The sequence below is a fragment of the Chitinophaga sp. S165 genome, assembly GCF_003182155.1.
Lineage (GTDB): Bacteria > Bacteroidota > Bacteroidia > Chitinophagales > Chitinophagaceae > Chitinophaga.
On the sequence record NZ_QGTG01000001.1, the window covers coordinates 882,090 to 939,760 of the forward strand.

Here is a 57,671-nt window from a genome sequence, read left to right on the forward strand (position 1 = left end):
CAGTTAAGTCTTCCATCAAACTTGATGATCGGTTGGAACGACTACGATTAAGAACACATGCTAACCATGCGAGTGATTTCCAGGATCTCGTTATTCGTAATGGCAATGCTATAACCCATAAAAAGCCATTTCAAAAAGACTTAAAAAAAGAACAGGAACCAAAATTCAAGTTCAAAAATACAGCGGCATTTTTTAAAGAAAAACTCGTAGAGATCGGGAAAGAGCAAGCCGGGGCTTTTATGAACTACTTGTTTAATAATGTTAAAATAATCAGGATTGATTGTAATACCGTAGGCTTTGCTATTAAGCTCTTCCAAGTGCTGAATGACAGGGGACTGGATTTGTCTAACTCCGATCTTATAAAGAGTCTGCTTATTGGCAAAATTCAACAAATGTATGGCGAAGATGGAGAATTACGCAAACACTACGAAGATCAGTTTATGGCCGACTGGAAACGGTGTGAGGACATCGCTACAGACACCAATGAGACAATGAACGACTTGTTTGTGATGTATGAATATTATAAACTAGGAAAAAATCCTGAAAAATCATTGTATGATGAGCTGAAGCAAGTCTTCAGCAAAGAAGATCCAAATGCAGTCATTAGTGAGTTCAAAAACTTCATTTCTCACTACAAATCGGGCATTTATGATAGTACTGATACTATCATTTACAGTCTCTATTATATCAGATGGAGTGTTTATTGGCGTACATTACTGACCACTGCACAGCACGTAAATTATGCAAATACTGAAAAGTTTGTCAGACTCTTACGCAGATATTACTATCTGGCATGGATCGCAGGTTATACCCTTTCAAAAGTCAAGCAAACTTCATTCAATCTTATCGGATATCTGAAAGAAAAGAGGGACATATCATTCATAGAAAATGAAATCAACAAACAACTGACCGAGGAATTAATTAATAGGGCGGTAGATGCATTGGACAGTGATATTTACTTCGAGCCATGGTGTAAGCCGCTCCTTTTCATGATCGAATATGAATTGCAGGATAATCCTCCGTATTTCGAAATGGGAGATCGCTCCATACAAACGGAACATATTCTCCCACAGTCTTTTGATAGTATAGCTGAGTGGGCGCATGCGAAAGGCATTCCATATCTGGACGAATGGATACACTCCGGTGCAAATCTTACATTATTAAGCGGAGCCAAAAATATTGCAGCAAGAAATTATGCATTCCCGGAAAAAATAAAATCTTATGACGGCACAGGTTTAGAAAATCCGAAAGACGGTAAGATCACATCATTCCAACAAACACAACTTATTGTAAATAACTACAATTCAGGGAAATATAATAAGGAGTGGAGTGTAGACGCGTTGAACGGAAGATGGACATGGTTTTGTACCCGGGTAGAAAAACTTCTTGACCTTGATCTTACAAATATTAAAAATAAACGGATACCTGATGCTGCAGAACATCATCAACTTTTAGTCGCTGATAAGGAATAGGCTTGAGGTTCTAAAACATTATTTATTCCGCTGCTTTTATCAATAGCACCGCGGGCACGGGTCTTTGTCCTTTTTTATCAGAAGGAAGAATTGTTGCCTGGTTCCCGGCAACAAGGGAGCTTGAACCACCTCCATCAAGATTCAGCGCTTCTACACAACCCAGTGACCGTAGAATACGGGCTAATTGAATCAGGGTAGCACCTTCAGCCACTCCGGGATGACGTCCCTCCACTGCCAGGATGATCACGTTATTATCTGCCGTGTAACCTATTGCAGTACGGGGATGCATATCCATTTCGTGCCAGGCGAAACGGTTTTCCTGCACACTGCTGATGTAAGGTAGCAATACAGGACCACCGCCTGCTGCTTCGACGGCTGTCCACCGTTTACCATTTTTCCTGGACGGCCTGGTCCATATCCCGTTTTGCGGCGCATTAGGTGCATCATACGCATATGCTTCTTTGTTCTTACCCGCAGGATAGATCCACGCAATATCCGGCTTACCACCGGGAAGGATACCGAATACACCCTGGGTAGGGTAAATAATCTGCGGATGACCGTCAAATGTTTTAATTGTATCTGTCAGTTGATTATCGGCCATAGTCTTCCCCTTACTAACTACCATGTTCAGCGAGCTGTTGTCTGCGAAAGAAAAGAAAGTGGTGTTCACTATTGCATACACTTTACCGCTCTCCATACTTACATATTCATCGGGAGTGTATCGTTTTCCGTTACCGGTGCGTGTCTCAAAGGTAAGCGACGGATCTGACGCCGGCGCCTTAAGATAAAATGCCCGGAAAGGCCGACCATCCAGGCTGTCTGTTGTTTCATATACCCTGATTGCCGCCGGTAAACTATCATTATGTTTGGCGGAAGGTTGCCAATGCAATTGAGCCTGGCAAATGGATGAAATGCCTGTGAAGATGCAAAATATAGCAATCCCTTTTTTGCTAAATGTACTCATGGTCCTATTGTAATTTTATATTTTTTTTACAGCTTGTTCTGATAAATCGGATAACCTTTTCGGGCCTGTTACGCATCCCTGTTTTTGAATTAATGTATCAACTTCAATTATGGGAAAGGTTATAACGTAACAAAGATTAACAATCAAAAGAGATTTTGATGTTAAAAAATTATTACTGCTGTATATGGAACCGGCTACGCACTTTCAATGCGCGGCAAGCATGTAACTTTGAATCATACTACAATTGACGTCAATTCTTGCAGTTAACCTAAAAAATAAGATCAATGACTTTAGAATTAATTTCAGCGTTAGCTACAACTCCCATTGTAGCCAACGAAACAGTACACGTATTAGGCTACTATACTATCGGAGACGGAGGTGGCGGTGATTTTTACTGGGATGCCAATTCCGTTGAAGAGGAAGATCTGGGAACAATCTTTATATCAGGTAACGTGGCAACAGGAAGATGGAAACGATTATATAACAGCCCTCTGAGTGCATTATGGTTTGGTGCCAAAGGTGACGGTACAACAAATGATACGTCAAAGCTGCAGAAAGCAATAAAAACAGCAGAAGACAGGATCCTGGACGGCGAGGGTAGAACCTACCTGGTAGCATCACCACTTTCTGTGCAAAGCAACACCACCGTAAGAAACTTTCGATTTCAACATGCGGGATCAAGCATAGATTTTACTTCCGTCTTAACAGTGGATGGAATGGCAACTGAAAAACAAAATATCCTGTTTGAAAATATCTATATAAACGGTAACCGGGACAACCATATGAATATTGATAGTGCGGCCGAAGACGGCGGCCGGCACGGGATTAGATGCCTGGGAAGCTGTAAGCATCTTACATTCAGAAACGTTGAAGTTGAATATTGTGCAGCCGATGGTCTTGAGTTTTTCTCAAACCAACAGGTTGACCCGGGCACCGAAACGTATCTGTTTGAGTACATTAAAATTGAGGATTCCCGATTCAGCTGGAACAGAAGGCATGGCATTAGCGGCGACTGTATGAAAGGCGTAGAGCTGAAGAACGTAGAACTTTCCTTCAACGGCCTGGACACGCCTGCTGCTGGCGCTCAACCAGCCAATCATGGGTCCAAAGGAGACAGAGCAACAGACGGTAAGCTATATGGCAATGGCGTTGACTGGGAAGGCTATTCCAATGGAACGAACATCACCGACCTGTTAATGGATAATGTCAGGGCTTTTAAGAATGCGCTTTGTGGCATTCAGTTCTGGGACAAATCAAAAACCGCTGCTAATGAAACGAACTGGAGAACATGGGAAAGAATACGCATTGTAAATTCCTATAGCGACTATGGCCAGTTCAGCACTCCTTCATTTGGCACAGGCACCTTATACAAATCTGCCATCCGCCTCATAGGCGCGCAGTTATATGGCACTTTCCGCGATATTGTTATTGAGAATAACTTCCTGGAGGGCAATATCCTCCTGCAGTCCTGCGACAAAGTAAGTTTCAATAATAACAACGTAAATTTCATTTACCCCGTTGGAAAAGACGAACGGCCTAACCAGCTACTGTATTGCAGAGATGTTTTTATCAGAGACTTACATTACAGTTCCGACGTGGAGCCTATGCTATTCTATGCAAATAATAGTACCGGAATAGTATATGAGAACTCCAAAAACAACATTGAATGGGCTGGAAGATATCTGGACGTCATACCTTCCTTTGTACAGGACCTCAGGGTACACAGAATAGGTAACACCCTTAAATTCTATATGAAATTAGGTAACGCAGCTGTTGCTTCCGGTGATACCATACTGAAGTTTAAATGGTGGTCAAAAAACAACCAGCCATTCAAAGTAATCAACTTTTACCGGGTAGACTCCTTTGCGCAAGCGTTTAATGCAGTCCTGAAAGGAAGTGAAAGCGGAGATGCTTTAACAGCACTAGCTGCTTATAATTTCGTGGGTAATGCTGTCTTCTGTGAATTCGAAACAGCAGTATTTGCAGATGTTTTTTAATTATCGCCTAATCAGACCATAGAAAAAGCCCGCCAGATTCGACAATGGCGGGCTTTTTGGCAACAAGACCAGCATGTTCCCGGTAGCATAAATTATATTAGTCATCAATAAGAATTTAGGTTAATTATGTAGGATTAGTTCCAGCTCCCATATTAACTACTTCTTTTATTATTTGGTTCCTACGGTTCACCAGCGTGCCATTAACTTCAACGGTTTTTATATCCAGGTCCCATATCCAATCATTCAGTATGTCATTTACCCTGTATCTAAGTTTAGGTAGATCTGACTTCTGGCAGGATATCAAATCCGGATCTTCTATTGGAACGAACACAAGGAGATCTATTCCAGCAATAATTGTTTGAGCGGTTTCAAATAATGGCTTAATATTCCTGGCTTCATCAATAGCATGGATATATGCTAAAATATCAATTGGAGATCTATCAAATATGATATTGTCTCCAGGTCTTGAGATCTGCTCTAACGAGCATTCAAATTGTTTTATAAAATCATCGACATCGGGTATTTCTGAAAATATATATCCTGATTCTTCAAGTGCGTAATACGGCTCTATGTTAAGGGTGTACCCAGGAAGATATTCCAGTAGCTCTTCTGCCAATGTAGTTTTGCCAACCTTGTGAGCGCCTATCACAGCTATCTTCATGTCTATTGATTTTCGATTTAAGATAATCCTAATAATCTTTATTTATTCATAAAAATAATTACTGCTGGCATATCTTTGGTCATACTATTGCCGATAGAAGCAAGCTATATCCATTTACAGCGTCTCCTCAGATAATGAATTTTCGACCCTCTTTGACGTCAAAATCAATATCTATAAGGGATATTCGCTCCAGGGTAGCAGTACCAATTCAATCAGACAGCCTATTTTCACGAAGACTTTGTAATTTGTGGCCTATGATCCGGCTATATGAAAACTTCAACCAGGACAGGGCAAAGGTAGAGCTGTTATATGCTGATGCCGTAATGAACATGGCTTTCTGCCAGTACCGCCGCTCTTCCGAGGATGCGTTCTTTATGCCTTACGCTGCACTTACTTATGTACGCGAAGGCCGGAAAGTGGTTTTCCTGAACGGTGAAAGATATGATATGAAAGCTGGTGATGCGCTTTTCGTTCCGAAAAATTCCATTTTATATTCTGATATCCTCGTGAAGCGGGACCCTTTCGTAAGCCTGAACCTGGTGCTTGGTGACGCGGATACCCTGCTCAGTCCCATGGCCTGCCACATTGCAGACCGTATGCAGCTGCAATATTACGCCAGCGCTCACAACATGAGTCTGAGTACTTTTAAACGATGGTTCAAAAAGAACGTAGGCTGTAGTCCTGGTCAATGGATGATCGAAAAACGTTTACAACAAGCAAAATACCTTCTACAACACAAGCGTTTATCCGTGAAGGAGGCTTGCTATAGCAGCGGGTTTGAAGATGTATCTTACTTTATCCGCAGATACAAACAGGCCTTCGGCGTTACACCAGGTCAAGTAGAAATTTGACCTTTTTGTCCTATCCTCTCACATTCCTATACTGTACTTTTATCAAAAAAAATATGATCTCACGCGAACAAGCCCTGCAATTTGCGGACGAATGGGTAGCCGCATGGAACACCCACAACCTTGATGCGGTACTCGAACATTATACGGAGGATTTTGAAATGAGCAGTCCCTTTATACTACAAATGGGCATCAGCCCGGATGGCCGTTTGAAAGGAAAGGAAAACGTACGGAATTATTGGGAAAAGGCCCTGACGAAATATCCTGATCTTCATTTCGAGCTGCATGAAGTTTTATCATGCATGAATACTGTGATCATTTATTACACGAGTGTTAATGGAAAGAAAGCAGCGGAATTTTTTACTTTCGGTGAGGATGGAAAGGTATTGCTGGCGATGGGGCATTACAATTAGAAGGATTGTAATAAGTTGCAGTAAACGATATCCTGAAAAATATTACCGAAGAAAAAATCCCTTTAAACCGGTATCGGACGTAAGGCACTCGTTTGTATATAAAATATTATATATTTGTCTCTCCTTTGAGTAAGGGTCTGTAATTATTTGTCCCAATAAATTGACTTTCAACCTTATGCTGCACTTTAGCCATAATGCCTTCTATTTAGGTGCATTGATCTTCTTAGCTATTTCGCTTAGCAACTTTATTTATGTATGGCTTTGTAAAATTTGGAAGGTTAAGATCACCGAGTTTTCAATTTTCTTAAATCCTGGTTTTTCCATACTTAAAAGGAACATTAATAGTACAATATATCAATTAGGCTGGTTGCCAATAGGGGCTTATATCAAACCATTGGGAATGCTAAAGGAAGATTTGGGAAGTATTGCTATAGAAGAATTACCATTTTCTTTTCTGAATAAGTCCAGAACAAAGCAATTGTTCCTTGGCCTTATACCATCCGTGGTTTGGTTATTGGCCTTACTATTAAGTTTGTGTACCCTGAAAGGACCTGGGAATATTCTTCAGGCTACAGCTGAAATGCTTAGTTACATTTTGGTCGCCATTAAAACAATGTTTGGTTTAAGTGCAGCCAATGAACTCGTGATGAGGACAACCAATATGCTGATCGATAAGAATATTATATCATTCGCCTTAACATTACTGATTTCAATCTTTCTTGTTCTTACTTCGCTGTCAAAAATCATGAGTATATATTCCCGGGACGAAAAAAATATCAATTGGCTGATAAAGCTGCCGGGTTTTATAGTAATCATTCTCGGTGTGTATTTGACCTTTTGGAAAATTCCTAGTTTTGTTTTTTCTTTTTTTTCGTTTAACCAAAATGTGAGCTACATCCTTAGTTTTATTTTAGGGCTATATCTTATAGGCTCATTAGCTTTTATACTTACAATAATATTGGTAAAACTGAAAAACTAGTAAGGTGGCCAGTGTACCGATCGACATTAAACGAAGCCTTATCAACGCCAATTAACAGTTCACCTCACAAAGCTTATTTATTACCGTGAGTTTTGAGATGATTAACGAATATAGTCCAATAACAAAAAGGCAGGACCTACTCTAAGAGCGGGTCTTGCCTTTTTTGTTCCCAGAACAGGAATCGGCCCTGCACTTTTAAAATCCCTACCACGCCGTCTCATCCGCTCCAACATCCACCCTGCCATTCTGTTTCCTCGCCTGTTTATCAATGTCCAATTCCCCTGATGCCGGCACAAACCCCGGATTCCCCGCATTAATACAAGCCGACCCACTGGCCAAATGCAAATTCAACGCCGCAGCGGTATTATTCACAAAAGACGGATTACCATAAGTCCCATGCGCATCCAATCCGGTACCTGTCTGAAACGCGGCCAGCGTAGTATAAAACCCGTCGGTCCCCCAGTCAAATGTAGCCGCACTTCCTGAACTTGTATAATACCGGTCATAATCCATTGCAAGATTCGTAGTCGTATAACCTAATAGTTTAATGATGACGATATCGTTGGCGGATTGAATGATGTTATTGGAGAACGTCACATGATCGGTATTCTGCAGACCGATCTCACCTCCCCATCCGCCATTGGTGAAGTTCTTAAAGAGGGTATTATTGCTGATAGTAGAATAAGCCACTTTGCTACCGGAAGCATTAGCGCCGATGGACAGCCCCGCCTCTTTATTGTTATAAATAACGTTACTACGCACGTTGATCCCTTCGGCGGTGCTGTTAGCCATTTCTGAACCCAGGGAGATGCCTACGCCGTTGCTGAAGGAGTAGTTACCTTCGATATTGATCCATCGGCCGCCGTCTACATATATGCCGCCACTTACAGCAGCAGGCGATATACAATTATACACTACGTTACCTTTGACATTTCCGTTCCTTACGAAGTTCACGCTATCCGGAGCGCCGGTCCAGGCGTAATGGCCGTTCATATCTATTCCGATATTCCTGTTATGGTGTACAATGTTATTCTCTATCAGGAAGTTATCTACATTCCCTGCGAGGGTCATGGCTTCGCTATAACCGGGGTTGCAGGCATATACCTGGTTGCTGCCAAAGTATATCTCGGTATAGGCAGCGGGCGTTGAACCAACTAATATCAGCGGATTAGCATTGTTCCCGCTGGTGGGCATGGCTGTAGAATCTGCGGTCCAGCCAATGTTGTAGATCCGGCAGGAGGTTATGTGGACGTCCGTACCCGTGCCATGAATATGGATACCGAAAGCGCCGGGCCGGATGTTATTGGCGATGCGGATATTGTTGATCCTGATATGGCTTTTGTTAAGCACCAGGATCATTTCATCCTGTGTGTTGTTGGTAGCACCAACGCCATCGAGAATAACAGTACCCCCGGAATAATTGGTAAGTGTGATAGGCTCGGCAGCAGAGGCACCGGAATGTTGCCAGATCAGCCGTTCTTTGTAGGTACCACCTGCCACATAGATCGTGGCGCCAGCCCCTTCAGTGGTTTTGTCTAACGCGGCCTGAATGGTTTTAAGAGGTGCGGCGGCCGACGTACCGGTGTTGGCATTATTACCGGAAGTGCCGTTCACATAGTAATTAATGATAGCCAGGGTTTTATGAACATCTTTGTCGATGAGTTCATTGTCCTTTTTATTACAGGACATCAGGGTTGCAATGACCAGGCATGCAATGGCATTCTTCATAGTGGTTTGTTTTAAGGGTTATGTCAATTAAAGGGTTACACCATCATCTTAAAGACGTAACTCTGGAAACGAAGGACCGCCCTCGCGAGATAAATAGCTGAAAAATAAATAGATAATAAAAAAACGCTATCTACATCAAATTAATTTACAGATGAATTAGGAAGATTCGATAAAAATGGCATAGTTTTGTCTACTAGTACTGTATAAATTGAACAAACCAAAAAATCAGGCCATGAAACAGTTATTTTTGAGCTTAGCAACAATCGTCACGCTATTCGCCTGTAATAACAAACCATCTCAGGAAGAGGCTATTGAGGCTGCCAAACAGGAAGCTGTAGACTCTGTTAACGCTGTAAACGAAGTTAAACAGCGCACCATCGATTCCATGAAGACAGTTAAGAATATTCGTGAGAATAGCAAACCAGCAACCGTAAATCACAGCAACGGTAACAACGACAACAGCGCACCTGCTGCTGAAGCTCCTGCTACCGCTACTACTACGGAAAAGAAGAAAGGCTGGAGCCACACCGCTAAAGGCGCCGTTGTAGGTGCTGGTACCGGTGCAGTTACAGGTGCGATCATCAACAAGAACGACCGTGTGAAAGGTGCAGTTATCGGTACCGTAGTTGGTGCTGGTGCAGGTGCTGGTATCGGTGCGATCGTTGATCATCAGAAAAAGAAAAAAGAAGCCGCTAAGCAACAGTAATCGCTTATCGACATAACTTATACACCAGTCCCGGACATGTAATATGTCCGGGATTTTTCTATTTAATAGCTGGTCCGAACACAGAAAATGATCAGCGGTTATTAAAAACGCCTGATTATGCCTACTTTTTCGCCCTGTTACAAAACCAATGCTCGTTGTCATGCTGAAAAAGTATTTACCTTTTCTGCTATCCTTTTTTCTGTTCGTTCAGGTAAAGGGGCAGTCCTATCCTACGCCTGCTGAAGGCACCTACACCGTTGAAAATTTTACTTTTGAGAATGGAGAGAAACTCCCGCTGATGAACCTTCATTATTATACCATCGGCACGCCCCGCAAGGGATCTGACGGGAAGGTCATGAATGCTGTATTGATCATGCACGGTACGACGGCATCTGCAGCAGGATTCCTGGGTAAACAGTTTGCCGGTCAGTTATTTGGTCCCGGACAGCTACTGGATGCTACCAAATACTTCATCATACTACCCGATGCCATTGGTCATGGGAAATCGAGCCGTCCGAGCGACAGCCTCCATATGCGCTTTCCCGCATACACCTACAATGACATGGTGACTGCGGAACATCGCCTGCTTACAAAACACCTGGGTGTTGATCACCTCCGCCTCATATTAGGTACTTCAATGGGCGCCATGCATGCCTGGGTATGGGGATATGCTTATCCGAAATTCATGGACGCCTTAATGCCACTTGCCTGTCAACCCGCGCCGATTGTTGGCCGCAACAGGATGATGCGCAAAATGGCGATAGATATGATCAAAATGGACCCGGCCTGGCAGGATGGTGAATACAAGTCACAACCTGTACTCGGATTGACAGGTGCATTATCTTCTTTCTTTTTTATGAACAGCAGTCCATTGCAACTGCAATCGTCTGCCTCCACTCGTGAATCGGCCGACTCGCTTGTAGTCAGGATGAGAAGAGGCAGCCTTGCCTCCCTAGACGCAAATGATGTGATCTACGCACTGGAAGCTTCCCGTTACTACAACCCCTCTCCATTTCTGTCACAGATCAAAGTGCCGGTTTTCGCCATCAATTCTGCCGATGACGAAATTAACCCTGCGGAACTTGGTGTAATGGAAAAAGAGATCAAAAAGGTAAAGAACGGACGATATATCCTGCTGCCCATTACAGATAAAACTGTTGGTCATGGCACAAACTCCTTACCTGCCGTGTGGGGCGATTATCTGAAGGAACTACTGGAGATCTCAGAAAAACATTAAGGTCATTTTTTTCCGGCTCTGAAAACCAACAGAAATCCTCCCAGGACTAATAAAAGCAGTGAGCTGATAAATATGTCCCATCCCCATCCGGTAAGCACTACACCTGTAGCGGTACCGACGATGGCAGATCCTGCATAGTAAAACAACCAGTAAAGCGAAGTAGCCGTGCTTTTGCCTTCCCTCGCCTCCTGCGAGATGATCCTGCTGGAAAGCGTATGCGTGCCGAAAAAGCTGAACGTGAAAACTCCGAGACCGGCTACGAAAGCCACCAGTTGTGGTATCAGCATCAATAGCAATCCAACTGCTATAGCCGGGATGAAGAACCGGATCAGTTTTGCGGGAACTATTTTATCAGATAATCTCCCGGATACCATCGTGCCCAATACACCTAAGGTATACATCAGGAAGATACAGGCTATGACATAGTGTGGAAGAGAAAAAGGAGGCGCTTCCAGATGGAAGCCGGTATAATTGTAGATGCTTACGAAAGCGCCCATCAGCAGCAGCGCGGCAAAGTAAATGAGGACGATGACCGGCTGACGGAAAAAGACGCCCATCTGCTGCCACTTATAACTGATATTGACAGGATGCGGTACAAAATGTTTTGAGTCAGGTAAACGCTTCATAAAAAACAAGCCCAGTATCAGGCTGGAAACTCCTACAAATACTGCCGCCCAGCGCCAGTCCGCCCATCCGGCTATCAACATCACAATGATCCTGCCCGCCATACCGCCAATAGCATTGCCGCTCAGATATAAACTGATGGCCAGTCCTAATGCACCGGTGCTTACTTCTTCTGATAAATAAGCTAATGCGACTGCTGTAACGCCGGAAAGTATAGCCCCCCTGACAAAACTCACTGCTATTAGCAAAGGGAAATTATGAATGAAGACAGATATCAGGGTGAGTACCGCCGATGCCAGCATAGCAAAACCCATCAGCTGTTTACGCGGCAATGCATCCGCTTTCAGCGAAAATATGAATAGCCCTACCGCCATTCCCAGTGTAGACGCAGATACCGCCCAGCTGCTTGCAGCAGGTGTGATATCAAACTCCTTACACAACAGCGGTAGTACAGGCTGAAATAAATATAACTGGGCAAATACCGAAAGCCCTGAAAGGAAAATACTGTTCTTGATCCGCCGGAACCGGAGACTTCCCCGCTCCGCTCTTACAGGTGTTGCTGCTACGTTCGTCTTTTCTGCCATCTCTGTTAGGTATCCATTCTCAAGGCAAAGGTCTGTACATTGAAGGAATTTAAAAATGATATTTTACGGTTTTTTGTATATGCATCAAAGCATGAGAACAGCCTTTTGCCGTCCCCACGCTTCGCTATCCATCTATCCTGACTTAAGGTAATACCGCAAATCCGAGGTACTTTTCGGCATAATGGCTGGTAAGATTATAGATATACGAGCCATCCAGGAAAGTGATCCTATACCCTACCAGCGACCTGTCAGTGGCGCTCAAACGGATGGTATATCCGCATGATTGCAGGTACTTCGTGTCAATGGTGAAGGCAAGACCGTTGTTTCCGTTATCCGCCAGACTTACACAAGACCTTGAAGAAGGAATGATAAAGGTGCTCAGCGGAGTACCTAATGGTGTAATATGTGCCGCAGGCTGCAGACTGAAGCTCCAGTTGCTGAAGAACTGGTCTATCACTTTCAGCTGTCCACTGATAACATCTCCCTTATTATAGAATTTGCAATCGCCTCCGGCAATGATCACATCCAGCGTACTGGCAGGATCGAGTGTGGCCGATGGTGCTCCGTTAACAGTGTAACCTGTGTTGTCGAGGTATACATATGTTTCGGCGGAGTAACTGATGTTTGCAGGTGCATGCAACGGATCTTTGGTATATAATACCCTGATCTTATACAGGCCGTTCCTGTTGCCGCTATCCCAGAATGCCAGCAATGACAGTTTCTCTGCTTTCGAAGGTACCGCTGGCAGATAGGTCAGCCAGCCTCCTGTTAATGATGGGTCCTGGTCATGTAGTGTTAAGATGCTGCTTTCGATGATCTGGAACTTCTGTTTATCCATCACATCCTGCCAGGTGCCGCCACTTGTATCGAGGAACTGTACTTTATAGAAAGTTGTGCCCGATGCACCGCTGTTGGTGAACATACCACTCAGTTTGATCAGTCCTCCGAATGAATATGCTGCTCCGGGGAACACAGCGCTGCTGTACGCAAGCCCTCTCGTACTAATACCTGCCTGATCGATGTTGCTGAGCGCCACGCCATTCACGTCAAACAGGTTGATACCCAATTTGCCGCCATCCAGCGCACCTGGTCTGATCTGTACCCGTACATCTATACGGTTGCCGTAGAAGTTCAATGCATTCGGATCTGTGGTGGAAGGCAATGTCTGCCATGACATTACACCACGTATCCTTACAACGTTTGGCAACTCACAGCTTTTCAGTCGTTTGGAGAAGTCTAAGGGCAAAGCCACATTATAGAACAAGCCATCTTTAGGCATGTTGCTGATGTCATGCACAGTAACGCTGGTGGTGCCGAGGTATTCGTCGAAAGTACCGTCGTTGTTCCAGTCCGCCCAGAAGGCCACATATTCTTTTGAACCTGCGGTACAGAGGTTTCCGCTGAAACCAGTCGTTTTCTTTAGTTTGATGACTGCACCCAATGTATCCGAATTGGTGTGAAGACCTACGCAGGTAAGTTCTTCATATGTTACGTTCGCCTTATCATTACTGAATATCGGATTCGTGATCACCTTCGTAAGGTCGGCAATGTTAACACCTATTTTACTGATGATGTCAAGGTCGAACACAGGCGCTCCGCTGGCTTGTTTGGCAACCTCCGGCAACTGTGGTATCAGGCTGCTGTAGAAGGTCCGGTGATCTTCAACACCTGCCCCCTTGTACATTTTGTAGAATTGTTCTACCGGTGGCAATGGTTTATCGATAACCGGTAATTTGAATTCTTCATCTACCTGCGGAAATACATCCAGCTTTTCCTGGATGCCCAATTCTTTGATAAGGTCTCCCCAGAAGATGATCCTCTTTCTCTTCAACTGGATATCTGCATTCACAACATTACCAAAGTGAGGAATGTCGGCGGGGTTTACAGAAGGAATACTATTCCAGGATAACACGGCTCTGACGGTGGGAATGATCGCTGTATCACAATTGGTAAACCTGCGGTGCGCTTCATCATTGAGGAATATGTATACCATGTAATGAAGCGGATGTTTGGTATGCGGCACTGCATCAGGTATGTCAGATACTTTGAAGCTGGTCAGACCAGCATCCTGAAATCCTGCGCCATCGTGATAGTCGACAAAGAAGCGTACGAATTCATGAGAACCGGCACTGCATAATCCGCCGCTATAGCCGGCAGGTTGTTTGATCCGTACTACCGCTTCCAGCCGGGAAACATCGGGATTAAATCCCACACAGAGCAGCTGTTCCCAATAAGTGATACTGGCTGTTTGCTGCGGCAGGAATTTAGAGAGTAGCAAAAGTTTACGGTTTTCCAGGTAGACTTTGACCTGCTGTTCAGAAAGGTTGTCTGTTGCAATTGCTTTGTCCATTTGAATAATTTTTTGAGGTTAAAAACTAAAAAAGCAGCTCATGGCCAACGCATAATGTGCGTAGGACGGTACATGACAATGGATCGTTCCGGGTCTGTAGATCTTAAATTGTTGAGGTTATGTGTTTGTACTGTTTGCTGTTGTTTCCGGGGTCAATGTTGTGGCTATTGGGCAATGTTCTGAATACTGCTTTATCTGTAAAGTAAAGTTCAGTCAAATTAGATGTTCCGGCAAGCGTATTAATACCTGGATTCCCGGTAGAAAATACTGTTCTTCTCCCCGGCTCAGTTTTGCACTACTGCGCGAACATCAGATACTTATTTGTTCTCACCCAGGAGTTTCAGCATCCTGGCATGGGCAAGAAGCGCCCTGAAGAAAGTCGGTTTTACATTATAGGACAGGCCAAAATCTGCCGCTGTAGCTCTGACTATAGGAGCGATCTTTTTGTAATGTACATGGCAGACGCCGCTAAATAAATGATGCTCGATCTGGAAATTAAGTCCGCCAATGAACCAGGAAAGAAAACGGCTGCGTGGTGCAAAATTGGTGGTATTGGCCAGTTCATGAATAGCCCAGGAATCTTCCATATGCCTGCTACCAGCATCACCAAGCGGTAAAGAGAATGAAGATGCTTCCACGACATGAGAAGGTTGAAAAACACAGGAAAGGAAAAGTCCGGCAGCAAAATGCATCAACACAAATCCACCCAGTACCCAATACCAGGGCTGCCCGGAAAATAATATGGGAAGTACGATGATGTAACCAAAATATCCTACTTTGTAAATCGAGATCCGGAACAGCGCTTCTTTGAGAGAAACTTTTTGTTTGATCAGCAGATCATGCCGTTTGTATTTAACTACCTGCAAATAATCTTTAACGGTCATCCAGAACAGTGTCATGATAGTATAGAAAAACCAGATGTACAGATATTGATACCGGTGAAACCAATACCACTTCTGTCTCGGCGAAAAACGTAGCAGGACAATACTATCAATATCTTCATCCAGTCCCGTAATGTTCGTGTAAGTGTGATGCAATACGTTATGCTGGATCTTCCAGTTAACGGTATATCCCCCGATCACCTCCAAAATGTGACCGATAAAACCGTTCACTTTTTTGTTAGGAGAATAAGCCCCATGATTTGCATCATGCATGACAGCGGTACCTATGCCACACATTCCCCAGCTCATCATAAACCAAAGTCCCATAAATACCCAGAGATTGTTTGCACCCAGGCCTGTTACCATTAAAAGGTAAGGCACAAAGTACAGCAGCAGCATGATCACTGTTTTAGCCCACATGCCAGTGTTGGCGTAAGGAGAAATACCATTAGCAGTAAAATAAGATTTAACCCTGCCTGTCACGGTTTCCATAAAGCTATTCTCGCCACGGGGAGCAAAACGCACAATATCCAGTTTTTCCATGTAGTATGCTTAGAATGTATTTTATAAACGCTCTCTAATATTGTGCTGTTAACATATGGCCGGTTCCGGTAAATCGGGCAAAAGATCAGATGCAATCCGGAAAGATGACCGCTATAGCATTCAACAAGCTTGCCGATTAATTTGTTTTTATGCCCTTCACCTGAAAAATACCGAAAATCCACCGGTTTGTCTTAAATAAAAACACCCGCATAGAAATATGCCGGTGTATCGCTTATACCTACAACTCAGTTACACTGTTAGCAATAACTGTATTAATTGAATACAAAGGTAACTGACTGTAATTCAAGCCACTTTGTTCAAAGGGTCAAATTTACTTTGTTAAAAAGTTCATGCGGTAGCTTGATATTCCCACTCTAATATGCTTCAATAACCCCGGGTACATGCAAGCTGAAACAGGAGTAACTAAGTCAAAAAAGCTGGAACCAGCCGGGATTCTCCCCCCAATAGAGGTGTATATAGGACGCAATTACATTATCTTTCCGGTATACCGGGGTCAGCACTTCCTTCCCCCTGGCGTTGTAAACCTTGCCGATCCGTTCCAGGGGTTCCTGCTCCGTAAAACCAGAATAGTGAAATTCATGCCCTTTAAAGCGATTTAAGCCCATTTCTATATCACGGTAACCGAGTGACAGTCGCGCGTCCTTCATCGTCGTTTTAAGGCTTAAAAAGCCAATCATCGGGTATTCTTTACCGGTATTGTCCGCCAGGGTCTCCCCGAGGTACATCATACCCCCACATTCGGCAATGACCTTTCCCCCGTTGTTGCAGTAATCAAGGATCGATTCCCGCATGGTAAGGTTAGCTGACAATTTCTCAAGGAACAATTCAGGATACCCGCCCGGAAGATATAGCAGGTCCGTTGCCGGTAGTTTCCAGTCGTCCAGGGGACTAAAAGTAGTAACCTCCCCTAATTGCTTCAATATCTCCAGGTTCTCAGTGTAAGTAAAGTTAAACGCATCATCCATCGCTACCGCAATTTCCAAAGTACGGGCAGGTGGCAATATGGTTGGAACAGGAACAGCAGGAACGGTGTTCTGCGTGATTTCAAGCAGCTGTTCTACTGTTACTGTCTTGCTGATATGAGCGGCAGCCCTTTCTATGATAGCGTTGTAGTCGTTATCAGGAGAGATGGCCAGTCCGAGGTGACGGGATGGGATTTTAATATCATCATTCGCCGGTACATACCCCAGCGGAGTAACACCCAGATCTTCACAGGCGTCTTTCAGGAACTGGTAATGGCTTTCCGTATTCACAAAGTTGAAGATCACACCGGCTATACGTACCTGCGGATTAAAATGCATGAAGCCATAGATCAGCGGCGCTACTGAATAAGCCATCGCTTTGGCATTCACGACCAGTATCACCGGCAGGTCAAGCAACATAGCTATTTCCGCACTACTCCCCTTCATCCTGTCTGCGCCGTCGAACAGGCCCATTACACCTTCGGTGATCACTACATCCGCATCGGCGCTGTATTTTGCATACAAGGACCGCACATGATCTTCGCTCATCATGAACGTATCCAGGTTAATACTCTGGGAATGGGCTGCCAGGAAATGATGTTTAGGATCGATGTAGTCGGGGCCGCACTTGAACGGCTGTACTTTTAAGCCTCTGTTATGCAACAGTCTTAACAGACCTAATGTGATCGTCGTCTTGCCGGAATTACTGGATGGTGCTGCAATTAAAAACTGTGGCTTCATTCGGTCAAAGATAGTACATTCGCAATCTTATGCAGCAACTAAGGTCCATCATGTTTGCCGGCACTGCATCGGATGTTGGCAAAAGTTTTATCAATACAGGCTTCTGCCGCATCTTCAAACAGGATGGCTACCATCCCGCTCCTTTCAAAGCACAGAACATGTCGCTCAACAGCTATGCCACACCCGACGGCTTCGAGATAGGACGCGCCCAGGCCGTACAGGCAGAGGCATGCGGGATCCCCTGCAGTACCGATATGAACCCGGTGTTGTTGAAACCTACCAGCGATAAAGCCTCCCAGGTCGTATTACTGGGTAAACCCGTAGGCAATCAGTCGGCTTACGACTACTTCATGGGCAATAACAAACAGGAACTCTTCAAAGAAGCCAAAGCAGCGTACGATCGCCTCCATACGAAGTATAACCCCGTTGTACTGGAAGGCGCAGGCAGCATCAGTGAACTCAATCTGAAACACCGCGATATTACTAATATGCGTATGGCTTTACATGCGCAGGCCGACGTATACCTCGTGAGCGATATTGACAAGGGCGGATTATTCGCAAGTGTCTATGGCACCATAGCACTGTTACCACCGGAAGAAAAGGAACTTGTCAAAGGCATCATCATTAATAAATTCCGGGGCGACGCCCGCCTCTTCGATACTGGTAAAACCATGCTGAAAGAGCTTTGCGGCATTCCTGTTATTGGCATTATCCCTTACCGAAAAGACATTTATGTAGAAGAAGAAGATTCCGTCGGACTTGAACATAAACACAACGATTTCGCATCCGGCAAAGTGAATGTGGCCGTTGTACTGCTCAACCGCCTGTCCAACTTCACCGACTTCAACGTACTGGAACAGGATGAGCGCGTTCACCTCTTCTATAGTAATAACCCGGCTGATATTGAAAAAGCAGACATCATTATCCTGCCCGGCAGTAAGAATACGATTGCCGATCTGATCGACATCAAGAATAATGGTGTAGCAAAAGCTATTGTACTGGCACATAAGAATGGGAAAACAGTGATTGGCATCTGTGGTGGTTACCAGATGATGGGCAGCAGTATAGAAGATCCGCATCATGTAGAAGGTATGGTAGAATCGATGCCCGGACTAGGTATCCTTCCTGTCAAAACAGTGTTAACCGAAAATAAGGTAACGGAACAATGTCACTTTTACTATAAAGGCAATGCTGACCGCTGTAACGGTTATGAGATCCATATGGGTATCAGCACAGCTACCAGCGCTGAAAGTCCCCTCAACAATACAAGTAGCGGCAATCAAGAGGGATATATACTGAATGAACGTTGCTGGGGCACCTACATTCACGGTATTCTAGACAATGCTGTAGTGATAGATGATCTGCTGAAAGATCATACAACAAAGCGATCTTCCGTCCCTTTCGATTACCTGGCTTACAAGGATGCGCAGTATGACAAGCTGGCGCAACATCTGCGTGAGCATATAGACATGGATTATATTTACAGACAACTAAAGAGAGACAGATGATCACCGGCCACGGAGACGACAGATATTTGTTTAATTATAACATCGTTGCTGACTTCAGCTCTAATGTATATTACGAAGGGTTTTCTGATAAATTAAACAATCACCTTACTCATTGCCTGCATAAGATCAATAATTATCCGGAAGCCAATGCACAGCGCTTACAAGCTGCTTTAGCAGACTGGCATGGCATAAAGCCCGGACAGGTATTGGTTACAAATGGCGCAACAGAAGCCTTTTACCTGGTAGCACATGCATATCGTAGAAAATCAGCTACTATTATTATACCTGCTTTTGCTGAATATGAAGACGGCTGCCGGGCCAATGATCTGCAAATAAATCATCTGCATTGGGATGATCTTCGCCCGGATACAGTTTTTCAGACAGATCTGGTATTTTTCGGCAATCCCAATAATCCTACAGGGGCAATACTTCATCCGCAAACGATAAAAAAGCTCTTAGATCATCACCCGGCAACTATGTTCGTGATCGATGAAGCGTATGTTGATTTTACGGTGGATGTTATCTCGATGGTCCCCTCCCTGGATGAATATCCTAACCTCATCATTATTAAGTCGCTCACTAAAACATACTCCATACCCGGATTACGGCTGGGTTATATACTCAGTAATAAAGCTGTTATCAATAATATCCTTCCCTCCAAAATGCCCTGGTCAGTCAATACACTGGCTATTGAGGCAGGATTGTTCATTGCACAACACCGGGATGAAATGGTATTGCCCGTTTCGACACTGACATGGAATGCACTTGAACTGATCAGCGCTTTGAATAATATCGGTGATATCTCCATCAGGAAAACACATACTAACTTCTTTCTCTGTCAGACGCCCAAAGGTACTGCGGCGGAGTTGAAGCTGTTCCTCTTACAAACAGCCGGTTTGCTGATAAGGGATGCTTCCAACTTCAAAAGCCTCACGCCACAGCACTTCCGTATCGCGACACAGCGTAAAGAACAAAATCTATTACTCGTTAAAGCGATCAAGTCATGGATGGACAGTTTATGATGACAACCATTCCATTAATAGCAGGCTATCTACTGGATCTCTTACTTGGTGATCCAAGATGGTTACCGCATCCCATCCGTCTATTCGGAAATGTCATAGCTAAAGGTGAAACAATATTAAATAAAGGAACATTCAAACTACTGAAAGGCGCATTACTGACAATCGTTCTCTGCGCACTGATATTCAGCTTCTTCTATTTCATGCAGCACTGGCTGCTAACGTTCAATACCGTAACATACTACATCTTCACCAGCATCTTTGTCTTTTACAGTCTGGCCAATAAAAGCCTTTTACAGGAAGGTAAAGAAGTGTTTGACACATTAGCGAACCAGGGACTTGATGCAGGCCGCAAACGCCTGTCATGGATCGTAGGGCGCCAAACAAGTGCGCTTAATGAGAATCAGATCCGGACAGCGGTATTTGAGACCTTATCAGAGAATTTAAGTGATGGTGTCATCGCGCCGTTATTCTACTATGCTATCGGCGGGTTACCTGCTATGATGGTTTATAAATTGATCAATACCCTCGATTCTATGATCGGGTATAAAAGCGAGCGGTACTTCTACTTCGGAAAATTTGCAGCCAGGCTGGATGATGTGGTTAATTATATCCCCGCCAGGTTAACAGCGTTCTTAATGGTATTGGTGACTTTCAGTAAACGTGGGGCAGTATATATTCTTAAATACGGGCATCAGCATGCAAGCCCGAATTCAGGTTATCCGGAAGCAGCCTTGGCAGGTATACTACAGTGCCGCTTCGGAGGCCCGAACACTTATCATGGGCAGGTGGTGGTCAAACCGTATATAGGAGATACGCCACGGGAGATTGCGCATGATGAGTTAAAGAAAGTGAGTTATGTGAACCATACAGTGACTATAGTAGCAGTTTGCTTAATAACTTATGTCTCAAAATATTGATGGGGCCGGCTACCATATCATAATCTCATCGTTCAACAGTAGATAATACTTACCCGTATGCGTGTCTGTTAACATTTTAGTGTAACTCTCCTTTCCCGGACCATTTTGACCCGTCCTGCCGTTATATGCATCTATAGCCCGGATAGAATCATGGTCGCTTAGAAACAGCCTTCCATTTATCAAACCAAACTGTGGCATGCCCGTCACGTCAAAACTCGCAGACCAGCCATCACTCAGGCTATCTGTGCGCAAGCCATTTACAAGAACTTTACTCTTCGTTTTTTCATCAGGAAAAGCTACACCGCGGTGTACAGAAAAGACTACGATCTCACTCTTCAGATGAAAGACACTACTGATAAGATCATCAAACTTCCTGGTAGCCAATGTTGCGCCATTCTGCTTATTCAATTTTACCAACTGTCTTCCAGAATTGACAATCACGGCATCTTCCGTCATTATCATTTCAGGCACAAATAATGAAGCTCCGTCCCGGCACTCAGTTACGGCCGTCCATTTTTCGCTTCCGGAAGCATCAACAGCATATAACTTCAGACTGTCCCTTCCGGATTGCTCACGGGAAAGGACCGCCAGATTGGTATCCAGCGGATAAGAAATATTAGAGAGTTGCGGGTTTCTTGTATCCCGATGCTGATCATAAGTATGCAGTTTATCTTCCTTTATGTTCCAAAGGTAAGGTCCGTATACACTTCTTATGTAGTATAGACTGTTATTTTGCAAAACGATGTCCCCGGCCTCTACCCAGCTGCTGTGTTCAACCGTCAGGACTGTCTCCAGATCATTCCTGAAATCATAAAAGAACACTTTACTGCCATCGTATATGGAACAATAGACAAACCGGTGATCATCAAAATCGCTCAGTACTTCATAGTACCTGAGCGTTTTCAGCTCTTTCCTGGCAACAACCTGTTTGTTTGACAGATCGATCAGGTGTAATACGGAAAAGTCTTCACCCATTTTCGAAGAACACACCAGCAGTTTGCCGTCCTTCACTTTAGTATTAAGTATCTTATACCCATTACCCACCAAAACCTGCACGTTCAGAGAATCGTGCAGGTTTTGGAAGTATATCAGATCAGCTACATCTTTCTTATTTGACCGGCAAGCCACCATACATCCTGCAATAAGCAGGATACCTATCAGTCTACGGTACATTACTTCTTCTTTATATTTTCCTCATAGTATTCATTAATGCCTTCATTTGCTTCTTTTATTTGAGCCGCCTGTTCTTTGGTCATCGGATATTCCATATTGCTGTGCAAGTTATTCCATAGCATCAGCATAGGCAAATGAAATCTACCCATAGCGCCGAAATCTGTTTTGCTGTCTTCCAGATCTATGTTAAAGGTCGAGAAATTGGGGAAATAGTGTCCGGTCCCGATCCATGCCCCGAATTGCGCGCCATTACCAGTAACGCCTTCCTTCCTTGCCAGTGCATTCAGATAATCCAGAGACGATGTGCCGCTATATTTTTTATATACAGCCGGCGCAACTACAGTAACCTGTTCTTTCATAATAAAATCATAATCCCAGCAGTACCAGGCCATATAGCTATCCTTCCCTTCCATGGTGCAACTATAGAACAGATCGTGGAACTGCCCAACCGCAAATGCAGCAATACCCAGGTTCAGATCTTTCACCAGCGGGCCGAGTTCATTCCATTTTTGCGTCCACCAGCCGGATTCAAAGCCATCATTATAGGTATCCGCGAGGTCATCGACCAGGTAAGCTGCACCTTTAGCCCATCTTGATTTATATCCTTTTTCATCGAGTTTTCTTTGCACCCAGTGATAATAATCCCTTACTATCGCAAACGGATATTCATCCGGATCATCTGATCTGAACCTGTCCGTCCACTCGTTCGCCGTAATTGCCTCCATAGCCTTGCTCCATCTTCCGCTTACATCATTTTCCCGGTCGCTCGCTAACCATGCGCCGTCTGATCCATCCCATTTGTCTTCAGCCATTGCCTTATCCCCAAAACTCTGCTTGTAAGATTCATAACTGCTGAACTCTTCAAGGCCATCCAGATCAATACTGTTAACCGGTCTGTTACCCGCAAACTGATAAGGTGTATACCACGGGTAGGACTTCGTTAACGGGTCGGTACTCAGGAACCTGCCCAAACGCGGATCATAGATCCTGAATCCATAGTCCTGCTGGTTTCCGTCGCCTTTTATCTCATTGTCGTTTTCCTTACCGTTAAAGCCATATCTGTATTTGTTACTATTGCTGCCTCTTCCAGGCATCGCCATACCAAATGCATAATATTCCTGCGTGGATATCATGTCCGGCTCAAAGTAACTGATAGATGTACTGTCGGTCGATATCATCTTCTTTTTATCGGTTACTGTTGCTAACACATTCCCCAGATGATTACTTAATTCAAAGAACTTTTTACCACGGATGAAACTTCTGTTTATTCCAGTTCCCAATCCTCGCAGTACAACAGTTCCCGGCTGTACCACATTCTGGACATCCGTTTGTTCTGTACTGATACCAAGACGATTGGCACCATATAAATGAGTTTCCGTACGTGTCAGGCTGCCACCGTTCACTGCGTTGTCACCTTTGGTATACACACTCAACACCGTACCTGTTGCATCTCTTACATACCAGGTCTGCACACCATTAACAGTTTTACTCACACGGTTATCGGCAACATCATAGGTAAAACTTGTTACCGTTCCATCTGTTTTCGTGATTGACGCAATTTTCCCTGTCCTTGTCCAGGTAATATTGCTGATGCCTGCTGCCACATCCTTTATAAGACTGCCGGTACTATCATAGCTATAATTTCCTCCTTCCTGATTATCAATATCATTGTCGTAATTACCGGCACTTACCGCGTCAGCTACAAAGTCCAGGCGGTTCTTTCCCGGCACGTAAGTATAAGTCAGGTTATCCATAGCCAGCGGTTTGGCCGCAAAGCTATTATTGCCGTTACGGGTATAGTTAAGGATATTTCCATCCTCGTCGTAAGTGATATTCTCTTTAAAGTCCTGCAATGCAACAGGCGTCCAGGTATTTGTGCTTGTATTGAGGCCGCGGACGAATTGCGAACCTTTCAAACGGTTCAACACATCGTAGTTATAAAGCGCCAGCAATGGCAGATTACCGGAAGCGGTCTGCTGACTGATAGCTGATATACCTCCTGTAAATACAGGCTTAAATCCGGTACCCTCCACCGCAGCGAACGGTGTTACTGCACTATTAATCGGTTTGTACTCCCTCGCTCCATAATAATACAAGGAATACCCAACTGCATCCCTGGCTACAACACTACTGCTTATACCGTCTTTACCCATATCAGCATTTCCTGTCAGCGTAGTTCCATTTACACCTTTGATCCAGCCCTGTAGCGTATAAGCATAATCAAGCCCCTGCACCTGCTGCTGTCCCAATACTGTTCTTGCCAGCAATCCATGTCTGTAATACTGATAATACGCATCATTCTCCCAATACACACTATCACGGCTGGTTTCTACATTTATAAGCCTGTTCTCCAGATCGTATGTATAACGATGATAGAATGCATCCGCCTGCGAAGGCTGATAAGCAATCTGTTTTACATTTCCGCTGATCAGATCGTATTTATACACCACCTTCTTAAACCTGTTACCGCCATCTGCCATGCCTCCCTTCTTATAGTCCTGCAATAGGGTATCTACATTACCATGTATATCATAACTATAGAAGGTAGCAGCAGTATAACGGCCAGCTCCGAGATCAGGTGAATTGTCATAGGCAGCCCTCCATGCAACCCTGTTCCGTACGTTACGGGCCGACAACACCAGTTGTGACAATGGTGAATAAGGCACATCATAAGTGGTAGTCTTTATCTGTATACACGTTGTTCTCGCGCTCGAGTAAAAATGCTGGAGAGCTGATGGGTTACGGGTCAGATTGTCGTTCACGATAGTATTGCTGCGCAATTGACCAACTTCCGTTACTCGTCCCAATCCATCATAAAAAGTATAACTGTAGTCACGTCCTACACGCTGCGCAGCATCCTGGGATAAAACTAACCTACCCAGCCTGTCATACCAGAACCTGGTAATACCGCCGTCCGGCGTTTCCTGTTCCACTACCTGTTCCTGCGTATTATACCTATACTGTGTGATCTTCTTATGTTCAGGTACACGTCTCTGTCCTGCTATACGTGCAGCTTTAACACTGTTTGTCCAGGTGGATGACCTGTCTATTACCACACCTCCCGGAGGCACTGTTTTCACCAGGTTACCAGCCTGATCATAATAGAACAATGTATAATGATACTCACTGGTAGTATAGCTTACAGTAAATACTTCCCTGTTTGCAGCCAACAGGCCTGTATTAACATAGTCCTGTCCGAAGCTTCCCAGTAATGAATCACGGTAAGCATTATATAACTCCGTTCCTTTACTGATGGCAAAGAACGCAGTGTCAGAACAGTTGTTGATAGTGTTGACATCCGTTGACGGGAACACAGGCGTTGACTTTCCGCACAACAATGGCCCATCATATATTGGTGTAACCGGTGGTGGTGGCGAAGTAGTACAAACACCGGAAGATGCGCCGCAATTTGCCTGATAGAAACTATCTATTTGAGTCATTGTGTAGTTTGTACCCTGACCGTACGTTTCATTGAAGTAAACTACAAACTCGTCACATCTGTGCGCCCGGTAAGTCACATTCAGGAAAGGTTGCTTGGTTCCCGCCGCACTACTGTTCGACCAGAATACAAAGGCGTTATAAACCTGTACCGGCTCGGAACTTAGTCTCATGATCAATCCATAATCAACTCCACTGCGGGAAGCTGTATACATATCCCTTACCAGGTTCGTACAAACCTGATTCAGATAATTGGCACTGCTTTGCGTGGTGGTGATCGGACTTAAACTAATACTGTTTGCTGCCACTGTACCCGGTTGTCCGGCCCATGTTGTGACATTGGCGATTACAGGGCCTGTTGACCTTGCGAAAACACAGGAAATCGTTCCGGGATTAGCAGAATAATGTGATTGGCTACCTGCAACGATCTCTCCACCTGCAGATGCTGGTTTTGCATACAGGTTCATATCAGCATATGTGATGTTAGCCCCTCTTGCAACCCTGCCAAAATTAAATACAATGTTATCTCTGAAGGTAAACCATCCGCCATTCGTCCAAACCGCGGCACCCAGCGTAACGTTTGCGGGATATGCAGTGGTCCTCGTGCTTAAAAGGTGCGTTATCCTGAGTGTAGCGGCCGTTTTGCTCACAGTAACAGTATCTCCGACCGAAACCGGATACAGGTTCAGGAAGTTGTTCCTGATATTGGTGATCGTTACGCAGGTTGCTGATGGTTGAGGAGGTACAGGACAGTCAGCACGGAATTTAAGATACTCCCATGCCTGCTTGTTGATCCCCAGTTCATTATTCATATAGTTAGCGAACAGCTTATTCCGCTTTTGCTGCGTCGTATCCGCTTCTTCTATTGTTGGCGTGATACCCGGGAACTTGGTTGTAAACCTGGTATAGGCGTTATTCACCACATTGCAGGGTACACATATTTCACCGGTGTAACATTGTAATGCCGGTGGCAGACTTATGATCTTCTGGAAATAGGTACAACTGCTGGTAGTATTACATGCATTCAGCAGCTGGGTCAGATCAGCATCAGACATATTGATCTGTCTTGTACGGGCAAGATAACCCGCAAAGTTGCCATCTGTAGTTTTACCGTACAACAGGTATTCACTGCGAAGGTTATTTAACTTCCGGCATTCACAGGTATCAGGTTTGGAATAGACTGGTTTATTGCTGTATGCTATCTGTTTGTCGTAAGGCGCAGGAGCGGTGATCACATAACCATTACAATCCACGCTATTGGAAATACCCTGTTGCGCATTAAACTGTTCCAGTACCTGTTGGAAGCTTTTATAGGCATAAGTACTTGCAGGCCTTACTGAGCTTGAGCCCATAGGGTGTGCTGCATCTGAACCTTCTTTACATACTTCTACCAGTCTTGGTATCAGTATGTTCAGCATTGCCTGAGTGTATCTGCAAGGCGCGAGCTGTTGCACCCATGCTTTGGCGTATGCATTACAATTATCTTCATAATGCCGCTTCACGGCATTGTTAGCGGAATCTGACGCCGCTCCGGACTGTGATGTATTGTTCAGATAACCCAGGCCATTCTGACCCAATGCATCACTGGCATTGTTGAAGTTCAGCTGTTTACCTGCGGCAATAAGAGCTGCCGGAGTTGGATTGGTAACACCGGAAGGGCATGTTGCATTCTTTATCTTATTATCTATAATGCTCCTTTTTGCAGACAGATAAAGCCGTCTGAAGTTACGCCAGGCCATGTCCAGGTCACCTGTACATAGTACGCTTTCGTTGAAAGGCGCATTAGCTGGCGCATAGGTAGAGAAGCAGGCCGTACCACTTCCTTCGCATTTCACCGTAGCGGTAGCCGTGCTCCACATCGTTAAGATCTGGCCGCCGGAACCTCCATTATAGTTAATCAGCTTCACCTGCAGAGCATTGTACATTTCGGTGCTTTCCAGCGATAAAGGGTCTCTGTTCGCAGTCACTACCGGATAAGGGAAACTGCCTTGACCTAACGGATTCAAATAGCCTTTAGCCTTCGCTTCAGCATAAGTATCTGTCTTTTCAAATTCCCTGTCCCATACATAACTTGCCTGGTGTTTCTGGAATTCCAGCCACTTGCAATATTCAGGATGGAACTTCAGCAATGCCGGCGCCCACGATGCTTTGAACTTCGCTGCAAATTGATCTGGCCTCAAACGCTGTGGTATCACGTAAGCATTGCTCAACTCATCATATGCCAGATCTGGCCGTCCTGCTTCGTCGAAGTAGGTGACTGTATCACGCTTATATGGCGGCAGGGTATTTTCATCCGGTGAATAAAAAACAGAATAAATGTTAAGTGTATCTTCCGCGTCAGCATACTGGCCGGAAGGTGCTGATACATCCAGTAACATGGCGTTCCTGACGTCAGTAACTTCTGTCGTTTTCCCACATAACACCTCACAGGCAGCTACCGCTTCGGCATATGCAGCCAGCGCTTCCCCCCTGTAAGTGGCAGTATCGGCGATAGTAATACCACCTGCTACCATATACCTGTTACGGAAATTATCCCAGGTGCCTATACTGTCCTGACACGCAGCACAATTTGGAATACATTGCGTATTGGCCAGGAAATCACGTTGTTGCTGCACGAACTGCACTAGCGTAGTACAGAAATTCTTCTTCATGAAGACGCTATCCCGATAATAAGCCATCGCCTCTTTGCTGACAGTCAGACGTTTTGTGATCTGGTAGTTCCCTCTTGGCAGACGTTTTGTAAATGCCACCTGCAAAGGCTGCGGCGTATTACAGTCAGCCACGATCGTTCCAGTGTAGTTGCGGATGATCGTATCAAAGGGCTTTCCGCCAAGCCGAAGGTTATATGCATCGTCTGTGATCTTTATTGCAAGGTCATAAAGGGCAGTATAACAAACGGTATTGTTATTGCAATCTTTCTTCTGTAATACCGGCGGAACCAGGGAATATTTAAACTGGTAATCGCCATCCACTGCCACCAGCTGACTCTGCGTATTCTCCATCACCAGCTCTTTGATAACGTTACTGTTGGCTCTTGACAAAGTATCCGTTACAGGGAAACTGACATTGGAAGACAGATTGTCAAGACTGGCGCTATCAGGCGTACCCGCCAGCGCTGTGGCTACTGTACGGCCATACATATCCAGGTAGGTAACAGCATACTGCCCGTTGGCGTCCTGCACCATGTTCTTAAAATAATGACTCTTGTCGCCCGCCTCTGTACCAAACAATACATCAAGGTCATTATCACCGGGAGCACCATAATAATATCTCGTATCATGGTTGCTGCCTATCCTGTAAACAGGACCCAGCCCGCTCTGCTGGCTTATCCGCCCGGTATTATCCGGGGTATATACAGTTTCTGTAAAGGCAAAACCTCCGGCATCAGGTATGAACTGATTCACACCACTGTTCTTGTCGGGGTTGTTAGGGGAATAATATTGGTTTGCGCCAGTAGAAGACGACATCTGGTTAGCCCTCGTTGTAAGGTACTCTGAGGGTGCATTCAGCTTGTCATAATTTGACTTGTCGTATTCTGCTCCATTCAATGCACTATTAAAACGTGGAGCATATTTGATCACTGAGTTTATTGATGGCGCGGGCATTACCTGTATCACAGATCTTCCCTGGTGATCATAGAAGGATTCTGCGACCATGGTCTTATTCGTGGTGTTGTCCTTTGAAACCACCTGCCTGCTGCGCATGCTGCCATCATAATATTCTACCGTAGCCTTTCGCTTTCCTTCTTCGGCATAGTTTACCGTCATCTGCCAGTTCAGCTTCCGCTGATGCCCGGTAAAACTATAACGTCCCAGTCCTCCGGTATAGTCGGAGCTCCACGCGGTTTCTATCCTGCTGACATTACTCTTTTGCTGGATAGCCCTCACTCTGAAAAACAGGATCCCTCCATTATCATACAAAAGCGGGATGCGGTAGCTATTATCAACAACCGTCACGCGGGTGGCATTGTTCCTGAATAGCAATACAGGATTGACCGGATTGCCATATTTATTGCTGGTATAAGCAGAAGAGTCAACGTATGCCCACTCCAGGTCGTAAGCATCCGCTCCTGCTGTAAAAGGCCAGTTCACACTCAGTTCATCAGTAGAATCGGTATTGGGGGCACTGACAGCACTGATGCTTTTAATGGCATCATCAGTACAGGATAATTTATATACAGGGTAGACCTGCATCTCATTCTCCAGCACCATTGCGTTCAATACCCTGGCAGCAGCTGTAGTCGACACACTGATCACTTTAACAGTTACACTATGTGCATTGTTAAACACGAAACTGCTTCTATTGGTATAGCTTCCTGCAGCATCATAGTTAATGATGAAACTCTTCTCGACGGAATCCAGTGTAAAATCGGGCCGGGTATAGATCAACCGGGCATTGAGCGTCGCTGTGAATTGTGCAGGAAGATAGACCCCGCTGTATTCATTGATCTTGAATGTTATAATGTTTTTGACCAGGTAGGGCGTATCCAGCTTGCTGATGAGTGTTGGGTTCATATAGAGGCTGTCCTCCATTATTGCAACCGAGTCTTTGGCTAGCTGGCCTTTGCTGCCATCTAATACATTTTTCAATGTTCTGACACTACCGGTTTGGCCAAAACTGTTGCTTGCCGTTATTAACAGTACCAGCAGCGCCAGCCATAAAGCTCTCTTTCTTGACAAAGAATGCATAATATCTTATTTAAAAAGGGGTACCAGGAATAATTAATCTTTTAACAATCCGCTTCTTGTCTCCTTCACCGTCTTGATGCCGCTTTCCGTTTCGCGCTTCACCCTGATCAGTGTTCCGTCGTCATCATATTCAAAGAAGGTCGCATAGTTATTTTCATCCAGTTCTGCCATCAGCCGCAGATCGGCAGGATTGTACACAAAAGAGCGCATATTGGCATTATAAGGATGTATACGCAGATCGTCCACGTATACGGTTGAAGTGCCTGTCGCCTGCACTGAAACGATCAGCTCTGTAGCATCCGCAGGGATATCTACCGGCTGCTCATATCGCTGCCAGCCGTCAATGATACCGCCCTTAGGCGTTGCAATCAGTACAGTGGCAGTTGCGCCACGTCTCACCGAAATATTTAACCTGTTGCCTGTATATGTGAGACCCTTACAATCCTTCTCTTCCTTCACCCAGGCGCTGATAACGATCCTTTTATCAGGAAGTGGCGAATACACCGGAAGTATAGCTTCTTTACCTGTCCGGATACCTCCGAGCACCTGTCCTCCACTTACGCAACTATTGGCATTCTTATTAAAAGAAAGATTAAACGCATCCGTACTATTCGGTACGATGACTGCACTGATACCTGCACTTTTGCCGGCAGCTATTTTCAGACTGTATTTCCCTGTATGTTGCTGCGTTGAATCGAGATCGCCTTTATAAGAAGAGAAATCAAAGTTCCTCCCACCACTGCACGCTGTATCACAAGTGGCTCCTCCGAAATAATAATCCTCAAAGCCCTCATATGCAGCCTCACGGTAACGGCTGTTCTGCACCACCGCCGTGGTCATCGCATCATCAAATCCATATATACCTGCGTTATACCGGCCCAGGGGATCTGTATTCTCCAGTTCCAATCCGCGCCTGTTATATAAAGTTGTTGCGTTGTTCCATACCCAGCGGGCAGAATCATACTGTGGCTGCCATCCGGAAGTACTACCCTTCTTCCAGAAAGAAACGAAGTCTTTAATAGTGCCATCTGTTCTGACATTGGTGCCCTGGGCCACACTGCTTTCCGTTCTTGCCGCGTAATAGGAATAACTACGCTGAAGCTTCCAGTTACCAAGCAGGCCGTATGTGTATGGGTTCACACTCGTATCTGTCACGGCGCTGTAGCACGTCAGATTATAAGGTGTCAGTGCTACGTTTACATCTGCATGGATAGGGTTCATACAGATATCAGAATATATGATCACGTGGTAATTACCCTTGCTGTTCGGCGTAACCGGAGATAACACCGGGTTCTGTAACGTACTGCTGAATTTATCGGGCCCCGACCATGCATAGGTGATTGCTGTAGTTGGCAGGTTGATGATCTTAAACACGATCTTATCACCCACACAATACTCCAGTTTATCAGCAGTAGCCAGTTCCGCCGTTTCGAAATCGATTATTTTCAGTCGTTGTACAGCTGCCGCACCACATTCATCTTCCACGCGCACGTCGTAGTTCTGATTTTTTATCAACTCATAGGCCCCGCCGGAAGTGGCAGTGCTGAATTTACCGGTGGTATTGGACGCCCAGTATGGCCCTGTGGAGCCTTTCCCTTCAGCGGCCAGCCTGTAGGTGAATACGCCTGTAGCAGCTTTACTGCCGCCGGCAGCAACAGCCACTATGCTACCCGAATTATCGGGGGCACCGGGGCAGACCCAGCCCAGCGAGTTATTAACGTCTATGATCAAAGGTTTATACGTGAAATTGATCTCTGCGATGTTCTCACCATTCCCGCTGGTACCATAGTCGGATATAATACTCGGATACGACGACATGCCTAACCTGTACAATCCTTCCGTCGGCAATAGCAGGGAATCTCCACGTGTAACAATAGAATTGTCAAACCCGACAGAACCTTGTGGACCTCTGAGTATCCTGAAATAAACAGGCATATCGGTATTATGATACCTGCTCGTACCTGTAGGTTTGATCTTTAGTCCGGTGCAGGTCTGCTCTTCCGTATAGGTGAAGTTATACCTGTACACATCGTAATCTGTTACAGTCACCGGCAGTTCATAGGTACCACAACTATCCGTGACCCTGAAATGATAGCTGCCCGGATAAAAGTAGCGGGTAGGACCTGTCTGCGGATTGTAGGCAACCCACGTGTTACTGATGTACGAACTGTCTACCGTCGCCGTATAGGTATAATTAGAAGGACTTACAAGCGTCACGGTAGTGCCCCGCGTGAGATAACCTGTAGACTTATAGATCATAAACAAAACAGCTCCATCATTACCCTGATATCCTCCATTGTCGCTTATAACAACGGAATATGGATTTGCCACAGCCCCATTCACGATCACGTCACTATCAAATATCGTAGTACTGTCTGCAGTCACTCCTTTCAGGCGGTAACTGCCAAAAGGAATGTTCTTCATGTTCTGCGGGCCTGTACGGCTCTTTATCGTATCGTAACGATATTGATTGGTCGCATTATTTTTTAATGAAACATATACCGGATAGCAAATAGGAAATGTGGTATCTACATAATACCCTTCATCAAAATTGACATTACAGTTCAACTTGTAGAAGTTATACAGGTAGGGAGGATAGATAGTGACTGGATAAACAACCTCCTCACCACAAGGTGTTTTTATATAGTAAGTAACCGTTTTGTTATAAATATCTTTGAAAGACTGTCCGGCTGGCAGTGTGATCGTATCGGAACGTCCAAGTGTTGTATAGGGCGTTTTAGGCATGCCATTAAACGACATGGCATAGGTAAGCGGTGTATTGGGCCGGATATAGCTCGCAAACAGCGTGTTTGTATTCGCGATGGGAGATCTGACCACAAATTTATTACAGGTATTCCGTATTCCGACCACTGGCGGAGGATAAATATCGCTCGTCGTCATCAGAGGCAGCTCGTCGATCGTCAGCGTCTGAACAGATGCCGCTGCTCCACAGGCATCTGTAATAGAGACGTTATAATTCCCCGGAGGCATACTATCAATGGCAAAACTGCTGCTGGCAGTGAACGATACACGTCCGGAATAGGCCGCCGGTTTATCCGTAATAGTTACCTGATATGGCAGCCGTCCATTCGAAAACGACACAAACGCCTGTCCTGTGCTACAACCGCGTAGTGCAACACGTTGCTGACTAATGGCAGCTCTGAACGGAACATAGTTACCCGGCACAGAAACATCGACAGTAGCCGAGACCACCTCATTATTACAAATGCCTTTGGCCAAAGCCCGGTAACTACCTGCCGGAATATTTTCAAATATGTTAGAGGTATTGGGCGCCACACTGTAGCCTCCCGAAGTGAGCGGCTCCAGGCTAAACAACATATCGCTCACATTACCTGCGCCCGTACCAGTAAAAGACAATGTGATCTTCCCACTGGCAGCGCAGTTGGATGTTTCTGCCACAGCACTGATGCCCCATGAGTTGCATTGTGCAGCGGACTTCCCGGCAATCAATAACAGGAATGCCGGCAAAAAGAAAATATACTTACACCTGAATATCTTGTATCTCATTGGTATGGCGATAAAAGCGGTTAACGAACTACTGTTTCTTTTTATAGTAACAGGTACACTCCAGTACTACCGGAAGATCTCTGGCCGTGTCCATAAAAGAGGACCGGGGCAGCTCCAGTACCAGTATACCTCCAGCCTGCACCTTGTACGGATAGGGCAGATAGGGCGCCTCCGGAGGGGGCATACCCGACATCGTATTCTGTGGCATCTGCATAGCGGCCTTCTGATATAACAATACGTTCTTACCTCCAAGTTTATATTTACCGGTTTCAGTTAAACCCGTCGCATTAGTGATCATGCAGGTTTCACCCATCACCGAAATCTTTACCGGAACGAAGCCCGTTACAGTTTTAAATTCCTCCTGCTTCGTCAATGTTTTCTGTTCCAGTACCTGTTCACCCTGCTGTGGCAATAACTTTGTCTCAATCTTCACCAGCTCCCATGTGCCTGTCACCACCGGCGTAGCCTCCTGCGCATGTGCACCGGCATAACCTATAGCAAGCATCAGCAGGATCAATAATCTCTTTATAAACATATCATATGATTTTACTTAGTCCGTTAATTGGCGCAAACCGCCTTCTGTTTCTTTTTATCCGCAACCTTCCAGTCCTGTTTATATTCCAGTGCATTCGCCTTGATAACCCTGGAATTGGCATCTATTACCAGCTGGTATTTATCTCCCTGTTTTACCAGCGGATTATTAAGCATAGTTGCTTCTCCAACGGCTACACTCATATTCTTCCTGCCTGAATGCACAACCTTCATCGTCACGTCATTTCCTGAGAATGGTACCCCGTTAGCATCTACGAAATAGATATCAGGTGTGCCGCCGGTAACAGCATTGGCGTCTATTGCATATAGCATACTGCTGGCTGGGAAAGTTGCGATCTCCGGTGTACAGTCTACCCCGCCTGTTTTCACTTTTGAGCCTACCAGGATGGCATCACCGCTACTGAAATACGTAGCTTCCGTACCGGCTGTAATCCCCTTCGTGATCTTTCCACCGGTGATAAAGATGTTGTTAAGTAAAACGTCCACATTCTTGTAAGCACCACTCATTCCATCATATGTCCATCCTGAAGACCAGGTGAAATGATAGACCGGATCACCAAACAAGTTCTGGGCACTTGTCAGCACCACACTACCAGTCTCATTGTCGTATGCCACGTTGCGTGTCACTACCCTGCTGCCTTTGTCTATCACAACTACGCTATCCAGCAAACCATGCCGGTTGATCACCTTAGTGGCAGCCACAGATTTGAACAATACCTCTTCTCTTTGTGCGAGGTTCCACAAGGTCGGGATGAGGAATACAGGTGGGAAACCAAACGTGAAGAAGTCTCCGTTCACGTTAAAATTGTTCGCGTTGGTAACGCTCTTCTGGTGACGCATATCCAGCATCAGTTCTACATCCTCTCCCACGGTGGCTGCTGTATCTACTACGCCATCCGGATCGATCGTAGTGGCTATGCTGCTCAAGTGTTTGAATTCAGCGGAAGGGACCTCTGTCCTGTAAAAATTCTCAGTATAGGAAATAGGATTTTCTGCGTCTGTTTCTGCATACGATGCCTGAGAGCGTAACTTGCCATTCATATCGTTCAGCTCTACTTTAAAGCCCTGGCTCACTGCTACAAAATGTTTTGCATTGATGCGAAGGAAGTTGCCCAGCGCGGGTTTAAATCTCTTCTTTCCATCTGCTACCAGCGTCATGTCCGTGATCACCGGAAAGTCATAAGTTGTATAGAAACGACTTTCTTCATAACCACTGGCAGAGCGTACATTCTTTGAGTTAATAGAACGGACCCTAACCTTCCTGTATCCTACAGATGGCGATGGGAAGAACGACTCGCACAAGGGTTCCTCTGTATACCCCATATTCACAGGCGCCAGTGCGGCCACCTGTTGTTTATATTCCAATGGTTGACGCCATGGATTCTCCTCTCCTCCGATCATCGGTTCATAACTGGCCACACCACTGCTGATCTCGACGGGTGTCCTGTTTACTTCGATCTTCGTTGTGTACTGGTATTCATTCCCATATACAGACTCCTGCTGTTTGGTCATGGCATTCCAGTTATCATATATTTTGATCCGCTTTACACGGAGACCACCACCATATTTCTTATAGAATGGGTTATCCAACCTGACCAGTGTACGTGAGGTGTCGATCTCCCGCATCCAGGTTTTAACCCTGGCAGTCACATTATAACTCAGGAAAGTATTATTAATATTATCGGCCTGTGAAAGCAGGATCTTTATCGCATCGGAAAATTCAAAATTGTCCCCGGTATCCGAACCCGGATAGGCCTTTGATGGCAGGTTCAGACGGAGGTATTGAATGGCTGCCTGTGCCATCGGGCTGAATATGCTTGTTGCCTCGCCGGTATCACCTCCCGCAGTAATCGCTTTCACCTTGATCCATATTGTATTACCATTATTGATATAGCCATAATCATTATCGTCGATAACGGCATAACAAGGAACATATTCACTGCCTCCGCCAAACTTGTCTGACGGCACCTGCACATACAAGCGGAAATAAAGTCTGCCATTCAATCCTTCAAGGTATCTTGTATAGATGTCCTGTTTGCTGCTTACCGGTCTGGGTATATTGACAGCTACGTATCTGTAATCAGTCAGCCCGTATAATGAACGATGCAGGTCACTCAGACTACCAGGCGCGCTATTAGAGAAACCGGCTACCTTAAACATTTGCGCGGCACGCTTATTTTGTACATAGGCATAATCATCACTCTCGTAATCGATCTTCATACGTCCGCCACCCGGCAATATGATAGAATCCAGTGTCCATGCAGCCGCATTTTTTGCAGCCAGTACACTGTCCTGTAATGCATAGGGATATTCTGCGTTACTGATCTGATTAGATGTTGTGTAACCCGGATTCTGCGTGGCTGGTTTATAGTTCCCCCAGCGATCATAAGACTTTCCATTGTAACCTGGGTTATTACTGTTATAATTAAAGACATAAGGATTTCTTTTGCCTTTATCATTTCCGTTATAGGTAAACCATACCCGCTTCAGTGTCAGCTTTCCATTAGTGTTTAATGGCCTGTTCACGCCAGGACATAACTCGTAGGTATATTCGAAATGGACAGTCTTGATAGGTTTTGCTGCCGTGTTATACTTTTGAAAATCCGTTTTCGCATACAGGTTGATCTCGTCCAGTTTACGGGCCACACGTCCAGGCTGTTTGATACCGTCTTCATTGATCGCAGCCAGATCGTCACGCTCACTCGTTTTAAAGGTGGCGATCATCGTCTTTGACTCAATGGAATGCAGATACCACAGCTCTTTTTCACCGGTTACATAACTGCCCTTGTCGTCCCTGTTGTCTGTTCTCAGCCCTTCACTATATGTGGCGCTATCACTCGCAGGAGTCCTCCACTGGTATGGGTTCTTCAGCCCTGCAATTTTCGTATAATTAAACTTAACAGCCGTTCCCAGGTCATCATCAGAAATACCGTCACCGGTAATATCCGCATAATCAGGCGACACGATACCCGTCAGTAAAAAGGTATGTGCATAGGCAGGGATCTCTTCACTGTTGAAATAATTATCATTCCCTTTGTTATTATTCAGCGTATTATCTGAACCGGCTGCATATTTCACCAATCCATCCGCCCTGTTGCCACCGGAAGCGGATACTGAGAACGTTACATCTTTCTGTTTCAGATTGTATACCGGTATGCCGTATACATAACGGCGCCCATCTGTGTTCGTTACATTAATTTCCGAGATATGATCAGGCTTGCGGAACTGGTTAACCCGCTTTTCTCTGGATAGCAGATTGGTCCCGATCACAAAGGTGTCTTTCTCCGGCATCAGGTAGAGATTCTCTTTGGGGATCGGCACTTCCGTTGTACCCAATGGTTTCCATAACAGTTTCATCACTTCTCTTCCACCAGCCTGATAATATTCTGTTCTGATGTTGTAAAGTTCTCCACCCACCAGATTAACCCAGGCAGTGTCCTGCCTGTCACCATGATCATTCCAGCGGTCTATCAGCAACGTATCGTTCAGATATACCCTGATGCCATCGTCACTTCGGGTGCCGATGCGGTAACGTCCTGTCACATCGGCTTTCAGACGGCCGGTCCAACGTATTGAGATGTTATTGTCCAGGCTCACTCCGGCTGGAAGATTAGCGTTCAGCTCACCCTTATTGTTGAAGTTGATCCCTGCGTCTACCCGCTCAAATAATTTTTGTTCGAACTTCTTTCCTTTGAAATATTCTCCCTTCAATCCTACGCCCTGTCCGTTGATATTATCCGGGAAGGCTACGTTACAACTACTCAGGCTAAAAACGTTCGGTGTATAATTCTCAATATATTTTGAAAGCGCACCAACACCTGCTTCACTGGCAGTCAGATAAGAGATAACCTGGCTGCGTTTATCACGGGTTGTTTTATAAACATTATCCGGCGTCAGTTGCTTCTTAGCTACAAACCTTTTATTGCGGTAAACATTGAGCATATTGGTAGCCTCTATCGTAGGACTACTGTTTCCCGGTTGATGCAGGGCGACAGCAACTACATCATCCCCTCCTATGGCGTCATAAAATGTTTTTGTATTGCCGCTCATTTCTCCGGGGTTTCTGAAATAAGCACTCTCAAATGTTTTATCAGACTTCCTGAAAGCCACGGTCGAAGCCAGTGGGTTTTGCTCCACCCAGGGACCCACCTGCGTATATGCGCGGGTAAGGTTCAGGTCAACACCACCGTGAACAAGATCGCCAATACCTATGTCTGTACTAAGTTTGGATGATTTGTCCTTTGATCGCATTGCGTGATCATATACATAACCTATATCGCCTCTATAGGCACGGAACATACCGCCACTACCTTCGCCGGAGATGGAGAATACATCATAAGTGTAAGAGGGAATACCAACATTGGGTACTGCAGGCTTTTCCCTGTAAGCGATCTCTTTATCCCGGTTATAATCCAGCAATGCACCTTCATTGCCATTCGCCCGCTGATAGTTCAGATATCCATACGCTGGCAATGCGAGGCGTTTATCCTCATCAGCTATATTCTGTAATGATACATATCCGGTAACAAAGAAGCTGGGATGCACCACTTTGGTCTCATATCCTATCTTGGCAGTATAACTGAATGATGTATTGGTATAAGCGAGGTTCATAGATGGCATAAAAGCCGGCTGCGCAAAGGAGATATAAGTAGATGCTGTACTGCCTTGTTCTGCCACTCCCCTGCATTTCTTGTCATCAACTGTATACTGACGCAAGCCAGCTGAAAAGGTCAATGCTTTTAATCCTTCCCGCGCATTATACGAAAGTCCGGTCGATACGCTGCCACTCATGCCCCCATGTTCTGAAGCTGTCTTATCTGCAAATTTGTAGCTGAAAGAAGTACCTAAGGTCACACCTTCCTGCGAGCTGTTGGTAATTGACAACCCATTCGTGAATCTTCCCATACTGTGGGAGCCGACATTGATGCTGGCATTCACGCTGGTTTCCAGGCCCCAGCCTTTATATGAGTTATACAGAACGCCCATGCTACCGCCTATGCCGAAGCCTACAAAATCACTCAGACCAACCACTTCAACGTCCGCTCCTGACGTTACACCGATCGTTTTATTCTCTTTCATGGTAGAGGCCTTCTGCACAGTGTCTGTTCCATTGAAATCGTCAGGCAGTCCCCTCATGTTCCTCGTGATGGATCCCGGGTTGATATTCCAGCCCAGTCCTACCCAGCTGGCTTCCTGGTCCATAGAAATACCGCTGCTGTAACCGAGGGCCAATGGGTATCCACCTACATCCATTAAAGGGATATTGTAAGAGAAGTCGCCCGTAAACAGGTCCACCATATTACTACTGTTCACGGAATGAAATGACTGGCTTTCCGGTTGCCCGGGGCCACCATAATTCGTTTCTGTCTTTTGCTCCTTTAGTTCCATATCTGCCGCTACAATGGCGGCATGTGGCAGTTTTAATTTATTTCCAGGGGCAACATAGCTGGAATGCCGGAGCGTTCGCGGCGCGCCAAATGCGTACGCGGGCAATACTGCTTCACAATAAAGTAAAACAAGCATAGTGATGGCAAATGCTTTCTTACCTTTCTCAGCGGTCTTCAGTATCATTGAAAGTATATTTAAGTATAGGAAATAAAGGTCCTATTCCTCCGGAAGAAGAGGAATGGTATGGGTATATCATAGTCCTGAGACTAATCGGTTGTTAACGGTAACACATGGTTAATCGCTCACGGTCTGAATGGTACAACTGCGCATTGGCGTGCAGATAGGGATAACTGGTTTCATTTAGTAAAATTTACGCTATTGTTATTATGCTACATGAGAGATAGGCTGTTGTGCGTTACAACATCGAATCATCTTTTATGCTCATTACTTATTTTTCAGGAGGGCAACAATACTCGTGTTCGTGTCTCTTAATTTACAATTTTCTGGTTGTTGCAAAAAACTAATATATCATAAACCTACATACAATAACGAATATTTCAAAACATTCTTTAAAAAAAATATGACTTATGTTGTTGGACAGTGTTAACTATTCGGCTAAGTGCGGCTCTCCTGCGGAAAACAATAAATAATTACCTACATTTACGCCAGTTTTTGGTTTTCGGCCGGTATACCGGCTCAAATTAAAAGGGAATTTGGTGTGATTCCAAAACAGTTCCCGCTGCTGTAAGTTCTATATCAACTTTTAACCAATGCCACTGTCCGCCGAAGGCGGATGGGAAGGCGTTAAGAGTGGAACAAGTCAGAAGACCTGCCAACAACCATGTTTATCCAACGCTTCGGGAAGAAAGCACAGGAAAGGCAACACATCATGTCATGTGCACCTCCCCTCGTCCTGCCGTACTTTTTCCTGAAGTCTTGTTTAATCATTAACGGGTAATTAATGTATTAAATTAAATGTAACCACCAGCATGGCGATCAAGGATCTGACGAAAGTTCAGAAAATCATTTTCATTTGTAATGGCGGCACCTGCAGCAATGGCGGTGCAGATGCAAACACCAACCAGTTAAGGGCACACCTCACCGAGAACAGCCTCAATGACGAAATCCATACTGTCCGCACCAAATGCCTGGGGCAATGCACCTGGGGACCAATGATATTCATGCACCCGGAAGGGCTTTGGTATAAAGGTGTAACACCAAATACCACGCACGAGATCGTGACACAACACCTCATGCAGAATATGCTGCTGGAAGAGCATGTACATTATCCCGCAATTGAGCTGGTAGATTCAAAACCACTCACGCTTAGTGGTCAGCCTAACGAATAAAAACTGACCATCTATGGAACTTTTACAACAAGACCTTAGTGGGTTCATTGTGCTTTCCGTATTAGGTTTACGGCATGGACTGGACCCTGATCATATTACTGTCATTGACGGTTACACGTACCGCCTGCACATGAACAAAAGCGCGTGGACCCGTTGGGTAGGTACCCTGTTCACTTTCGGGCATGGCATCATGGTAACGGCCATCGCACTGTTCCTCTGCATACTGAAGAACAACTTCGAAATGCCGGTTATGCTGGACATTGTGGTGGAATGGCTGTCGTCAGTGATGTTGCTCTTCATGGGCATATCCAACCTTATATCACTTACCCGCAAAAACGATGGTCAGTTAAGCGGGTTCAGGAAAATGCTGCTGCCAAAGTCGCTCAGTAATAATGTTAATCCTCTCACGGTTATTGTGACCGGGATCATCTTTGGTTTCATCTTTGATACGTCATCACAGATAGCAGCCTTTGGTTATGCAGTATCTGTCTCTAATCAATGGATCTATGCCATACTGGGTGGTGTAGTGTTCTCGTTGGGATTGATCCTCACGGGGACCTGCGACTCTCTCCTGCTGAGTAAGTTGCTGAAAACGTTCGATCAGAAAAAGATCCGCAGTCACCGTTTTAAATTAAATGTGCTGATCACTATCATGTGTTTTGCCATTCCTCTTTATAAAATTGCAAGTTCAATGAATGCTGCACTGGAACTGAGTGATTTCCAGAATAATATTGTCGGTCTGGTTTTTATTAGTATCATTATATCGTTGTATGCGGAGCTGTACCTGCGGCACAGGTATGCGAAAAGCGAAGTCGTATTACAACAGGATACAGACCCACTTTAAGTATTATTGACCATGAGTAAAAAAGCACTGACAAATACGATCAGCATCCTCGGATGTGGCTGGCTGGGACTGCCGCTGGCGGCAAGCCTTGTACAGCAGGGCTATACCGTTAAAGGCTCTGTGACCCAGGCGGAAAAGCTGGAACTGTTGTCGCAAAAAGGGATAACGCCATTCCAGGTGCAGATCACTGATACGAGTATTACCAGTAATGACCTTGCCGGATTCCTGGAAAGCGAAATACTGATCATCAACATCCCTCCTTCACGGCGTGACGATGTAGTGTTCTACCACCAGGCGCAGATAAAATTGCTGTTGGCAGAGATCCTGAAAAGTCCGGTAAAACAAGTGCTTTTTATCAGCTCCACTTCGGTATACCCTGATCTGAACCAGGAGGTCACTGAACTGGAAAACACATTGCCTTCTAAAGAGAGTGGTAAAGCATTGCTGGCAGTAGAAAAGATGCTGCGCTCAAATGTGCATCTGATGACGACCGTCGTCAGGTTTGCCGGATTGGTAGGATACGACCGTATACCAGGACGATTCCTCGCGGGTAAAAAGAACGTTGAAAATGGGAATGCTCCTATTAACGTCATTCACCAGGACGATTGTATCGCACTCATAAGCGGCATTATTCAACAACAGGCATGGGGTGAGATCTTCAACGCCTGTGCGGATAATCATCCTACCCGCAGAGAATTCTATACACAGGCGGCAGCGAAAGCGGGACTTGAACTACCCACCTTTGCTGATACAGCTGATCCCAGGTTTAAGATCATCAATTCCGAAAAGATCAAACAACGCCTGAACTACTCGTTCAGGTATCCCGATCCGCTCGGACTATTATAAAGTGGTATATGAAAGGGATATTAATATGCGGTCATGGCAGCCGCGACCCCGAAGGAGTCGACGGCTTTAAGACATTGGTAGCATTGCTGCAAAAACGCTATCCGCACAGGATGGTGGATTATGGCTTCCTGGAGTTCTCACACCCTGTGTATGCAGCCGCTGTAGAGCGGATGTATCTGGCAGGTGTAAGGGAGATCACCGCCATCCCCGCGATCCTCTTTGCGGGTGGGCATGCAAAAAATGATATCCCCTATGAAATGAATACGCTGCAAAGCCAGTACAAAGATCTGAAGATCACACTGGGCAGGCATATCGGTATAACGCCATCCATGCTGCAACTCGCGCAGCAACTGATTGAGCGATCCGAAGCAGCAGCACCGGCTCTTGACAGGAAAGACGCCTGCCTGCTGTTGGTAGGCAGAGGGACCTCCGATCCGGACGCCAATTCTGACGTAGCCAAGATGACCCGTATGCTGGGAGAAGGTATGGGCTTCGGTTTCGCTACCACGGCCTTCATAGGCGTAACACAACCATTGCTGAAAGACCTGCTGCCTGTTATTGATCATCTGCCATACAAAAGGATCGTGGCACTGCCTGTATTTCTATTTACAGGCGTGTTACTTAAAAAGATATATACGCAACTGGATGAGTTCAGCAATGTATCCGATAAGGAGATCATTTACACAAGATCGTTCGAATGTAATGAGTTGTTGCTTCAAACCATAGATGAACGCATCCGTGAAGCGGAAGAAGGCAATCCAAATATGAACTGCCAGTTATGCAAATACCGGACACAGATCATCGGCTTTGAAGAGGAAGTTGGCAAGGAACAAGTGGGACATCACCTGGCAGTGAAAGGTATCCTCTTCGAAGAAGACGAAAAGATCGGCGATAAAACAACAGTACTGACAAAGGTTAAAAAGATCCTCGGCATCTGATACATGAACAAACAGGGAAAGATATATGGTGTCTCACTGGGTCCCGGCGATCCGTTGATGATAACGTTAAAAGGCTTGCAGGTGCTGCAACAGGTGGATAAGATCTATTATCCGGGTTCGCTGTTACCCGATGGTACTACGTCCAGTTATTCTTTGCAGATATTACAGCACTATAACCTGAGTAAAAACAAGTTGCAGGGCATGTTCCTGAAAATGTCCGACAACCGTGAACAGGCTGAACAAACTTATGCTGATACTTTTCGGCACTTACTTGCAGATTATAATGCTGGTCTTCAGGTGGCTTTCGTTAGTGAAGGGGATATTTCCTTTTACAGCACTTTCGCCTACCTGCTGCAACATATCCATTCACATAAACTGGCCCTGGAAATAATTGCAGGCGTGCCATCCTTTATACTGGGCGCCGCCGAACACCAGTCATCACTGGCCATCCTCAATGAGAAAATAGCCATCCTGCCAAGGATGAAAGACCGTGATACACTGTCCCGCTACCTGGAAGAATTTGAAACGGTGGTACTGATCAAAGTACGTAGCGTACTGCATGAGATCCGCACACTCATCAACCAGACAGGCCTGAATATCGTTTACTGTGAACGTTTAGGGACCGCGCAACAGTATATCACAACAGATATCAATGACCTGGAACATAGGGAGATCCCCTATTTTTCATTACTCATTTTAAAAAGATCATGAAACTAAGTGTAGTTGGCATAGGACCAGGTGGTAGGGATTATATCTTACCTGTAGCCCAGCAGGTATTGGCTACTGCTGATATCGTTATCGGATACAGTTATTATTTTCAGTTTATCGCCCACCTGCTGCAACCCGGTTGTGAATGTATAGGGAAAGACCTTACCGAAGAGAAAGCCCGTGCAGAACTGGCGGTTAACCGTTGTGAAGCGGGCAGACATGTGGTAGTTATCAGCTCTGGCGATGCCGGTATCTACGCGATGGCATCTCTCGTGTATCAGTATGCCAGCACTCGTACAGACAAGGATATTGAGTTGCAGACCATCCCCGGCATCAGTGCATTCATTGCTGCTGCGGGCAAGCTGGGCGCTCCCCTGGGACATGACTTTTGCTGCATTTCACTCTCTGATCTTATGACGCCCTGGCCGGTGATCGAAAAAAGGATACAGGCGGCGGCCATAGGCGACTTTGTTACATCTCTTTATAATCCCAGGAGTAAAAAACGCTTCTGGCAACTGGCACGTTTTAAAGAACTGTTCCTCCAGCATCGGGATGGCGATACACCTGTTGCCATTATCAGGCAGGTAACAAGGCCGGAAGAACAGATCACCATTACTACACTCTCGGCATTGAACATTGAAGCTGTTGATATGTTCTCGCTGGTCATGATCGGCAACTCACAAACATATCAGTTCAATAACTTCCTCGTCACCCCACGCGGTTACATGGCCCGGAAGCCAGACAGCGGACAGGAGATACAGGACGAGAGCTTCCGGCAGATAGCCGCACAACTCAAACGGGAAGACGTTAGTGATGCAGACAGGTGGGCCATCATGCGTTGCATACACACAACGGCCGACTTTGAATACGAAGACCTCTATCTCGCTAACCAAGACGCCATTACCCAATGGAACCACTATCTGAAAGCAGGCGGCACTATAATAACAGATGTGACGATGGTACAGTCAGGCATCACAAAAGAATTTCTAAAGAAATATAATGCGCAGGTATACTGCTATCTGAACGATGAAGCAGTATTGCCACTGGCCGAAAAAGAAGGACTTACCCGCAGCCAGGCAGGCATGCGTATCGCTATAGAAAAGCATCCGGAGGCGCTGTTCGTAGTAGGCAATGCGCCTACAGCCTTGTTTGAACTGTGTGACCAGCTACAGGAGCGCAAGTTCAAACCCGCGGGCATCGTCGGTGCACCTGTCGGCTTTGTGAATGTGGTAGAATCCAAGTTGAAATTACAGGCATTAAAGAACGTGCCCTACGTTATCATACAGGGCCGTAAAGGCGGCAGCAATGTAGCGGCGAGTATCGTTAATGCAGCTTTCACCGTAAATGATAAATAGTGGAGTATATCGTCATCGGCATATCCAATAGTCCTTCCTACATCCTGCCGGATGAAGTAAGAGATCTGTTGCCTTTACATAAGGTTTTCTCCGGAGGGAAACGCCACTATGAACTGGTCGGGAAGTACCTCCCGGACAATCATCACTGGATAGATATCCAGGGGAATATGCCCGCTCTCTTTGATAAGTTCAGGGAACATAAAGGGTCGATCGTAGTCTTTGCCTCCGGTGATCCGCTTTTCTACGGCTTTGCCGGAACCATACAGAAATTTGATCCGGAAGCAGACGTGAAAGTGTATCCTTACTTTAACAGTATTCAGTTACTCTGTCATGCCAACAATCTTTCCTACGCCGATCTCGTGAACGTCTCTGTACATGGCCGGACCTGGAATGAATTAGATAATGCGTTGATCACACAGGCGTCCATGATAGGTGTACTGACAGACCAGCAAAAGACACCGGCTGTTATTGCACAGCGCATGCTGGAATACGGTTTCTCAAACTATAATATGATAGTCGGTGAAGATCTTGACGGACAATCCCACCGTTCCACCAGCCTTTCACTTGATGAAGCAACGGGTTATACGGCACATTCGCTGAATTGTGTGATACTCATCAGAAAATCAAGGATGGCATTTTCACACGGTATTCCCGACCATTTATTCTATGGCCTGGAAAACCGGCCTAATATGATCACCAAAATGCCTGTGCGTCTTGTCAGCCTCTCTTGTCTGGCCCTTGCCGGACGCAGTGTATTGTGGGATATAGGATTTTGTACCGGTTCCATTTCTGTAGAAGCAAGAAGACAATATCCGCATCTGCAGGTTGTTGCTTTTGAACAACGGCCTGAATGTAGTGAACTGCTGGATAAAAATATGCGCCGGTATTCAGCTCCGGGCATTATCAAAGTGATGGGCGACTTTTTCGAGACAGAACTTGATCTATATCCCTCGCCCGATGCCGTCTTCATAGGTGGGCATGGCGGAAGACTGGAAGAACTGATACGGAAACTTGATAGCATACTTCCTGTATATGCCAGGATCGTACTGAATGCTGTTAAGGAAGACAGCAGGGATCAATTCACCAGAATGATGGAAATATTAGACTACAAATTGATTGACCCGATAGTGATACAGGTCGATGAACACAATCCTATCACCATACTAACGGCCGAAAAAAGATAAAATGAGTAAGACAGTTATTATAGCCAGTACAGATAGTGGTGTTGCGCTGGGCAACAGGATCAGGACCGAGTTCCCGAAGTCCCTGCTTGTTAGCACGCGCCACCACGAACAGGCAAGTCATATAGAGAGTATTGCCGCCTTTCTCGCAAACAATTTCAGTACGTTCGATACACTGATCTTTATCGGGGCGCTGGGTATTTGCGTAAGAAGCATCGCGCCCTATCTGCAGGATAAAAAAGAAGATCCCGCCGTCATTAATATGGATGACAGGGGCATGTTCGTACAGTCGGTAGTGTCAGGGCATATCGGAGGCGCTAATGATATTACCCGTAAACTGGCAGCCGCCATCGGCGCACAGGCCGTTATTACCACCAGCAGTGACCTCCAGGAGATCTGGGCGCTTGACACGCTGGCATCTCAATTTGGATGGAAGGCAGCAGCCAGCCAGGACATGAACAGTATTATTTCATTATTTGTCAATAACCAACCAACCGCATTATTACTGGACGTAAAAGACAAAGGCACTGCACACCTTGAAAAGACGCTGCCTGCTTTTGTCAACGTCCATTACCACCTTCCCGATGATCTTTCAAAGTATGCATTGCTGATTGCCGTGACCTATAAGAAATACCCGGCGGCAATACCTGTACTGCATTTTCACCCTGCTGTATTGAACATCGGAATGGGCTGCTCACGGGATATAGAGGCAGACCTGCTGAAAGCTTCTGTATATCAGCAACTAGCACAACAGCAACTGGCTGTCGAATCCATCCGGGCCATCGGCTCCATTGATGTGAAACACGATGAAACAGCGTTCATTGCCTTGGCGAAGAAACTGCAGGTCCCTTTTATCACTTTTACTGCAGATGAATTGAATACGCAGCAGGTGGTCAATCCATCGGATGTGGTAATGTCAAAACTGGGCGTACATAGCGTATCAGAAGCATCTGCCATGCTATTGTCCGGCAACCAGGAACTGCTGCTGGAGAAACAGAAGATCACCGTTAGCTCGGGTAAGAAACATACCATCGCCATTGCCGTCGATAAGGATGCTGTTCGCAGGGCAGTGATCGCCATTGTAGGCGCCGGACCGGGAGATGCAGAACTGATCAGCCTCAAAGGGAAACAACTGGTGGAAGATGCTGACCTGATCTTATATGCAGGCAGTCTTATTCCCGAAGAGATCACCCATTATGCAAAAAAAGAAGCCATCGTCAGGAACTCCGCCAGCATGACACTGGAAGAGCAGATAAGCCTGATGGAAGAACATTATAGTAAAGGCCATCTCATCGTACGCCTGCAGTCTGGTGATCCAAGTATCTATGGTGCGATACAGGAACAGATGACCATATTCGATGAGAAAGGTATGGACTATTATATCGTTCCGGGTATCTCTTCTTTCCAGGCGGCAGCAGCCTGCCTGAAATCAGAATTCACAATTCCGGAAGTCGTGCAGACCATCATCCTCACACGCGGAGCAGGTAAGACACCATTACCGGAGCATGAGAAACTGAATGAAATGGCCAGGCACAAAGCCACCATGTGCATCTTTCTCAGCGCTACCATCGCCCGTTCTGTACAGGAACAATTGCTGGAGCATTATGATCCGGAAACACCTGTGGCAGTATTGTACCGCGTAAGCTGGAAAGATGAAGAGATCTACACCGGACAGTTAAAAGACCTCGCACAGATCGTACGCGATAACAAACTGACACTGACTACACTGGTCATTGTCGGTGTGGCCATTGGTGCAAGAAAGAACCGTTCACATTTATATAACCCTGACTGGAAACATACCTTCAGAACAGGAAAAGCTATAAAAACAAACTAGATGATCTTAGTCTTTGGTGGAACCACAGAAGGTAAAAAAGTAGCAGGCATCCTGGAAAAGGCTGCGTGCCCTTATTACTATTCCACCAAAACATGCATTGACTTCCAGCCGGGTGCATATGGCCAATACCGGTATGGCCCTTTGACTGCTGATGCCTTACAGACATTCTGTAAAGCACATGCTATTAAGGCCATCGTTCATGCCAGTCATCCGTTCGCCACGTTACTGCATGAAACCATTTATGAAGGAGCACAGGCACTATCGCTACCGGTGTTTCGTTTTGAGCGCAGTTATCCGGACAGGCAGGAACATCCGCTGATCATCTATTGCGAATCTTACACAGCAGCATTGTCCTGGCTCTCAGCATATCCGGCAAAACGTCTGCTGGCGCTGACAGGCGTACAAACGATCGCACCGCTGACCAACTATTGGAAAAAACATGATACCATCTTCCGCATCCTGCCCAGGGAAAGTTCCCTGGCATTGGCGGCACAGGCAGGATTTCCGGCAGAAAAGCTTATCAGGGAAATGCCGGGAGATGATCCTGAACAGGAACTGGCTATTATCAAACAATACGGGATAGACTGTATACTGACCAAAGAAAGCGGGGAATCCGGTTTCCTGGCCACCAAGATAAACGCGGCCCGGCAAAGTAAGATTCCCATCCTGATCATTGAACGTCCGGCACTGCCTGACACGTTCATTCCTGTCACGGATGAGGTATCGCTGATGGCCAGACTAAAAAGTTTCCTGTCATGAGCCTCCGGCAAATACCGGAAGGTCCCTTAAGACAGGGATATACCACAGGCGCCTGTGCCACGGCCTGCACTAAAGCAGCCCTGCTGGCACTGATCACACAGGCGCCGGTAGATGAAGTGGAAATTACATTGCCGCTGGGAGAAAAAGTCTCCTTCCGGATCAGTTCCTGCTCTTTCAATACAGAGCAGGCAACTTGTACGACTATAAAAGACGCAGGGGACGATCCTGATGCAACACATGGCGCCACCATCGGTTGCACCGTATCTTTCAACGACACACCCGAGGTAAGGTTCTTCCGGGGAAACGGTGTTGGCATCGTCACCCTGCCCGGTCTGGCGATCGGCGTAGGAGAACCGGCTATTAATCCGGTGCCCCGGAAAATGATGACGGATGTCGCCCAATTCCTGACATATCGTTATTCCGTCAATAAAGGCGTAAATATCGAGGTTTTCGTAGTGGATGGAATAGAGATAGCCAAAAAGACCTTAAACAGCCGTATAGGCATCTTAGAGGGCATTTCTATACTGGGTACCACCGGCATCGTCCGGCCCTTCAGCGCATCTGCCTACATCGCCAGTATCACACAGGGTATCGACGTGGCGCTGGCCAATCATTGCACGGAGATCGTGATCAATTCCGGAGGCCGTTCAGAGAACATTCTTCGGAAACGCTTTCACCATCTCCCGGAATTCGCCTTCATCCAGTATGGTAATTGGATAGGTCAAACGCTGGAAAAGATCCGCTCCGTTCCACTACAAAAAGTGACGATGGGCATCATGCTGGGTAAAGCCGCTAAGCTGGCACAGGGCGAACTGGATACGCACAGCGGTAAATCTACCTGGGATAAACAGTTTATCTACTCACTGGCGAAGGAATGCGGTTATAGCGATGAACAGTGCCAGCCCATCCTGGAGCTGAACATGGCCCGGCGACTGACAGAACTGTTCCCTTTCAATGAACAGGAACCTTTTTTCCGGCAACTGGCGGCACGTTGTTACGCCGTATCGGCACCATTGGTGCCCAACGTTAAGCTGCAACTGCTGCTGATCGACGCAAACGATACTATTTTAACTTTTTAATATGATCGGATACTTATTCACAGATTCTATACTCCTGGGTATCCAGCACTCCTTCGAACCGGACCATATGGCCGCCGTTTCGGTGCTGGCATCTGAGAAGGCCAATAACAGGATCGGGCTTTCAAAACTGATCTGGCGTTCTTCCCAGTGGGCTTTAGGACATTCTGTTTCACTGATCCTGTTCAGCTGTTTCGCCTTACTCTTAAAGTCGGCGCTGCCCCTGGACATTTCGTCCTATGCAGAGATCGTGGTGGGGCCGGTGATGATTTGGCTGGGCGTCTCCGCCATCCGCCGGAATCATAAACTGAAGCAAATGATGGCAAGCCACAAGGTATTTGCAGAACATGAGCATATCAATAACGCCTTACACATCCACGGCAAACAGGGAGAGGAAATTGCCATGAACCCTTTAAGCCGTTCCTTCTGGGTAGGCATGTTACACGGACTGGCCGGTACCGGCGGCGCCTGTGCTATCGCACTTATTATGGCCTCCAGCAGTACCAGCATTGCCATAGGCATCATCGTGCTGCAAAGTGTAGGCATTATAGTGGCCATGACCACTTACAGCTGTGTGCTGGCTTTTTCCGTATCCAGGTTTATCGAGCGCAATCAGCTTGCCTTTAAATCGCTCAATGCCATTGTCGGAATCTTCTCCATTGGAGTAGGCTGCCTCTGGATCTATAACAGCTTTGCATAACCATTAAACGACCTTTCAATGAGATCATTCCCTTTTACAGCGATATATGCACAGGAAGATTTTAAACTGGCGCTCATACTCTGTATGATAGATCCCGGATTGGGAGGCGTGTTGGCGCTGGGCGATAAAGGCACAGGCAAAACCACCACCGTAAGAGGACTGAGCCACCTGATGCAGCGCACTATCTCGGACTTCCCCTTCGTTAACTTGCCTATTGGCGCTACCGAAGACAGGGTGCTGGGTACTGTAAAACTGGACATCCTCATTAACGAAAAAAGAACAGAGGTACAACAAGGCTTGCTGGCAGCTGCCCATCATGGCATTCTGTACATCGACGAGGTAAACCTGCTCAACGACTACCTCATGGACGTGCTGTTAGACGCCGCGGCCAGCGGCGGTTATCACCTTGAACGCGATACTGTCTCCAAATGGTTTGACAGCAGATTCTGTCTGGTAGGTACCATGAACCCGGAGGAAGGCGAATTACGCCCGCAACTGCTTGACAGGTTCGGACTAAGTGTAACGGTAAAGACACCTATGGATAGAATAGATCGTATGGAGATCGTCAGCCGCAGGTTACAGTTTGACACCGACAGCGCCGCTTTCCTCGACAAATACGAAATACAGGAGCAACAACTAGCACAACAGATCATGTACGCCAGGAAACATCTGAAACAGGTTTCCTACTCCGATATCATACTCGCTTCTATTGCCGATACCTGCATTCAATACCAGGTAGAAGGACTTCGTGCAGATATCCTGTTGCTGAAAGCAGCCCGGGCACATGCTGCGTTTTACAGTAAGAAAGAAGTAAGCCGGGAAGACATTCACAGGGTAATGCCCTTTGTATTGTCTCACCGTTCCAAACAATATTCGTCTCCTCAAAATTCCCGGCAGCAAAGGGAAAACCAATCCCAGCGGGAAGAAAAGGAGGGCGACTCGATAAGGATCAGAATGAGCTGAGCAACAGCAAAAAGTATTTACTGCAAGCCGCGAAAACAGCACAATACGTGCAGTTGAAAACGAAGTCCGCCAGTGCCAGGAAAGGGATTACATTAAAAGTGCCTCTTCCGAAGCAAGGCATCAAGCAAATTACCGTAGTTCCAACAGCTCAGATAGACGTCCTGGAAACAGTCAAACACTATCTCGTGCACGACAAACTACAGATCAGACATAAACGCCACCGGTCTAAAGCAGGCATGAATGTTTTCTTCCTGATAGATTCCAGCGGTTCTATGGTGAAAGATAAACAGATCGCCTACATCAAGGGACTCGTGGCTCAAACCATCGCCAGGTATAGAACCAGGCGGATAAAATATGCAGCGGTAGCACTCACCGATGGAGATGCGCAATTGCTATCAACACCTACCCTGCATGCGGACGGTTTGCTCAACGCTGTTGCGCAACTGCCAAGCGGTGGAAAGACAAATATGAAAGCAGGCTTCAGTTTGATCAGCCAGCTATTGAAAACGAACATACAGGAACAAACAAGCCTGTACATTTTCACTGACGGCAAGATCAATGCAGGCCACACAGAAGACCCGTTCAACGAAGCCGTGGTATTCTACAAACAACACCTGAAGAATATCAAAACGACCGTCATCAATAACGAATACGGTTTCGTCAAACTGGGATTAGCTGAAAAACTGGCGATTGCAATAAACGCCGGTTATCAACTAATCCAACAAAACACATCATCCCCGTCGATCGACCCCGTTAGGGGTCGCATGTTTGTAGCGCGGGGTGACAACCCCGGGTGACGTCACGATCCGCGGACGTCATGATACGGGAAACGTTATTACGGCACGTCATACGGGAAACGTCATACGGGAACGTAATTACGGCACGTCGTTACGGTAAACGTCATACGGGGACGTTATCGCCGGGATAACACATCGGCGATAAAACAAAAACGGAACCACGAGCATTTATATCATAAAACATAAAACACATCATCATCCAATGATCCACTACATATCAGGCGGTCAGCGCTCGGGAAAAACGAACTACGCAGAACAGCAGGCATTACTCCTGTCTGACATGCCCGTGTACCTGGCTACCTCCCGCATCTGGGATGATGATCATAAAGCCCGCATCCAGCTGCATAAAAACAACCGCGATACCCGTTGGGAAAACATAGAAGAAGAAAAACAGATCAGTAGACTGAAACTTCCAAACAAAACGGTCGTACTGGACTGCATCACCTTATGGCTGACCAACTTTTTCGTGGACAACAACTATGATACAGCTGCTGCATTGGCGGAAGCAAAACGGGAATTTGACGCCTTTGCAAAACAGAATTTCAATCTGATCATCATATCTAATGAAATAGGTATGGGCGTACATGCGTCAACAGAGGGAGGCCGGAAATTCGCCGATCTCCAGGGTTGGATGAATCAATATATCGCGCAGCAGGCAGACAAGGCCACACTGATGGTATCAGGTCTTCCGCTCACACTCAAATAACAAGTAACCAGACACAAATATGGTAACATTTAACATTAAGCCGGTCAATAAAGACATAACACCATCGCTGCAACATAAGATAGACAACAAGACTAAACCACTGGGCTCACTGGGACAACTGGAGAAGGTAGCCTTGCAGATAGGCGCGATACAGCAAACATTATCTCCTGTGCTGAAACAGCCGGCCATTGTTGTCTTTGCGGGTGATCATGGCATTGCCAGGGAAGGCGTCAGTCCATTTCCTCAGGAAGTTACCTACCAGATGGTATTTAATTTCCTGCAGGGCGGTGCAGGCATTAATGTATTCGCACGGCAAAGCGGTATACAGATCAAGGTCGTGGATGCAGGCGTTAACTTCGACTTCAACCAGCATCCTGATCTGGTTCACGCCAAGATAGATATGGGTACCAAAAGTTATCTGCACGAACCAGCTATGACCATCGCCCAGTGCGAAGAAGCCATTGAGAAAGGGGCTGCCATTGTAAAGGAGATGCAACAAAGCGGCTGCAATGTGATCGGCTTTGGGGAAATGGGTATCAGTAACACCTCTTCAGCTGCTATCATTATGAGCCTGCTTTGCGACATTCCGCTGGAACAATGTATTGGCCGGGGAACGGGGCTGGATGATGAAGGCCTCACAAAGAAACGAGTGATACTGGCGGAAGCCATGATCCGTCATAACAACCTTGAAAAGACGCCGACCAATGTGTTAAGTACCTTCGGCGGTTTTGAGATCGCCATGATGTGCGGCGCGATGTTACAGGCAGCTGCTGACGGTATGATCATTCTCATTGACGGGTTTATTACTACGGCAGCTTTGCTGACGGCATCGAAGATAGATCCGCAGGTGCTGGACTACTGCATTTTCACGCATCAGTCTAATGAGCAGGGGCACTATCTCATGCTCGCCCACCTGAAAGCTGTACCTTTACTAAGCCTGGGTATGCGTCTTGGCGAGGGTACAGGCGCAGCTGTTGCCTACCCGGTTATCCAGGCGGCAGTGAATTTCCTGAATGAAATGGCCAGCTTTGAATCTGCAGGCGTGTCGAACAAAGCATAACATGAAAAAGGAACTCCGCATATTTCTCACAGCACTCATGTTCTTTACCCGGATACCCGTACCCGCTGGTATTGACCATAACACCGCCGATCTTAACAAGTCGAGCCGCTACTTCCCTATGGTCGGTATTATCGTAGGACTGGGAGGCGCACTCTGTTTTGCCATCGCCCATAGCTTGTTTAAGGATATCTTCACGGCAGTGATCCTGTCGCTGATCGCTACACTACTCATTACAGGCGCTTTCCATGAAGACGGACTCGCCGATGTGGCCGACGGCTTCGGTGGAGGATGGACTAAACAACGCATCCTTGAGATCATGAAAGACTCCCGTGTAGGGGCTTTCGGTGTGATCGCCATCATCGTTGTACTGTTGCTGAAGGTATGCCTGCTGGCCAAACTGGCACTGCTGATGATCAATGCACATCTGCTGCCCTTCTGCCTGTTATATATCGCCGCTCATGCCTTTAGCCGCACGATGCCTGTGTTCCTGTTGCGTTACATGCACTATTCACGGGAAGATGATGAAACAGCTAAAAGTAAACCACTCGCCACGCAGATCAGTGGAACAGGGCTTTCAGTCGCTGTTATAACCGGACTGATTCCTTTACTGCTACTGGTGTATACACTTCATTATTCTTATCTGCTTTTACTGGTAATTATTCCCTGCGGATTACTCACCTTATATCTCGCCCGCTTCTTCCGTAAGTGGATCGGCGGTTATACGGGTGATTGCCTGGGGGCCACACAACAACTGAATGAGATCATCTTTTATATGAGCATACTGGCAATATGGAATTATATCTAGTAAGGCATATCAAACCTGACTTTCCTGAAGGTACTAACTATGGTCGGACAGATGTTCCACTGCCCGATGGTTACGATACGCAACATCAGGCCATCATAAAGCTGTTGCCAGCAGCATATGACGTGGTATACAGCAGTCCCCTTTCCCGGTGCAGATTATTTGCGCAGGCTATTACAGCTGATCATCTTACGGACGATCGTCTCATGGAACTGCACTTCGGAGATTGGGAAGGCCGGAAATGGGATGACATCGACCGTGATGAACTGGATCCCTGGATGGCAGACTACATCAATCTCGCGCCTCCAAATGGTGAGTCGCTGCTTGCTTTAGTAACCCGGTTCGCCGGTTTTACTAAAGAGTTACAGGAAAAGCAATATCAACGTGCGCTGATCATCACGCATGCAGGTATCATTCGAAGCGCCATGCACCTGTTTAACGACATTCCGCTCAACCAGGTGATGATGGAGAAAGTAGATTACGGTGGCATTTACATATTCAATACGAAATAACCAGAGACATGAAAATATACACTAAGAAAGGCGATAGAGGGACCACTGCCCTTTTCGGTGGTAGCCGGGTAGATAAAGACGACGTACGTGTGAACTGCTATGGTACACTGGACGAAGTAAATTCTACCATCGGGCTCTTACGCGCCAAACTGGGTGGCGATCATGAATGGCAGCCACGCCTGCATAAGATCCAGAAAGACATGATGGACATGATGTCACACCTGGCCCGCCCGTCTGATTGCAAAAAGGAAAATCCTAATCCCAAACCTGAAGATGGTGCTGAGTTCTGTGAGCAATGGATAGATGAACTGGAAGCAGGTATGACGAGCAAGTCTGATTACTTCCTGTTACCTGGCGGCAATGAGATATCCGCTTTATGCCATGTGGTAAGAACACAGATGCGCAGAGGAGAACGACTACTGGTATCTCTTATGAAAGTAGATACGGTGGATGATTATATCCCTGCATACATCAACCGCCTGTCTGACCTCTTCTTCATATTAAGCAGAGCGGAAATGGACAAAGCCGGCGTAGCGGAAGAGAAATGGCAGTTATTCCTCTATAAGAGAAAGAAAACAGCCGAATAACAAGTAATCTATACACGCTTTAAAAGATACAATATGGCAAAAAAAATCCCCGTTACTATCATCACGGGTTTTCTCGGTTCCGGTAAAACAACATTGATCCGCAACCTTATTCAAAACGCGAATGGCCGCAGGCTTGCTGTAATTGTCAACGAGTTTGGCGAGATGGGCATCGACGGCGAGATCCTGAAATCCTGTTGCTCCAATGAAGAAGACGTTCTCGAACTGAACAACGGTTGCCTTTGCTGCACCGTTCAGGAAGAATTCCTGCCGGTAATGTTACAGCTGATGGATCGCAAAGACACCATCGATCATATCATTATCGAAACATCAGGTCTTGCATTGCCCAAACCTTTGTTACATGCCTTCAACTGGCCTGAACTGAAACCACAGATAACAGTAGATGCAGTAGTGACTGTGGTGGACGTAGTAGGACAAGCTACCGGTGAGATCTGTGACAGGGAACGCGTACAGGCACAAAGACTGGCCGACGATTCCCTGGATCACGAAACACCGATAGAAGAACTGTTCGAAGACCAGTTATCCTGTGCTGACCTGGTTGTGATGACCAAGAAAGACCTCGTAGAAGAAACCCAATACGAAGAAGTAAGAGCCATCATCGCAGGTAAGGTACGCCCGGATGTTAAGATGGTCGCTTCCGCAAATGGTGTTCTGTCAGCCGACATCCTGCTGGGCGTAAATGCTGCTGCAGAAGACGATCTGGATAGCCGC

Annotated in this window: 41 protein-coding genes and 1 riboswitch (2 of these 42 cut by a window edge); of the genes, 29 read left to right on the forward strand and 12 right to left on the reverse strand. The window is 45.9% G+C overall.

Annotation, left to right across the window (positions count from 1 at the left end; all coding sequences use genetic code 11):
- On the forward strand, positions 1–1,472 hold the 3' portion of the coding sequence (locus C7475_RS03265; RefSeq protein WP_158286405.1) for a DUF262 domain-containing protein. Its footprint begins 343 nt before the window's first position; the window shows 1,472 of its 1,815 coding nt (coding positions 344–1,815); its start codon lies off the left edge, out of view; it ends in the stop codon at positions 1,470–1,472.
- Between the two features lie 22 nt (positions 1,473–1,494).
- On the opposite strand, the gene C7475_RS03270 is transcribed toward C7475_RS03265, so the two are convergent.
- On the reverse strand, positions 1,495–2,436 hold the full coding sequence (locus C7475_RS03270; RefSeq protein ID WP_110051004.1) for a phosphodiester glycosidase family protein: 942 nt from the start codon (positions 2,434–2,436) through the stop codon (positions 1,495–1,497).
- Positions 2,437–2,720: 284 nt separating this feature from the next.
- On the opposite strand from C7475_RS03270, the gene C7475_RS03275 reads away from it, so the two are divergent.
- Positions 2,721–4,433: a glycosyl hydrolase family 28-related protein gene (locus C7475_RS03275; RefSeq protein ID WP_110051006.1), complete on the forward strand. Its 1,713-nt coding sequence runs from the start codon at positions 2,721–2,723 to the stop codon at positions 4,431–4,433.
- A 124-nt stretch (positions 4,434–4,557) separates the two neighbouring features.
- Here C7475_RS03275 and C7475_RS03280 read toward each other — a convergent pair whose 3' ends face one another.
- Entirely contained in the window at positions 4,558–5,094 is a 537-nt protein-coding gene (locus C7475_RS03280; protein ID WP_110051009.1) for an ATP-binding protein, read from the reverse strand.
- 254 nt (positions 5,095–5,348) lie between these two features.
- Between C7475_RS03280 and C7475_RS03285 the strand changes: the two genes are divergently transcribed.
- From C7475_RS03285 to C7475_RS03295, 3 genes are all read left to right on the forward strand, one after another.
- Positions 5,349–5,945: an AraC family transcriptional regulator gene (locus C7475_RS03285; protein ID WP_158286406.1), complete on the forward strand. Its 597-nt coding sequence runs from the start codon at positions 5,349–5,351 to the stop codon at positions 5,943–5,945.
- A gap of 53 nt (positions 5,946–5,998) precedes the next feature.
- Positions 5,999–6,355, forward strand: a complete 357-nt coding sequence (locus tag C7475_RS03290; protein ID WP_110052796.1) for a nuclear transport factor 2 family protein — start codon at positions 5,999–6,001, stop codon at positions 6,353–6,355.
- A 175-nt stretch (positions 6,356–6,530) separates the two neighbouring features.
- The gene (locus tag C7475_RS03295) at positions 6,531–7,334 is read left to right on the forward strand and encodes a hypothetical protein (protein ID WP_110051013.1); all 804 of its coding nucleotides are present in this window, start codon (positions 6,531–6,533) and stop codon (positions 7,332–7,334) included.
- 204 nt (positions 7,335–7,538) lie between these two features.
- On the opposite strand, the gene C7475_RS03300 is transcribed toward C7475_RS03295, so the two are convergent.
- Positions 7,539–9,062, reverse strand: coding sequence for a right-handed parallel beta-helix repeat-containing protein (locus tag C7475_RS03300; RefSeq protein WP_110051015.1), 1,524 nt, complete (start codon positions 9,060–9,062; stop codon positions 7,539–7,541).
- 232 nt (positions 9,063–9,294) lie between these two features.
- Here C7475_RS03300 and C7475_RS03305 point away from each other — a divergent pair, with 232 nt between their 5' ends.
- Positions 9,295–9,768 carry a glycine zipper family protein gene (locus C7475_RS03305; protein ID WP_110051017.1) on the forward strand — a complete coding sequence of 158 codons (474 nt, stop codon included), beginning with the start codon at positions 9,295–9,297 and terminating at the stop codon, positions 9,766–9,768.
- 160 nt (positions 9,769–9,928) lie between these two features.
- The gene (locus C7475_RS03310) at positions 9,929–11,005 is read left to right on the forward strand and encodes an alpha/beta fold hydrolase (RefSeq protein WP_110051019.1); all 1,077 of its coding nucleotides are present in this window, start codon (positions 9,929–9,931) and stop codon (positions 11,003–11,005) included.
- A gap of 2 nt (positions 11,006–11,007) precedes the next feature.
- On the opposite strand, the gene C7475_RS03315 is transcribed toward C7475_RS03310, so the two are convergent.
- The 4 genes from C7475_RS03315 to C7475_RS03330 form a co-directional block, all read right to left on the reverse strand.
- Positions 11,008–12,213, reverse strand: coding sequence for an MFS transporter (locus tag C7475_RS03315; protein WP_110051021.1), 1,206 nt, complete (start codon positions 12,211–12,213; stop codon positions 11,008–11,010).
- A gap of 142 nt (positions 12,214–12,355) precedes the next feature.
- Positions 12,356–14,563, reverse strand: coding sequence for a hypothetical protein (locus C7475_RS03320; RefSeq protein ID WP_110051023.1), 2,208 nt, complete (start codon positions 14,561–14,563; stop codon positions 12,356–12,358).
- A 317-nt stretch (positions 14,564–14,880) separates the two neighbouring features.
- Positions 14,881–15,987 (reverse strand): acyl-CoA desaturase, encoded by a 1,107-nt coding sequence (locus C7475_RS03325; protein WP_199236162.1) that lies wholly within the window; start codon positions 15,985–15,987, stop codon positions 14,881–14,883.
- 428 nt (positions 15,988–16,415) lie between these two features.
- Positions 16,416–17,711, reverse strand: coding sequence for a cobyrinate a,c-diamide synthase (locus C7475_RS03330; RefSeq protein ID WP_110051025.1), 1,296 nt, complete (start codon positions 17,709–17,711; stop codon positions 16,416–16,418).
- Between the two features lie 29 nt (positions 17,712–17,740).
- Between C7475_RS03330 and C7475_RS03335 the strand changes: the two genes are divergently transcribed.
- From C7475_RS03335 to cbiB, 3 genes are read left to right on the forward strand one after another with little or no spacing between them, the layout of a single operon-like run.
- Positions 17,741–19,219: a cobyric acid synthase gene (locus C7475_RS03335; protein WP_110051027.1), complete on the forward strand. Its 1,479-nt coding sequence runs from the start codon at positions 17,741–17,743 to the stop codon at positions 19,217–19,219.
- Positions 19,216–20,241: a histidinol-phosphate transaminase gene (locus tag C7475_RS03340; RefSeq protein WP_110051030.1), complete on the forward strand. Its 1,026-nt coding sequence runs from the start codon at positions 19,216–19,218 to the stop codon at positions 20,239–20,241. Before C7475_RS03335 ends, C7475_RS03340 begins: the two co-directional genes overlap by 4 nt.
- Positions 20,223–21,158: an adenosylcobinamide-phosphate synthase CbiB gene (gene cbiB, locus C7475_RS03345; RefSeq protein ID WP_110051032.1), complete on the forward strand. Its 936-nt coding sequence runs from the start codon at positions 20,223–20,225 to the stop codon at positions 21,156–21,158. Before C7475_RS03340 ends, cbiB begins: the two co-directional genes overlap by 19 nt.
- 9 nt (positions 21,159–21,167) lie before the next feature.
- Here cbiB and C7475_RS03350 read toward each other — a convergent pair whose 3' ends face one another.
- The 5 genes from C7475_RS03350 to C7475_RS03370 are packed head-to-tail and all read right to left on the reverse strand — an operon-like array spanning position 21,168 to position 40,108.
- Complete coding sequence (locus C7475_RS03350; RefSeq protein ID WP_110051034.1) at positions 21,168–22,331, reverse strand: hypothetical protein; 1,164 nt, start codon at positions 22,329–22,331, stop codon at positions 21,168–21,170.
- Entirely contained in the window at positions 22,331–30,457 is an 8,127-nt protein-coding gene (locus C7475_RS03355) for an RHS repeat domain-containing protein (protein WP_110051036.1), read from the reverse strand. Before C7475_RS03355 ends, C7475_RS03350 begins: the two co-directional genes overlap by 1 nt.
- Before the next feature lie 33 nt (positions 30,458–30,490).
- The gene (locus tag C7475_RS03360) at positions 30,491–33,985 is read right to left on the reverse strand and encodes a hypothetical protein (RefSeq protein ID WP_110051038.1); all 3,495 of its coding nucleotides are present in this window, start codon (positions 33,983–33,985) and stop codon (positions 30,491–30,493) included.
- Between the two features lie 28 nt (positions 33,986–34,013).
- Complete coding sequence (locus C7475_RS03365; protein ID WP_110051040.1) at positions 34,014–34,520, reverse strand: hypothetical protein; 507 nt, start codon at positions 34,518–34,520, stop codon at positions 34,014–34,016.
- A 23-nt stretch (positions 34,521–34,543) separates the two neighbouring features.
- Positions 34,544–40,108 carry a PA14 domain-containing protein gene (locus C7475_RS03370; RefSeq protein ID WP_110051043.1) on the reverse strand — a complete coding sequence of 1,855 codons (5,565 nt, stop codon included), beginning with the start codon at positions 40,106–40,108 and terminating at the stop codon, positions 34,544–34,546.
- Positions 40,109–40,581: 473 nt separating this feature from the next.
- Positions 40,582–40,777: riboswitch (cobalamin riboswitch) on the forward strand.
- Between the two features lie 137 nt (positions 40,778–40,914).
- On the opposite strand from C7475_RS03370, the gene C7475_RS03375 reads away from it, so the two are divergent.
- The 19 genes from C7475_RS03375 to cobW all read left to right on the forward strand — a co-directional run.
- Entirely contained in the window at positions 40,915–41,274 is a 360-nt protein-coding gene (locus tag C7475_RS03375) for a ferredoxin (protein ID WP_110051045.1), read from the forward strand.
- A 13-nt stretch (positions 41,275–41,287) separates the two neighbouring features.
- Complete coding sequence (locus tag C7475_RS03380; protein ID WP_110051047.1) at positions 41,288–42,118, forward strand: NAD+ synthetase; 831 nt, start codon at positions 41,288–41,290, stop codon at positions 42,116–42,118.
- Positions 42,119–42,130: 12 nt separating this feature from the next.
- On the forward strand, positions 42,131–42,964 hold the full coding sequence (locus C7475_RS03385; RefSeq protein ID WP_110051049.1) for an SDR family oxidoreductase: 834 nt from the start codon (positions 42,131–42,133) through the stop codon (positions 42,962–42,964).
- An 8-nt stretch (positions 42,965–42,972) separates the two neighbouring features.
- Positions 42,973–43,902 (forward strand): sirohydrochlorin chelatase, encoded by a 930-nt coding sequence (locus C7475_RS03390; RefSeq protein WP_110051052.1) that lies wholly within the window; start codon positions 42,973–42,975, stop codon positions 43,900–43,902.
- A gap of 3 nt (positions 43,903–43,905) precedes the next feature.
- Positions 43,906–44,613 (forward strand): precorrin-2 C(20)-methyltransferase, encoded by a 708-nt coding sequence (gene cobI, locus C7475_RS03395; RefSeq protein ID WP_110051054.1) that lies wholly within the window; start codon positions 43,906–43,908, stop codon positions 44,611–44,613.
- Positions 44,610–45,965: a precorrin-3B C(17)-methyltransferase gene (gene cobJ, locus C7475_RS03400; RefSeq protein WP_110051056.1), complete on the forward strand. Its 1,356-nt coding sequence runs from the start codon at positions 44,610–44,612 to the stop codon at positions 45,963–45,965. The genes cobI and cobJ overlap by 4 nt, the downstream gene beginning before the upstream one ends.
- On the forward strand, positions 45,965–47,149 hold the full coding sequence (gene cbiE, locus C7475_RS03405; RefSeq protein WP_199236163.1) for a precorrin-6y C5,15-methyltransferase (decarboxylating) subunit CbiE: 1,185 nt from the start codon (positions 45,965–45,967) through the stop codon (positions 47,147–47,149). The genes cobJ and cbiE overlap by 1 nt, the downstream gene beginning before the upstream one ends.
- A gap of 1 nt (position 47,150) precedes the next feature.
- Positions 47,151–48,980, forward strand: coding sequence for a precorrin-4 C(11)-methyltransferase (cobM, locus tag C7475_RS03410; protein ID WP_110051062.1), 1,830 nt, complete (start codon positions 47,151–47,153; stop codon positions 48,978–48,980).
- Positions 48,981–49,739: a precorrin-6A reductase gene (gene cobK / locus C7475_RS03415; protein ID WP_110051064.1), complete on the forward strand. Its 759-nt coding sequence runs from the start codon at positions 48,981–48,983 to the stop codon at positions 49,737–49,739.
- On the forward strand, positions 49,736–50,818 hold the full coding sequence (locus C7475_RS03420; protein ID WP_110051066.1) for a cobalt-precorrin-5B (C(1))-methyltransferase: 1,083 nt from the start codon (positions 49,736–49,738) through the stop codon (positions 50,816–50,818). Before cobK ends, C7475_RS03420 begins: the two co-directional genes overlap by 4 nt.
- Position 50,819: 1 nt before the next feature.
- Positions 50,820–51,515, forward strand: a complete 696-nt coding sequence (locus tag C7475_RS03425; protein ID WP_110051068.1) for a hypothetical protein — start codon at positions 50,820–50,822, stop codon at positions 51,513–51,515.
- Between the two features lie 18 nt (positions 51,516–51,533).
- Complete coding sequence (locus tag C7475_RS03430; RefSeq protein WP_110051071.1) at positions 51,534–52,478, forward strand: ATP-binding protein; 945 nt, start codon at positions 51,534–51,536, stop codon at positions 52,476–52,478.
- A 47-nt stretch (positions 52,479–52,525) separates the two neighbouring features.
- A complete protein-coding gene (locus C7475_RS03435) occupies positions 52,526–53,275 on the forward strand; it encodes a VWA domain-containing protein (protein ID WP_110051073.1) in 750 nt (249 codons plus the stop codon).
- 202 nt (positions 53,276–53,477) lie between these two features.
- Positions 53,478–53,981, forward strand: coding sequence for a bifunctional adenosylcobinamide kinase/adenosylcobinamide-phosphate guanylyltransferase (locus C7475_RS03440; RefSeq protein WP_110051075.1), 504 nt, complete (start codon positions 53,478–53,480; stop codon positions 53,979–53,981).
- Between the two features lie 19 nt (positions 53,982–54,000).
- Positions 54,001–55,041: a nicotinate-nucleotide--dimethylbenzimidazole phosphoribosyltransferase gene (gene cobT, locus C7475_RS03445; protein ID WP_110051078.1), complete on the forward strand. Its 1,041-nt coding sequence runs from the start codon at positions 54,001–54,003 to the stop codon at positions 55,039–55,041.
- 1 nt (position 55,042) lies between these two features.
- Positions 55,043–55,846 carry an adenosylcobinamide-GDP ribazoletransferase gene (locus C7475_RS03450; RefSeq protein ID WP_110051080.1) on the forward strand — a complete coding sequence of 268 codons (804 nt, stop codon included), beginning with the start codon at positions 55,043–55,045 and terminating at the stop codon, positions 55,844–55,846.
- Positions 55,831–56,355: an alpha-ribazole phosphatase gene (gene cobC / locus C7475_RS03455; RefSeq protein WP_110051083.1), complete on the forward strand. Its 525-nt coding sequence runs from the start codon at positions 55,831–55,833 to the stop codon at positions 56,353–56,355. Before C7475_RS03450 ends, cobC begins: the two co-directional genes overlap by 16 nt.
- An 8-nt stretch (positions 56,356–56,363) precedes the next feature.
- The gene (locus C7475_RS03460; RefSeq protein ID WP_110051085.1) at positions 56,364–56,942 is read left to right on the forward strand and encodes a cob(I)yrinic acid a,c-diamide adenosyltransferase; all 579 of its coding nucleotides are present in this window, start codon (positions 56,364–56,366) and stop codon (positions 56,940–56,942) included.
- A 33-nt stretch (positions 56,943–56,975) separates the two neighbouring features.
- Positions 56,976–57,671, forward strand: partial view of a cobalamin biosynthesis protein CobW gene (gene cobW, locus C7475_RS03465; protein ID WP_110051087.1) — the 5' portion only. It continues 351 nt past the right edge of the window; only the first 696 of its 1,047 coding nucleotides appear in the window; the start codon lies at positions 56,976–56,978; the stop codon falls past the right edge of the window.

Coding starts and splice junctions, on each gene's coding strand:
- C7475_RS03315 (WP_110051021.1), bottom strand. CDS start 12,213: ATGGCAGAAAAGACGAACGTAGCAGCAACACCTGTAAGAGCGGAGCGG.
- C7475_RS03300 (WP_110051015.1), bottom strand. CDS start 9,062: ATGAAGAATGCCATTGCATGCCTGGTCATTGCAACCCTGATGTCCTGT.
- C7475_RS03360 (WP_110051038.1), bottom strand. CDS start 33,985: ATGAGATACAAGATATTCAGGTGTAAGTATATTTTCTTTTTGCCGGCA.
- C7475_RS03365 (WP_110051040.1), bottom strand. CDS start 34,520: ATGTTTATAAAGAGATTATTGATCCTGCTGATGCTTGCTATAGGTTAT.
- cobI (WP_110051054.1), top strand. CDS start 43,906: ATGAACAAACAGGGAAAGATATATGGTGTCTCACTGGGTCCCGGCGAT.
- cobT (WP_110051078.1), top strand. CDS start 54,001: ATGGTAACATTTAACATTAAGCCGGTCAATAAAGACATAACACCATCG.
- C7475_RS03340 (WP_110051030.1), top strand. CDS start 19,216: ATGATCACCGGCCACGGAGACGACAGATATTTGTTTAATTATAACATC.
- C7475_RS03385 (WP_110051049.1), top strand. CDS start 42,131: ATGAGTAAAAAAGCACTGACAAATACGATCAGCATCCTCGGATGTGGC.
- C7475_RS03285 (WP_158286406.1), top strand. CDS start 5,349: ATGATCCGGCTATATGAAAACTTCAACCAGGACAGGGCAAAGGTAGAG.
- C7475_RS03430 (WP_110051071.1), top strand. CDS start 51,534: ATGAGATCATTCCCTTTTACAGCGATATATGCACAGGAAGATTTTAAA.
- C7475_RS03335 (WP_110051027.1), top strand. CDS start 17,741: ATGCAGCAACTAAGGTCCATCATGTTTGCCGGCACTGCATCGGATGTT.
- C7475_RS03450 (WP_110051080.1), top strand. CDS start 55,043: ATGAAAAAGGAACTCCGCATATTTCTCACAGCACTCATGTTCTTTACC.
- C7475_RS03350 (WP_110051034.1), bottom strand. CDS start 22,331: ATGTACCGTAGACTGATAGGTATCCTGCTTATTGCAGGATGTATGGTG.
- C7475_RS03295 (WP_110051013.1), top strand. CDS start 6,531: ATGCTGCACTTTAGCCATAATGCCTTCTATTTAGGTGCATTGATCTTC.
- C7475_RS03305 (WP_110051017.1), top strand. CDS start 9,295: ATGAAACAGTTATTTTTGAGCTTAGCAACAATCGTCACGCTATTCGCC.
- C7475_RS03425 (WP_110051068.1), top strand. CDS start 50,820: ATGATCGGATACTTATTCACAGATTCTATACTCCTGGGTATCCAGCAC.
- C7475_RS03380 (WP_110051047.1), top strand. CDS start 41,288: ATGGAACTTTTACAACAAGACCTTAGTGGGTTCATTGTGCTTTCCGTA.
- C7475_RS03460 (WP_110051085.1), top strand. CDS start 56,364: ATGAAAATATACACTAAGAAAGGCGATAGAGGGACCACTGCCCTTTTC.
- C7475_RS03355 (WP_110051036.1), bottom strand. CDS start 30,457: ATGCATTCTTTGTCAAGAAAGAGAGCTTTATGGCTGGCGCTGCTGGTA.
- cobK (WP_110051064.1), top strand. CDS start 48,981: ATGATCTTAGTCTTTGGTGGAACCACAGAAGGTAAAAAAGTAGCAGGC.
- C7475_RS03440 (WP_110051075.1), top strand. CDS start 53,478: ATGATCCACTACATATCAGGCGGTCAGCGCTCGGGAAAAACGAACTAC.
- cbiB (WP_110051032.1), top strand. CDS start 20,223: ATGGATGGACAGTTTATGATGACAACCATTCCATTAATAGCAGGCTAT.
- C7475_RS03290 (WP_110052796.1), top strand. CDS start 5,999: ATGATCTCACGCGAACAAGCCCTGCAATTTGCGGACGAATGGGTAGCC.
- C7475_RS03270 (WP_110051004.1), bottom strand. CDS start 2,436: ATGAGTACATTTAGCAAAAAAGGGATTGCTATATTTTGCATCTTCACA.
- C7475_RS03370 (WP_110051043.1), bottom strand. CDS start 40,108: ATGATACTGAAGACCGCTGAGAAAGGTAAGAAAGCATTTGCCATCACT.
- C7475_RS03420 (WP_110051066.1), top strand. CDS start 49,736: ATGAGCCTCCGGCAAATACCGGAAGGTCCCTTAAGACAGGGATATACC.
- C7475_RS03310 (WP_110051019.1), top strand. CDS start 9,929: ATGCTGAAAAAGTATTTACCTTTTCTGCTATCCTTTTTTCTGTTCGTT.
- cobC (WP_110051083.1), top strand. CDS start 55,831: ATGGAATTATATCTAGTAAGGCATATCAAACCTGACTTTCCTGAAGGT.
- C7475_RS03390 (WP_110051052.1), top strand. CDS start 42,973: ATGAAAGGGATATTAATATGCGGTCATGGCAGCCGCGACCCCGAAGGA.
- C7475_RS03375 (WP_110051045.1), top strand. CDS start 40,915: ATGGCGATCAAGGATCTGACGAAAGTTCAGAAAATCATTTTCATTTGT.
- C7475_RS03280 (WP_110051009.1), bottom strand. CDS start 5,094: ATGAAGATAGCTGTGATAGGCGCTCACAAGGTTGGCAAAACTACATTG.
- C7475_RS03275 (WP_110051006.1), top strand. CDS start 2,721: ATGACTTTAGAATTAATTTCAGCGTTAGCTACAACTCCCATTGTAGCC.
- C7475_RS03330 (WP_110051025.1), bottom strand. CDS start 17,711: ATGAAGCCACAGTTTTTAATTGCAGCACCATCCAGTAATTCCGGCAAG.
- C7475_RS03325 (WP_199236162.1), bottom strand. CDS start 15,987: ATGGAAAAACTGGATATTGTGCGTTTTGCTCCCCGTGGCGAGAATAGC.
- cobM (WP_110051062.1), top strand. CDS start 47,151: ATGAGTAAGACAGTTATTATAGCCAGTACAGATAGTGGTGTTGCGCTG.
- C7475_RS03320 (WP_110051023.1), bottom strand. CDS start 14,563: ATGGACAAAGCAATTGCAACAGACAACCTTTCTGAACAGCAGGTCAAA.
- cobJ (WP_110051056.1), top strand. CDS start 44,610: ATGAAACTAAGTGTAGTTGGCATAGGACCAGGTGGTAGGGATTATATC.